Annotated in this window: 48 protein-coding genes, 1 tRNA gene and 2 pseudogenes (2 of these 51 cut by a window edge); 32 read left to right on the top strand and 19 right to left on the bottom strand. The window is 71.9% G+C overall.

All coding sequences use genetic code 11. The features are described from left to right. Together ACWEK3_RS02985 and ACWEK3_RS02980 are read right to left on the bottom strand one after the other, a co-directional pair. Nucleotides 1–1,011 carry the 5' portion of a dihydrodipicolinate synthase family protein gene (locus tag ACWEK3_RS02985; protein ID WP_453248753.1) on the bottom strand. It extends 141 nt beyond the left edge of the window, so the window shows 1,011 of its 1,152 coding nt (coding positions 1–1,011); its start codon is at nt 1,009–1,011; its stop codon lies off the left edge, out of view. Then, the gene (locus tag ACWEK3_RS02980) at nt 1,008–2,159 is read right to left on the bottom strand and encodes a Gfo/Idh/MocA family protein (RefSeq protein ID WP_450538159.1); all 1,152 of its coding nucleotides are present in this window, start codon (nt 2,157–2,159) and stop codon (nt 1,008–1,010) included. Before ACWEK3_RS02980 ends, ACWEK3_RS02985 begins: the two co-directional genes overlap by 4 nt. 289 nt (nt 2,160–2,448) lie before the next feature. On the opposite strand from ACWEK3_RS02980, the gene ACWEK3_RS02975 reads away from it, so the two are divergent. The 3 genes from ACWEK3_RS02975 (at nt 2,449) to ACWEK3_RS02965 (ending at nt 5,870) form a co-directional block, all read left to right on the top strand. Further along, nucleotides 2,449–3,498, top strand: a complete 1,050-nt coding sequence (locus tag ACWEK3_RS02975) for a LacI family DNA-binding transcriptional regulator (protein ID WP_450538157.1) — start codon at nt 2,449–2,451, stop codon at nt 3,496–3,498. Nucleotides 3,499–4,118: 620 nt separating this feature from the next. After that, nucleotides 4,119–5,051, top strand: coding sequence for a bifunctional helix-turn-helix transcriptional regulator/GNAT family N-acetyltransferase (locus tag ACWEK3_RS02970; RefSeq protein WP_453248752.1), 933 nt, complete (start codon nt 4,119–4,121; stop codon nt 5,049–5,051). 18 nt (nt 5,052–5,069) lie between these two features. Continuing rightward, nucleotides 5,070–5,870, top strand: coding sequence for a sugar phosphate isomerase/epimerase family protein (locus ACWEK3_RS02965; protein WP_450538153.1), 801 nt, complete (start codon nt 5,070–5,072; stop codon nt 5,868–5,870). Nucleotides 5,871–5,910: 40 nt separating this feature from the next. Here the strand turns inward: ACWEK3_RS02965 and ACWEK3_RS02960 are convergent, their stop codons facing one another. Next, nucleotides 5,911–6,852, bottom strand: coding sequence for an EamA family transporter (locus ACWEK3_RS02960; RefSeq protein ID WP_450538151.1), 942 nt, complete (start codon nt 6,850–6,852; stop codon nt 5,911–5,913). Nucleotides 6,853–6,947: 95 nt separating this feature from the next. On the opposite strand from ACWEK3_RS02960, the gene ACWEK3_RS02955 reads away from it, so the two are divergent. From ACWEK3_RS02955 to ACWEK3_RS02945, 3 genes are all read left to right on the top strand, one after another. Then, nucleotides 6,948–7,856: a LysR family transcriptional regulator gene (locus ACWEK3_RS02955; protein WP_453248751.1), complete on the top strand. Its 909-nt coding sequence runs from the start codon at nt 6,948–6,950 to the stop codon at nt 7,854–7,856. Between the two features lie 342 nt (nt 7,857–8,198). After that, complete coding sequence (locus ACWEK3_RS02950) at nt 8,199–10,028, top strand: glycoside hydrolase family 3 protein (protein WP_453248750.1); 1,830 nt, start codon at nt 8,199–8,201, stop codon at nt 10,026–10,028. A gap of 141 nt (nt 10,029–10,169) precedes the next feature. Continuing rightward, on the top strand, nt 10,170–10,793 hold the full coding sequence (locus ACWEK3_RS02945) for a hypothetical protein (RefSeq protein ID WP_450538146.1): 624 nt from the start codon (nt 10,170–10,172) through the stop codon (nt 10,791–10,793). A gap of 74 nt (nt 10,794–10,867) precedes the next feature. Here ACWEK3_RS02945 and ACWEK3_RS02940 read toward each other — a convergent pair whose 3' ends face one another. The 6 genes from ACWEK3_RS02940 to ACWEK3_RS02915 all read right to left on the bottom strand — a co-directional run bounded on the left by ACWEK3_RS02940 (nt 10,868) and on the right by ACWEK3_RS02915 (nt 19,553). After that, entirely contained in the window at nt 10,868–12,319 is a 1,452-nt protein-coding gene (locus ACWEK3_RS02940; protein WP_450538145.1) for a S28 family serine protease, read from the bottom strand. A 98-nt stretch (nt 12,320–12,417) separates the two neighbouring features. Further along, the gene (locus tag ACWEK3_RS02935) at nt 12,418–12,804 is read right to left on the bottom strand and encodes a hypothetical protein (protein WP_384425648.1); all 387 of its coding nucleotides are present in this window, start codon (nt 12,802–12,804) and stop codon (nt 12,418–12,420) included. Between the two features lie 77 nt (nt 12,805–12,881). After that, nucleotides 12,882–16,610, bottom strand: a complete 3,729-nt coding sequence (locus tag ACWEK3_RS02930) for an ABC transporter ATP-binding protein (RefSeq protein WP_453248749.1) — start codon at nt 16,608–16,610, stop codon at nt 12,882–12,884. A 97-nt stretch (nt 16,611–16,707) separates the two neighbouring features. Next, nucleotides 16,708–17,574 (bottom strand): serine hydrolase, encoded by an 867-nt coding sequence (locus ACWEK3_RS02925; protein ID WP_450538233.1) that lies wholly within the window; start codon nt 17,572–17,574, stop codon nt 16,708–16,710. Between the two features lie 160 nt (nt 17,575–17,734). Next, nucleotides 17,735–18,742 carry a helix-turn-helix domain-containing protein gene (locus tag ACWEK3_RS02920; protein ID WP_450538141.1) on the bottom strand — a complete coding sequence of 336 codons (1,008 nt, stop codon included), beginning with the start codon at nt 18,740–18,742 and terminating at the stop codon, nt 17,735–17,737. After that, a complete protein-coding gene (locus ACWEK3_RS02915; protein WP_450538139.1) occupies nt 18,729–19,553 on the bottom strand; it encodes a helix-turn-helix domain-containing protein in 825 nt (274 codons plus the stop codon). Before ACWEK3_RS02915 ends, ACWEK3_RS02920 begins: the two co-directional genes overlap by 14 nt. A gap of 325 nt (nt 19,554–19,878) precedes the next feature. Between ACWEK3_RS02915 and ACWEK3_RS02910 the strand changes: the two genes are divergently transcribed. Then, complete coding sequence (locus ACWEK3_RS02910; RefSeq protein WP_453248748.1) at nt 19,879–20,280, top strand: peptidoglycan-binding domain-containing protein; 402 nt, start codon at nt 19,879–19,881, stop codon at nt 20,278–20,280. Between the two features lie 28 nt (nt 20,281–20,308). Here the strand turns inward: ACWEK3_RS02910 and ACWEK3_RS02905 are convergent, their stop codons facing one another. Genes ACWEK3_RS02905 through ACWEK3_RS02895 form a run of 3 tightly spaced genes read right to left on the bottom strand, consistent with a single transcriptional unit; the run spans nt 20,309 to nt 24,488 of the window. Continuing rightward, nucleotides 20,309–21,994, bottom strand: a complete 1,686-nt coding sequence (locus ACWEK3_RS02905) for a thiamine pyrophosphate-binding protein (protein ID WP_453248747.1) — start codon at nt 21,992–21,994, stop codon at nt 20,309–20,311. Between the two features lie 5 nt (nt 21,995–21,999). After that, on the bottom strand, nt 22,000–22,971 hold the full coding sequence (gene speB / locus ACWEK3_RS02900) for an agmatinase (protein ID WP_361415519.1): 972 nt from the start codon (nt 22,969–22,971) through the stop codon (nt 22,000–22,002). 56 nt (nt 22,972–23,027) lie between these two features. Continuing rightward, on the bottom strand, nt 23,028–24,488 hold the full coding sequence (locus ACWEK3_RS02895; protein ID WP_390725624.1) for a sodium:solute symporter: 1,461 nt from the start codon (nt 24,486–24,488) through the stop codon (nt 23,028–23,030). Between the two features lie 192 nt (nt 24,489–24,680). Here ACWEK3_RS02895 and ACWEK3_RS02890 point away from each other — a divergent pair, with 192 nt between their 5' ends. Further along, the gene (locus ACWEK3_RS02890) at nt 24,681–26,285 is read left to right on the top strand and encodes a PucR family transcriptional regulator ligand-binding domain-containing protein (protein WP_453248746.1); all 1,605 of its coding nucleotides are present in this window, start codon (nt 24,681–24,683) and stop codon (nt 26,283–26,285) included. Nucleotides 26,286–26,347: 62 nt separating this feature from the next. After that, complete coding sequence (locus ACWEK3_RS02885; protein ID WP_453248745.1) at nt 26,348–27,136, top strand: phosphatase; 789 nt, start codon at nt 26,348–26,350, stop codon at nt 27,134–27,136. Nucleotides 27,137–27,357: 221 nt separating this feature from the next. Here the strand turns inward: ACWEK3_RS02885 and ACWEK3_RS02880 are convergent, their stop codons facing one another. From ACWEK3_RS02880 to ACWEK3_RS02870, 3 genes are all read right to left on the bottom strand, one after another. Further along, a complete protein-coding gene (locus tag ACWEK3_RS02880; RefSeq protein ID WP_365417217.1) occupies nt 27,358–28,272 on the bottom strand; it encodes an acyl-CoA thioesterase in 915 nt (304 codons plus the stop codon). Nucleotides 28,273–28,285: 13 nt separating this feature from the next. Next, nucleotides 28,286–29,443, bottom strand: coding sequence for an acyl-CoA dehydrogenase family protein (locus tag ACWEK3_RS02875; RefSeq protein ID WP_453248744.1), 1,158 nt, complete (start codon nt 29,441–29,443; stop codon nt 28,286–28,288). A gap of 340 nt (nt 29,444–29,783) precedes the next feature. Next, nucleotides 29,784–30,392 carry an SACE_7040 family transcriptional regulator gene (locus tag ACWEK3_RS02870; RefSeq protein ID WP_361415507.1) on the bottom strand — a complete coding sequence of 203 codons (609 nt, stop codon included), beginning with the start codon at nt 30,390–30,392 and terminating at the stop codon, nt 29,784–29,786. A 107-nt stretch (nt 30,393–30,499) separates the two neighbouring features. On the opposite strand from ACWEK3_RS02870, the gene ACWEK3_RS02865 reads away from it, so the two are divergent. The 13 genes from ACWEK3_RS02865 to ACWEK3_RS02805 all read left to right on the top strand — a co-directional run bounded on the left by ACWEK3_RS02865 (nt 30,500) and on the right by ACWEK3_RS02805 (nt 44,540). Continuing rightward, complete coding sequence (locus tag ACWEK3_RS02865) at nt 30,500–32,116, top strand: carboxyl transferase domain-containing protein (RefSeq protein ID WP_453248743.1); 1,617 nt, start codon at nt 30,500–30,502, stop codon at nt 32,114–32,116. 17 nt (nt 32,117–32,133) lie between these two features. After that, nucleotides 32,134–34,152 (top strand): acetyl/propionyl/methylcrotonyl-CoA carboxylase subunit alpha, encoded by a 2,019-nt coding sequence (locus tag ACWEK3_RS02860; RefSeq protein WP_450538231.1) that lies wholly within the window; start codon nt 32,134–32,136, stop codon nt 34,150–34,152. After that, the gene (locus ACWEK3_RS02855; RefSeq protein ID WP_384425616.1) at nt 34,149–35,117 is read left to right on the top strand and encodes a hydroxymethylglutaryl-CoA lyase; all 969 of its coding nucleotides are present in this window, start codon (nt 34,149–34,151) and stop codon (nt 35,115–35,117) included. Before ACWEK3_RS02860 ends, ACWEK3_RS02855 begins: the two co-directional genes overlap by 4 nt. A gap of 6 nt (nt 35,118–35,123) precedes the next feature. Further along, nucleotides 35,124–36,284 (top strand): acyl-CoA dehydrogenase family protein, encoded by a 1,161-nt coding sequence (locus ACWEK3_RS02850; protein ID WP_361415501.1) that lies wholly within the window; start codon nt 35,124–35,126, stop codon nt 36,282–36,284. 86 nt (nt 36,285–36,370) lie between these two features. Then, nucleotides 36,371–36,526 (top strand): hypothetical protein, encoded by a 156-nt coding sequence (locus ACWEK3_RS02845; protein WP_450538124.1) that lies wholly within the window; start codon nt 36,371–36,373, stop codon nt 36,524–36,526. A gap of 147 nt (nt 36,527–36,673) precedes the next feature. Next, nucleotides 36,674–37,012: a hypothetical protein gene (locus tag ACWEK3_RS02840; protein WP_453248742.1), complete on the top strand. Its 339-nt coding sequence runs from the start codon at nt 36,674–36,676 to the stop codon at nt 37,010–37,012. Between the two features lie 16 nt (nt 37,013–37,028). Beyond that, nucleotides 37,029–37,181: a hypothetical protein gene (locus ACWEK3_RS02835; RefSeq protein ID WP_450538120.1), complete on the top strand. Its 153-nt coding sequence runs from the start codon at nt 37,029–37,031 to the stop codon at nt 37,179–37,181. A gap of 171 nt (nt 37,182–37,352) precedes the next feature. Then, nucleotides 37,353–38,402 carry an ABC transporter substrate-binding protein gene (locus tag ACWEK3_RS02830; RefSeq protein ID WP_450538119.1) on the top strand — a complete coding sequence of 350 codons (1,050 nt, stop codon included), beginning with the start codon at nt 37,353–37,355 and terminating at the stop codon, nt 38,400–38,402. A 69-nt stretch (nt 38,403–38,471) separates the two neighbouring features. Beyond that, entirely contained in the window at nt 38,472–39,371 is a 900-nt protein-coding gene (locus tag ACWEK3_RS02825; protein ID WP_453248741.1) for a siderophore-interacting protein, read from the top strand. A 130-nt stretch (nt 39,372–39,501) separates the two neighbouring features. Next, on the top strand, nt 39,502–40,944 hold the full coding sequence (locus ACWEK3_RS02820; protein WP_450538115.1) for a pyridoxal phosphate-dependent decarboxylase family protein: 1,443 nt from the start codon (nt 39,502–39,504) through the stop codon (nt 40,942–40,944). Beyond that, entirely contained in the window at nt 40,928–42,247 is a 1,320-nt protein-coding gene (locus ACWEK3_RS02815) for a lysine N(6)-hydroxylase/L-ornithine N(5)-oxygenase family protein (RefSeq protein WP_453248740.1), read from the top strand. Before ACWEK3_RS02820 ends, ACWEK3_RS02815 begins: the two co-directional genes overlap by 17 nt. Continuing rightward, nucleotides 42,244–42,774, top strand: coding sequence for a GNAT family N-acetyltransferase (locus ACWEK3_RS02810; protein WP_453248739.1), 531 nt, complete (start codon nt 42,244–42,246; stop codon nt 42,772–42,774). Before ACWEK3_RS02815 ends, ACWEK3_RS02810 begins: the two co-directional genes overlap by 4 nt. Beyond that, nucleotides 42,771–44,540 carry an IucA/IucC family protein gene (locus ACWEK3_RS02805; RefSeq protein WP_453248738.1) on the top strand — a complete coding sequence of 590 codons (1,770 nt, stop codon included), beginning with the start codon at nt 42,771–42,773 and terminating at the stop codon, nt 44,538–44,540. Before ACWEK3_RS02810 ends, ACWEK3_RS02805 begins: the two co-directional genes overlap by 4 nt. 76 nt (nt 44,541–44,616) lie before the next feature. Here the strand turns inward: ACWEK3_RS02805 and ACWEK3_RS02800 are convergent, their stop codons facing one another. Continuing rightward, nucleotides 44,617–46,206 carry a beta-N-acetylhexosaminidase gene (locus tag ACWEK3_RS02800; RefSeq protein WP_453248737.1) on the bottom strand — a complete coding sequence of 530 codons (1,590 nt, stop codon included), beginning with the start codon at nt 46,204–46,206 and terminating at the stop codon, nt 44,617–44,619. Between the two features lie 125 nt (nt 46,207–46,331). On the opposite strand from ACWEK3_RS02800, the gene ACWEK3_RS02795 reads away from it, so the two are divergent. From ACWEK3_RS02795 to glmS, 3 genes are all read left to right on the top strand, one after another. Then, the gene (locus tag ACWEK3_RS02795; RefSeq protein WP_453248736.1) at nt 46,332–47,240 is read left to right on the top strand and encodes a DUF4429 domain-containing protein; all 909 of its coding nucleotides are present in this window, start codon (nt 46,332–46,334) and stop codon (nt 47,238–47,240) included. A gap of 112 nt (nt 47,241–47,352) precedes the next feature. After that, nucleotides 47,353–47,610, top strand: coding sequence for a hypothetical protein (locus ACWEK3_RS02790; protein ID WP_361415479.1), 258 nt, complete (start codon nt 47,353–47,355; stop codon nt 47,608–47,610). Nucleotides 47,611–47,623: 13 nt separating this feature from the next. Continuing rightward, the gene (gene glmS / locus ACWEK3_RS02785) at nt 47,624–49,441 is read left to right on the top strand and encodes a glutamine--fructose-6-phosphate transaminase (isomerizing) (RefSeq protein ID WP_365425032.1); all 1,818 of its coding nucleotides are present in this window, start codon (nt 47,624–47,626) and stop codon (nt 49,439–49,441) included. A gap of 194 nt (nt 49,442–49,635) precedes the next feature. On the opposite strand, the gene ACWEK3_RS02780 is transcribed toward glmS, so the two are convergent. Together ACWEK3_RS02780 and ACWEK3_RS02775 are read right to left on the bottom strand one after the other, a co-directional pair. Then, nucleotides 49,636–50,202, bottom strand: a complete 567-nt coding sequence (locus ACWEK3_RS02780; protein ID WP_382616684.1) for a GPR1/FUN34/YaaH family transporter — start codon at nt 50,200–50,202, stop codon at nt 49,636–49,638. Nucleotides 50,203–50,576: 374 nt separating this feature from the next. Further along, nucleotides 50,577–51,104, bottom strand: coding sequence for a universal stress protein (locus ACWEK3_RS02775; protein ID WP_361415475.1), 528 nt, complete (start codon nt 51,102–51,104; stop codon nt 50,577–50,579). A gap of 511 nt (nt 51,105–51,615) precedes the next feature. Between ACWEK3_RS02775 and ACWEK3_RS02770 the strand changes: the two are divergent. The 6 genes and pseudogenes from ACWEK3_RS02770 (at nt 51,616) to ACWEK3_RS02745 (ending at nt 55,166) form a co-directional block, all read left to right on the top strand. Further along, a pseudogene (locus tag ACWEK3_RS02770) lies at nt 51,616–51,899 on the top strand (hypothetical protein). A 378-nt stretch (nt 51,900–52,277) separates the two neighbouring features. Continuing rightward, nucleotides 52,278–53,495: a GlxA family transcriptional regulator gene (locus ACWEK3_RS02765; RefSeq protein ID WP_450538101.1), complete on the top strand. Its 1,218-nt coding sequence runs from the start codon at nt 52,278–52,280 to the stop codon at nt 53,493–53,495. A gap of 136 nt (nt 53,496–53,631) precedes the next feature. Continuing rightward, entirely contained in the window at nt 53,632–54,240 is a 609-nt protein-coding gene (orn, locus tag ACWEK3_RS02760; RefSeq protein ID WP_361415471.1) for an oligoribonuclease, read from the top strand. A 111-nt stretch (nt 54,241–54,351) separates the two neighbouring features. Further along, a tRNA-His gene (locus ACWEK3_RS02755) sits at nt 54,352–54,424 on the top strand. Between the two features lie 61 nt (nt 54,425–54,485). Next, nucleotides 54,486–54,659, top strand: a pseudogene (locus ACWEK3_RS02750) (CGNR zinc finger domain-containing protein); the annotation flags it as partial. A 42-nt stretch (nt 54,660–54,701) separates the two neighbouring features. Continuing rightward, a complete protein-coding gene (locus ACWEK3_RS02745; protein ID WP_450538097.1) occupies nt 54,702–55,166 on the top strand; it encodes an ankyrin repeat domain-containing protein in 465 nt (154 codons plus the stop codon). On the opposite strand, the gene ACWEK3_RS02740 is transcribed toward ACWEK3_RS02745, so the two are convergent. After that, complete coding sequence (locus ACWEK3_RS02740; protein WP_365427385.1) at nt 55,135–56,190, bottom strand: LacI family DNA-binding transcriptional regulator; 1,056 nt, start codon at nt 56,188–56,190, stop codon at nt 55,135–55,137. The genes ACWEK3_RS02745 and ACWEK3_RS02740 overlap by 32 nt on opposite strands. 368 nt (nt 56,191–56,558) lie before the next feature. Between ACWEK3_RS02740 and ACWEK3_RS02735 the strand changes: the two genes are divergently transcribed. Beyond that, on the top strand, nt 56,559–56,732 hold the start of the coding sequence (locus ACWEK3_RS02735; protein ID WP_450538096.1) for an ABC transporter substrate-binding protein. It continues 1,194 nt past the right edge of the window; 174 of the gene's 1,368 nt are visible here — the first part of the coding sequence; it begins with the start codon at nt 56,559–56,561; the stop codon falls past the right edge of the window.

Raw genomic sequence — 56,732 nt, 5'->3', positions numbered from 1 at the left:
GACCATCGTGAAGTGCGTCTGGTGCCCGGCGAGCCAGGCCAGGAACACCACGCCGGTCTTGTAGAAGCGGGTGGGGGCCTGGAAGAGGTGCCGGGACAGTTCGACCGTGGGGTCGAGCAGGCCGCGGAAGCCCTTGACGTCCCCGGTGTCCAGGACCCGTACCGCCTCGGCCGCCAGCGGTCCGAGCGGGTCGAAGATGCCGAGCAGCGCGTGGCTGAAGCCCTGCTCGTCGCCGGCGATCAGCTCCGGGTAGTTGAAGTCGTCGCCGGTGTAGCAGCGCACGCCCTGCGGCAGTCGGCGGCGCAGGTCGATCTCCCGCTGGGCGTCCAGCAGCGAAATCTTCACTCCGTCGACCTTGTCGGGGTGGGTGGCGATGACCTGGAGGAAGGTGTCGGTGGCCGCGTCCAGGTCGGCCGAGCCCCAGTAACCCTCCAGGGCCGGGTCGAACATGGGGCCGAGCCAGTGCAGGATCACCGGGTCGGCGGCCTGGCGGAGCAGGTGGCCGTAGACCTCCAGGTAGTCCTCCGGGCCCTCGGCCGTGGCCGCCAGGGCGCGCGAGGCCATCAGGATCGCCTGGGCGCCCGCCTCCTCCACGACGGCGAGCTGCTCCTCGTACGCGGCCCGGGTCTGCGCGAGCGAGCCGCCGGTGAGCTGGTCGGTGCCGACGCCGCAGGCGATCCGCCCGCCGACACCGCGGGCCTCGGCAGCGGACCGGCGGATCAGCTCGGCCGCGCCCGCCCAGTCCAGGCCCATGCCGCGCTGCGCGGTGTCCATGGCCTCGGCGACGCCGAGCCCGTGGGCCCACAGATGGCGGCGGAAGGCGAGGGTGGCGTCCCAGTCGACGGCGGCGGGCGAGTCGGGCGACGCGTCGGCGAACGGGTCGGCGACGACGTGCGCCGCGGAGAAGACCGTGCGGGAGGTGAAGGGCGTGCCGGGGGTGGGGGCGAGCGGCTCGGTGCGGGGCTCGTAGGTCCGCAGCGCCCCGCCCGCGCCGGGCAGTCGGATGGTCACGGCTGGATCTCCGGTACGTCGAGGCGGCGGCCCTGGGCCGAGGACTTCAGGCCCAGCTCGGCCAGTTGGACGCCGCGGGCGCCGGCGAGCAGGTCCCAGTGGTAGGGGGCGTCCGCGTAGACGTGCTTGAGGAACAGCTCCCACTGGGCCTTGAAGCCGTTGTCGAAGTCCTGGTTGTCGGGCACCTCCTGCCACTGGTCGCGGAAGGCCTCGGTGGCGGGGATGTCGGGGTTCCAGACCGGCTTGGGGGTGGCGGAGCGGTGCTGGACGCGGCAGTTGCGCAGGCCGGCGACGGCCGACCCCTCGGTGCCGTCCACCTGGAACTCGACGAGTTCGTCGCGGTTGACGCGGACCGCCCAGGAGGAGTTGATCTGGGCGATCACGCCGCCCTCCAGCTCGAAGACGCCGTAGGCGGCGTCGTCGGCGGTGGCCTCGTAGGGCTTGCCGTTCTCGTCCCAGCGCTGGGGGATGTGGGTGGCGGCGAGGGCCTGTACGGAGGTGACCCGGCCGAACAGCTCGTGCAGCACGTACTCCCAGTGCGGGAACATGTCGACGACGATGCCGCCGCCGTCCTCGGCGCGGTAGTTCCAGGACGGGCGCTGGGCGTCCTGCCAGTCGCCCTCGAAGACCCAGTAGCCGAACTCGCCGCGCACGGACAGGATCCGGCCGAAGAAGCCGCCGTCGATCAGCCGCTTCAGCTTGAGCAGTCCGGGCAGGAAGAGCTTGTCCTGGACGACGCCGTGCTTGACGCCGGCCTCGCGGGCGAGCCGGGCGAGCTCCAGGGCGCCCTCCAGGCCGGTGGCGCTGGGCTTCTCGGTGTAGACGTGCTTGCCGGCGGCGATCGCCCTCTTGATCGCCTCCTCGCGGGCCGAGGTGACCTGCGCGTCGAAGTAGATGTCGACGGCCGGGTCGGCGAGGACGGCGTCCAGGTCGGTCGAGACGTGCTCCAGGCCGTGCTTCTCGGCGAGCGCCCGCAGGGCGTGCTCGCGCCGGCCGACCAGGACCGGTTCCGGCCACAGCACGGTGCCGTCGCCGAGGTCGAGTCCGCCCTGCTCACGCAGGGCGAGGATCGATCGGACCAGATGCTGGCGGTACCCCATGCGACCGGTCACGCCGTTCATGGCGATCCGCACCGTCTTGCGTGTCACGTCAGTCCCTTCGTACGCGGTCCACGCGCCGCGTACGCCCCCGGTGGTCGCACTGGTGAGCGTTGCAGCAAGCGCTTTCTATACACAGAGAAGCTAGCCTCTGGACAGCGGTCCGGACAAGAGCCCGTCCAGGACGTGGTGGTTCGAGGGGGCGAACGGGTGGGCCAGGTGGCCGTAAGGTCTGCTCGACACCCTGAGCGGCCGCATCCCCGACGGCGGACCGCGGGTGGCACGTACCGGCTGAGCACGGCACGTACGAGGACGAGATGCGCGACCGGAGGACGACGAGATGACGGTGACCCTGGCGGACGTGGCGGCCCGCGCACAGGTCTCTCCCGCGACGGTGTCGCGCGTGCTGAACGGCAACTACCCGGTCGCCGCCTCCACCCGGGAGCGGGTGCTGAAGGCGGTCGACGAGCTGGACTACGTCCTCAACGGCCCCGCGAGCGCGCTCGCCGCCGCGACCTCCGACCTGGTCGGCATCCTGGTGAACGACATCGCCGACCCCTTCTTCGGGATCATGGCGAGCGCCATCCAGTCGGAGATCGGCGGCCCCGGGGGCCGGGCCGGCGGGGAGCGGCTGGCGGTGGTCTGCAACACGGGCGGCTCACCGGACCGCGAGCTGACCTACCTGACCCTGCTGCAACGGCAGCGGGCGGCGGCGGTGGTGCTGACCGGCGGGGCCGTGGAGGACGCGCCGCACGCGGCGGCGGTCTCGGCGAAGCTGCGCAAGCTGGCCGACGCCGGGACGCGCGTGGTGCTGTGCGGGCGGCCGCCGGCGCCCGGCGCCCAGGCGATCGCGCTGGCCTTCGACAACCGGGGCGGCGGACGGCGGTTGACGGAGCATCTGATCGCCCTGGGCCATCGGCGGCTGGGCTACATCGCGGGCCCCGAGGAGCGGACGACCACCCGCCACCGCCTGGAGGGCCACCGGGAGGCGCTGGCGGCGGCGGGCATCGAGGACGACCCCGGCCGCACGGTCTACGGCCAGTACGACCGCTCGTCCGGCCACGAGGGCACCCTGGAGCTGCTGCGCCGCGACCCGTCCCTGACGGCGGTCGTCGCCGCGAACGACTCCGTCGCGCTGGGCGCCTGCGCCGCGCTGCGCGAGTCCGGTCTGCGCATCCCTCAGGACGTCTCGGTGGCGGGCTTCGACGACCTGCCCTTCAGCGTCGACACGGTCCCCGCCCTCACGACGGTCCGGCTGCCGCTCGCGGAAGCGGGGGCGCGCGCGGGCCGCATCGCGATGGGCCGCGAGGAGCCGCCGTCCGGAGGCGTCGCGACGATCCCGGGAGAGCTGATGGTGCGGGGGTCCACGGGGGCACCGCGGGGGGCGTGAGGCACACGCGGGTCCAGGGGGACCCCGCGGCGTGAGGCACACGCGAACCCATGGGGATCCCGCAACGTGCGGCGCCACGGGGTGAGACATCGCACGGAGGCGGAGGCACCTGGCGGGCGGGAGACACCCCGCAGGGCAGGAGACACGTCCCGCGGGGACGTGAGCGCGGGGCGTGAGGCACCGAGGGAGTCCACGGGCACACCTCGCGGAACGTGAGGCACACGCGAACCCATGGGGATCCCGCAACGTGCGGCGCCACGGGGTGAGACACCGCGCGAGACGGAGGCATCTGGCGGGGCGTGAGACGTCCCGCGGGGCTTGAGGAGCGCGGGTCGCGGGAGCACCAAGCGGCGCGTGAGGCGCCGCACGGGGCGTGAGGCACTAGGCGAGGCGTGAAGCACCGAGCGAAGCGTAAGACGCCGCGCGGGCGTGAGACACCGATCGAGTCCGCGGGCGCAGCGCGCGGGGCGTGTGGCGGAGTGGGGCCGAGGCGTGGACCGGTGGTCGTTGCGGGGATAGCCTCGGGGTGAGCGGTTTCTCTGACTGGGTCAAGTATCCGGGCTGTCCGGGCCGGTGGCGGAACCGTGGCCGTATCCCACCCCTCACCCACGGGGCCCCACATGACCGTCCAGGACATCCGCGCGTTCAACCGCTTCTACACCAACGCCATCGGCGCCCTCGACTACGGCCGCCACCTCTACGCCCCCTACACGCTCACCGAGTCCCGGGTCCTCTACGAACTCGCGCACGCGCCCCGGACCGACGCGGCGGACCTGCGGGCCGAACTCTCGCTGGACGCCGGGTACCTGAGCCGGATCCTCAACAAGTTCGAGCGGGAGGGGCTGGTCGAGCGCGGGCCGTCCGAGCGTGATCCCCGGCGCCGGAGCGTCACCCTCACCCCGCGGGGCAGGGAGGCCGCCGGCCTGCTGGAGGAGCGGGCGCGGGAGTCCGTCGGCCGGCTGCTGCTCTCCGTACCGCCGGCGGACCGGCCGCGGCTGGCGGACGCGATGCGCACCGTACGGGAGATCCTGTCCGACGGGCGGGCGCCCCGGCCGGAGGACGTCGTGCTGCGCGGGCCCGGCCCCGGCGACCTGGGCTGGATCGTGCAGTGCAACGGCGCGGTGTACGCCGCCGAGTACGGCTGGAACGCCGACTACGAGGGCCTGGTCGCGAGGATCGTCGCCGGCTTCGCCGAGGACCACGACCCGGACCTGGAGCGGGTGTGGATCGCCGAACTCGACGGGCGGCCGGTGGGGTGCGTGATGTGCGTACGGGACGAGGCCCCGACCACCGCCCGGCTGAGGCTGCTGCTCGTCGGGCCCGAGGCGCGCGGACTGGGCATCGGCGACCGGCTGGTGCGGGCGGTCGCCGACTTCGCGCGTGGGGTCGGCTACCGGGACCTGGTGCTGTGGACCAACGACGTGCTCGGCAGCGCCCGCCGCATCTACCAGCGGCACGGCTTCGTCCTGGTCTCCGAGCAGCCGCACCACTCCTTCGGCAAGGATCTGGTGGGCCAGGACTGGCGGCTGAATCTGGGCGAACCGGGCGCATGACGGGTAGGGTCCCTGCCCATGAAGTTCGCCTTCTCCACTCTGGGTGTGCCCGGCCTGCCCGTACCGGACGTGGTCCGGCTCGCCGCCGCGCACGGCTACCACGGTGTCGAACTGCGCGCCCACCCCGAGGAGCCGGTGCACCCGGGGCTCGGGGCCACTGAACGGGCCGAGGTGGCCGCCGAGTTCGAGGCGGGCGGGGTCGAGATCCTGGGGCTCGCCGGGTACCCGCGGGTCGCCGCGCCCGGCGACGACGCGGCCGTGGATCGTGAGATCCGCGAACTCCTGGAGCTCGCCGGAGACTTGGGCGCCTCCTTCGTGCGGGTGTTTCCCGGCGCGGATCCGCGGCGGCCGGCCCCGGAGAGCGACGCCCTCGCCGCCCGGAGGCTGGCGGCCGTCGCCGGGCACGCCGCCGACCTGGGCGTCCGCATCCTGCTGGAGACCCACGACTCGCACCGCACGGGCGCGGACGTCCTGCGCGTCCTCGGTCCGGTCGGCCACCGCCAGATCGGCGCCCTGTGGGACGTGATGCACACCTGGCTGGGCGGCGAGCAGCCCCCGGAGACCTTCGCCGCCCTCTCCCCGTACCTCGGCTACGTCCAGGTCAAGGACATCGCCTCGGCCGACGACACGACACCCCTCCCCCTGGGCGCGGGTGCCCTGCCGCTCGCCGAGTGCGTGGAGGTCCTCACCCGCCACGGCTGGGACGGCTGGCTGTGCTGGGAGTACGAGAAGCGCTGGTACGAGGCGGCGGCACCGCTGCCGGACCTGCTCGGTCCGGGGCGGGAGCATCTGGCCCGGCTGCTGACCGAGTCGGCCTGACCTCGGCCGGGCCGGACCGCCACCGGTGGTGCCGCCGGCCTCACCGCGGCTGCCCGGCGGGCTGCGACGGCTCGGGGCCTTCGGCGTGGACGGCGGGCTCCGGGGCCGGGGCCGGCGGCTGCTCGCGGCGGCTCGGTGCGAGCGAGGTCAGCGCCACCCCGCCGACCAGCAGCGCCGCCGCGCACCAGCGCAGGGGACTCACCGATTCGCCGAGGAAGAGCGCCGCCGAGGACATGCCGAAGACCGGGACCAGCAGTGAGAACGGCGCGACCGTGGAGGCCGGGTGGCGGCGCAGCAGCCAGCCCCAGGCGCCGAAGCCGAAGACCGTGGTGATCCAGGCGACGTAGAGGACCGTGCCCGCGCCCTGCCAGTCCAGGGCGCGCAGCGCGGCCAGGTCCCGGGAGGGGCCCTCCAGCAGCAGCGACAGGCCGAGCAGCGGCAGGACCGGGACGGTGCTCACCCAGACCATGAAGTTCAGCGCGTCCGGGGAGGCCGCCTTGCGGGTCAGGACGTTCGAGACGCCCCAGCAGGCCGCCGCGGCGACGACGAGCGCGAAGGCGCCGAGGGGGCCCGCGGTGCCCTCGTCCACAGCCGCGACGCCGATGCCGGAGAGCGCCACGCCCATGCCCAGCACCCGTACGCCCGTGGGCCGTTCGCCCAGCACCAGGAAGGCGAACAGGGCCGTGAAGACCGCCTGGATCTGGAGCACCAGGGAGGAGAGCCCGGCGGGCATCCCGGCGTCCATCCCGACGAACAGCAGCCCGAACTTGGCGACACCGAGCACCAGTCCCACCGCCACGATCCATTTCCACGCCACCTTCGGCCGGCCCACCAGGAAGACGGCGGGCACCGCGGCCGCCAGGAAGCGCAGGGCCGAGAAGAGCAGGGGCGGGAAGTGGCCGAGGCCGACCTCGATGACGGTGAAGTTCACACCCCAGACGGCGGCGACGAGGACGGCGAGCAGGACATGGGCAGGTCGCATGTACCGAGGATCACTTCCGCGGACCGTGAAGCACCAGCGATGATTGCTGCACCATTGAGTGAAGCACCGCTAACCATTCGCCCGTCGGAGGAACCGTGCTCGATCTCCAGCGTCTCCGCGCCCTGCACGCCGTCTCCGTGCACGGCACCGTCGGGGCGGCCGCAGCCGCGCTCGGGTACACCTCGTCGGCGGTGTCGCAGCAGATCGCCAAGCTGGAGCGGGAGACCAGGACCGTACTCCTCGAACGCGAGGGGCGCGGGGTGCGGCTCACCGACGAGGCACACCAACTAGTCGTCACAGCAGGCGAGTTGCTGGCGATCGTGGAGCGCGCTGAGACCGAGCTGGAGGAGCGGCGCGGGGTGCCCGCCGGACGGCTGCTGGTGGCGGCGTTCGCCTCGGCGGCACGCGGGCTCATGCCCCGCGTCCTCGCGGACCTGGCCCGCCGGCACCCGGCCCTGGACACCCGGCTCAGCGAGGTCGACCCGCATCTGTCGGTGGACCTGGTCGCCAAGGGCGCCGTCGACCTGGCCGTCGCGCACGACTGGGACATCGCCCCGCTGCCCGCGCCGTCCGGGGTGGAACAGGCCGTCATCGGGGACGACTTGTGCGACCTGCTGGTGCCGGCCGGGCACCCGTTCGCGGGACGGACGGGGGTACGGCGCGAGGAGCTGGGCGGCGAGCGGTGGATCTGCCAGCCGCCGGGCCGGGTGTGCAGCGACTGGCTGCTGCGCACCCTGCGCGCCGCCGGACACGAGCCGAACGTGGTCCACCAGGCCGACGAGAACCCGACCCTGGTCGCCCTGGTCGCCGCGGGCCTGGGCGTCGCGCTGATCCCGCGCCTGGGCCGGGGCCCGCTGCCCGAGGGGGTCGTGGAGGTGCCGCTGGACCCCATGCCCGTACGGCGGTTGTACGCGCTGTGGCGCACGGGCGCCGCCCGGAGGCCGGCCATCGCGGAGACGGTGCGCACCCTGCGGGAGCACTGGCCCGAGGTGTCCGCCCGCTGAGCCCCGCTGAGCCCTCGCGGCCACATCCGCACCGACGTGCGGGAATCCGCGCCCGGCCGGGAACCCGGCCCCGCTCCCGACCGTCCAACCGGCGAGCTGCCGGAGGAGTCCGCGCGGTGCGGTGTCGGCCTCGCCTACGGCCGGCGGTCGCCGACCACCCTCTCCTCCGCACCGCGGCCGGCAGCCCGCCGCCGTCGGCGCGCCCCCCTCCGGCAGCGCCGGCGGCGGCCCCCACCGGTTCCTGTGCACTCCCTTGACTGGCAGAAACTTCCCGGATATTGGTGACTCCTCGGAAGTTTCCTTCAGTGGTACTCCAGCCGATCTCCTCCGGAAGGGGCGCACGTGCACGACACCAGCACGGGAACCACCGCACTTCCCTCCAGACGTACCCTCCTCGCCGCCACCGCAGGCATCACCGCCGCCCTGGCGGTCCAGGGCACCGGCACCGCCCACGCCGCTTCCCACAACGACCAGAAGCTGCGTGCCCTCATCTCCCGGATGACGCTCGAGGAGAAGGTCGGCCAGCTCTTCGTGATGCGGGTCTACGGCCACTCGGCCACCGCCCCGACGCAGGCCGACATCGACGCCAACCTCAAGGAGATCGGCGTCCGCACGGCCGCCGAGCTGATCGCCAAGTACCGCGTCGGCGGCATCATCTACTTCGCCTGGGCCAACAACACCCGGAACCCGCACCAGATCGCCGACCTGTCCAACGGGATCCAGCAGGCGGCCCTCGGGCAGCCGCGCGGTCTGCCCCTGCTCGTGGCCACCGACCAGGAGCACGGCATCGTCTGCCGTGTGGGCAAGCCCGCGACCCTCTTCCCGGGCGCCATGGCGATAGGCGCGGGCGGCTCGCCCGCCGACGCCCACACCCTGGGCCGTATATCCGGCGCCGAGCTGCGCGCCCTCGGCATCAACCAGGACTACTCCCCCGACGCCGACGTGAACGTCAACCCGGCCAACCCGGTCATCGGCGTACGGTCCTTCGGCGCCGACCCGGACGCGGTGGCGGGGCTGGTGGCCGCGGAGGTGAAGGGCTACCAGAGCTCCAAGGTGGCGGCGACCGCCAAGCACTTCCCCGGGCACGGGGACACCGCCACCGACAGCCACTACGGCTTCCCGGTCATCACGCACAGCCGCGAGGTGTGGGAGAAGCTGGACGCGGTGCCGTTCCGGGCCGCGATCAAGGCCGGCATCGACTCGATCATGACCGCGCACATCCAGTTCCCGGCGCTGGACGATTCCGGCGACCCGGCCACCCTCTCCCACCCGGTCCTCACTGGCATCCTGCGCGGCGAACTCGGCTACGACGGGGTCGTGGTGACCGACTCGCTCGGCATGGACGGCGTGCGCACCAAGTACGGCGACGACCGGGTGCCGGTGCTGGCGCTGAAGGCGGGCGTGGACCAGTTGCTCAACCCGCCCTCGCTGGACGTGGCCTGGAACGCGGTGCTGGGCGCGGTGCGCGCCGGCGAGCTGACCGAGGCCCGGCTCGACGAGTCGATCCTGCGCATCCTGCGGATGAAGGCGAAGCTGGGACTGCTCGACGACCCCTACGTCAGCCAGGCGGACGTCGACCGCGTCGTGGGCATCGGCACCCACCTGGCGGCGGCCGACCGCGTCGCCGAGCGGACCACGACCCTGCTGGCCAACGAGGGCCGCCTGCTGCCGCTGCCCCGCCGCAGCCACAACAAGCTGCTCGTCGTCGGCGCCGACCCCGCTTCCCCGTCGGGCACCACGGGCCCGCCCACCGGAGTGCTCGCCGCCGCCCTCACGGAACTCGGTTTCCAGGCCACGGCGTTGTCGACGGGCACCGCCCCGTCGGCGGCGACCGCCGACAAGGCGGTGGCCGCGGCGCAGGACGCGGACGCGGTGGTGATCGGGACGTACAACGTCACGGCGGGCAGCTCCCAGAAGACGCTGGTGGAACGGCTCGTCGCCACCGGCCGCCCGGTGATCGCCGTCGCGATCCGCAACCCCTACGACATCGCCCACCTTCCCACGGTCCCGGCCTACTTGGCGGCCTACTCCTGGACCGACGTGGAACTGCGCGCCGCCGCACGGGTGATCGCAGGGCAGGTGCGGCCGCACGGCAGGCTCCCGGTGCCGGTCCAGCGGGCGGACGACCCGGCGCAGGTCCTGTACCCCATCGGGTACGGCCTGTCGTACTAGCCGCCCTCGCGCGCCGGGCGTACGGCGCTTACGCCGCACCCCCGGCGCGCCACCGCCAACTGGCCCGAAGCACCCCGCGCGCCTGGCGTGGCCCCGCTCTGGCGGGCCACGCTGGGCCGGGGGGTGGACCGGGGGATGGCGATGCGCGGGAAATGGTCCGTGGGGGTGGCGTGCGCCCTGCCGGCGCTGCTCGTGGCTCTGCTGACGGGCTGCGGGCGGCCGTCCGGGTCCACGGGCGGCCAGGAGCGGGGCGGCGCCCCGGCCTCCGCGCGGCCCCCCGGTCACGGCGCGGTGTTCCTCGGCCTGGGCGAGTGCAGTTCCTTCGGCACGTCGAGCTTCACCGAGGTGCCGTGTTCCGGGGAGCGGGCCGCGGCCAGGGTGATCGCCCGCCACGACGGCCCACCCGGCGACGGCCCGCCCTGCCCGCCGGACACCGACTTCGTCCTGCACATCGGCGCCCAGCCGGCCGCCCCCGGCCAGGAGGGCGGCGCGATCCCGCGGGGCTACGCCTGCATGCGCAATCTCCAGCCGCCGCACCCCGGCGACCCCGGCGGCGGGGGCGGCCCGCGCACCGTCGTCGGCGACTGCCTCTACGGCTCCGGCCGCGGCCAGGTCCGGGAGACCGCGTGCGACGGCACGGGCGGGAGGAAACCGGAGTACCTGGTGACGCGGGCGGTGCGCGACCGCGGCCAGTGCCCGGCGTCGACCGCCCTGTACGTCCGGCTCGGCGGCGACGAACCGGTGGGCTGCGCCCGGAAACTGTGACTCCGGGCGCAGCCCACCGAATGGTCAGCGCGTGTCGATCAGCGCGTGCGTGTCGGCGGGTGCCGACCGGCGCGTCACGGCCTGAGCGCGGGCTCGCGCTCCACGTCCCGCACGTCCAGCTTCGCGTCGAAGCCGGCCAGCGGCTTGGCCACCGACGGGTTCACCTGGACCGCCGGGGTGGCGACTCCGGCCCACTTCAGGATCTTCGCCGTGGCGAGCGCCTTCTCGTCCGCCACGAGACCGGCGACGTTCGCCCCGTGGTTCATGCCGGGCGCCGTGAACACGTACGAGTCCCGTGCCCCGTTGCCGAGGCGGAACGGCTCCGCGCCCCACGGGTCGTTCTGCCCGTACACGAAGAGCATCTGGTTCGCGTGCTGGCGCACCCAGGTGTCCACGTCACGCATCGCCGACGGCTGGAACTTCATCGGGATGGACCGCGGCACGTAGTTGCGCGGCGGCTGGTAGCCGTAGCGGATCAGCTGCTTCTCGATGTGCGGGAACTGGATCGTCGGCGCGCCCAGCTGTGTGCCCGCCTGGTAGTAGTACGGCGTGTACTGCTCCAGGCCCTGGTCGGTGTAGGCGGAGAACCCGGAGTGGGTGTCGACGGTGTCCCAGATCTGCTGGTCGGTGGCGTTCTTGGCGTCGGCCGGGATGGTGTCGCAGTTCTTCAGCAGGCTGTACTGCCAAAAGCCCCACACGTAGTCGAGGACGACGGCCTCGTACGCCTTGTCGAGGTTACCGACGGTGGTGAAGGTGTAGCCGTTGTCGGCGGCGTACGTGGCGTACTTGTTCTCCAGCGACTCCCGGCGCACCAGCGCCTCCCGCTGCACGCCGTTCAGCCGGTCGCGGCACTCCTTGGTGCCGACGGTGGCGAAGAAGCGGTCGTAGGCGGAATCTTCCTTGTTCACCACGTCGTTGGGCGCGACGTAGGCGACCACGCCGTCCATGTCACCGGGGTAGAAGCGCTTGTAGTAGGTGGCCGTCATGCCACCCTTGGAGCCGCCGGTGGCGATCCAGTTCTGCGAGTAGACCGGCTTCAGCGCCTGGTAGATGCGGTGCTGGTCGCTGGCGGCCTGCCAGATGTCGAGCTTGGACCAGTCGGCCGGGGCGGGCCGGGACGGGGTGAAGAACCGGTACTCCATGGAGACCTGGTTGCCGTCCACGATCTGGGTGGGCTCGCGGCGGCTGGGGGTCGTGGAGACGTTGTAGCCGCCGGTGTAGAAGACCGTCGGGCGGTCGACTCCCTTGTGCAGCACGGTGATCCGCTGCTCGAAGGTGCCCTTCGAGGGGTCGCGGTGGTCGACCGGCTGGGTGTAGTTGAGGACGAAGTAGCGGTAGCCGGCGTAGGGCTTCTCCTGGATCAGGCTCATGCCCGGAATGGCCAGGAGCTGGTTCAGGATGTCGGCTTCCGTGCTGCTTGCGGGGCCGTTCGTGGCCTCCGGCTGGGCCGCGGTAGCCACCCCCGCCGTGCCCAGTGTGCCGATGGACACCGTGAGCGCGAGCAGCCATCTGAGCGCCTTGCGCATGCACCCTCCCTATGAGACAGATGTTCGCCGGAAGCTATCGGAGCAACTCGGGTGCACACCAGGGGAGCAGGGAAAATACCTGAACGTGTTTCAGCGGTTCAGCACAGGATCCAGTCCGTGTGCACCGACTTCGACCCCACCGATCCGGCGACCCGCACGCACCGGTGGCCCGCGTGCACGGTGACCGGGCCGGCGTGCCGGGAGTAGCGGCCCTTGTCGGTGACCGGACGGTTGCCGCGGGCCTGCACCGTCACCGACATCGGCCGTTTGGGGCCGGGTTTCCTGGCGACGGTGAGGGCGCAGACGTAGCCGTCGCGCTTGTGGACGTGGACGGTGCCGGTGGCGAAGGAGAGCGTTCTGACCTCGCGGCCGGCGCAGGTGGTGGCTGCCTGGGCGGTGCCGGGCGCGGCGAACGCCAGCAGCACCGCCCCGGTCAGCACGGCCACGAGCGGCAGCGGCCGCCGGCGTATCGCAGCACTGTCCACGGTCCCCCCTGACGTGAGCGTACAAGCGTACGGATGTACGGACGCGGCCCGTGGGCCGGATGGTTGCGCCCGCGGGCTCAGCGGGACGCGCTGACCTGCTCCTCCGACTCGGGCGCGCCGACGAACGTCCGCCACAGCTCGGCGTATCGCCCGCCGCGGGCCAGCAGTTCCTCATGCGTGCCGTCCTCGGCGACCCGGCCGTGGTCCATCACCACCACCCGGTCGGCGCGGGCGGCCGTCGTCAGCCGGTGGGCGACCACCAGTGTCGTACGGCGGCCCGCGAGCCGGTCGGTGGCCTGGTTGACCTGTGCCTCGGTGGCCAGGTCGAGCGCGGCGGTCGCCTCGTCGAGGAGCAGCACGTCGGGGTCGACGAGTTCGGCGCGGGCCAGCGCGATCAGCTGGCGCTGACCGGCCGACAGATTGCGCCCGCGCTCGGCGACCTCGTGCAGATAGCCGCCCTCCAGCGTGGCGATCATCTCGTGTGCGCCGACCGCGCGCGCGGCTGCCTCCACCTCGGCGTCGGTGGCGTCGGGGCGGCCGTAGGCGATGGCGTCGCGGACGGTGCCCGGGAAGAGGTACGCCTCCTGCGGGACGACCCCGAGCCGGTGCCGGTACGCGGTGAGGTCCAGCGCCCTGAGGTCCGTGCCGTCGACGGTCACCCGGCCGCCGGTCGGGTCGTAGAACCGGGCCACCAGCTTCACCAGGGTCGACTTGCCCGCGCCGGTCTCGCCGACGAAGGCGACGGTCTGTCCGGCCGGGACTCGCAGGTCGACACCGGTGAGTGCCGCCTCGCCCGCGTCGGCGGCGCCGTACCGGAAGTGCACGTCCTCGAAGGCGATCTCGCCGCGCAGGGCGGGCACGTCGAGGGGCTCGGCGGCGGACTTCGTCGACGTCGGCTCCCGGAGCAGTTCCCGGATGCGGCCCAGGGAGACGGTCGCCTGCTGGTAGCCGTCGAAGACCTGGGAGAGCTGCTGGACGGGCGCGAAGAACAGGTCGATGTAGAGCAGGTACGCCACCAGGGCGCCCGTGGTCAGCGTGGCCGCCTCCACCCGGCCCGCGCCCGCGATCAGCACCGAGGCCGCCGCGACCGAGGACAGGAACTGCACGAACGGGAAGTAGACCGAGATCAGCCACTGGCCCCGGATCCGCGCCTGGCGGTAGCTGTCGCTGCGCTCGGCGAACCGCCGCCCGCCGTCCCTCTCGCGCCGGAAGGCCTGCACGATCCGCAGCCCGGCCACCGACTCCTGGAGGTCGGCGTTGACCACCGACACCCGCTCACGGGCGAGCTCGTACGCCTTCACGCTCGCCCGGCGGAAGAAGAACGTGCCGACGACCAGCGGCGGCAGCGTCGCGAAGACGACCAGCGCCAGCTGCACGTCGATCACCAGCAGGGCGACCATGATGCCGAAGAAGGTGACGACCGAGACGAACGCCGTGACCAGACCGGTCTGCAGGAACGTCGACAGCGCGTCCACGTCCGTCGTCATCCGGGTCATGATCCGGCCGGTCAGCTCGCGCTCGTAGTAGTCCAGGCCGAGCCGCTGGAGCTGGGCGAAGATCTTCAGGCGCAGCGAGTACAGCACCCGCTCGCCGGTCCGCCCGGTCATCCGGGTCTCGCCGATCTGCGCCGACCACTGCACCAGCACCGCGAGCAGGGCGAGCAGCGAGGCCGCCCAGACGGCGCCCAGGGCCATCCGTGTGACGCCCTGGTCGATGCCGTGCCGGATCAGGATCGGCAGCAGCAGGCCCATGCCGGCGTCCACGGCGACCAGGCCCAGGCTGGCCAGGAGCGGCAGGCCGAAGCCGCGCAGCAGGCGGCGCAGGCCGTAGGAGTCCTCCGGGCGGACGGCCCGCCGCTCGTCGATGTCGGGGGTGTCGTTCGCGGGCGGCAGCGCCGCGACCTGGGCGAGCAGTTCGGGGGTGGCGGGCATGCCGGCCATCGCCGTGTCCCGGGGCTCGCGGTCCCCCGCCCACAGTGTGGGCGTGATGCCGCGCTCGGCGTCGAACTCGGCGTCCAGTTCCTCCCGGACGGAGACGTCCTCCGGGGGCGCGGCGGGCTGGGCGTGGCCCGGCGAGACGCCGCCGAGCTCGTCGGGGTCGGTGAGCAGGCGCCGGTAGAGGGGGGACCGCTCCTGGAGCTCGTCGTGGGTGCCGATGTCGGCGAGGCGGCCCTGGTCGAGGACGGCGATGCGGTCGGCAAGGTTCAGGGTGGAGCGGCGGTGGGCGATGAGGAGGGTGGTGCGGCCCTCCATGACCTGCGCCAGGGCCTCGTGGATCTCGTGCTCGACCCGGGCGTCCACGGCGGAGGTGGCGTCGTCCAGGACGAGCAGGCGCGGGTCGGTGAGGATCGCGCGGGCCAGTGCGACGCGCTGGCGCTGGCCGCCGGAGAGGGTCAGGCCGTGCTCGCCGACCTTGGTGTCGTAGCCCTCGGGCAGCTCCGAGATGAAACGGTCGGCCTGGGCGGCGCGGGCGGCGGCCTCGATCTGCTCCGGGGTGGCGTCGGGGCGGCCGTAGGCGATGTTGGCGCGGACGGTGTCGGAGAACAGGAAGGAGTCCTCGGGCACCAGGCCGATCGCGGCCCTGAGCGAGTCCAGGGTCAGCTCGCGCACGTCATGGCCGCCGACGAGGACGGCGCCGTGGGTGACGTCGTAGAAGCGCGGCAGCAGCAGCGAGACCGTGGACTTGCCGGAGCCGGAGGAGCCGACGACGGCCAGGGTCTCGCCGGGGCGGATCTCGAAGGACAGCCCCTGAAGGACGGGCCGGCCGTCCTCGTAGCCGAAGGAGACGTCGTCGAACTCGACGGTCGCGGGGGCGTCGGCGGGCAGTTCCTTGGTGCCCCCGGTCAGGGTGGGCTCGGTGTCGATCAGCTCCAGGACGCGTTCGGTGCCCGCCCGGGCCTGCTGCCCGACCGTGAGCACCATGGCGAGCATGCGGACCGGGCCGACGAGTTGGGCGAGGTAGGCGGAGAAGGCGACGAACGTGCCCAGCGTGATGTGCCCGCGCACGGCGAGCCAGCCGCCGAGGGCCAGCATGGCGACCTGGCCGAGGGCGGGCACGGCCTGGAGGGCGGGGGTGAACCTGGAGTTCAGCCGGATGGTGCGCAGCCGCCCGGCGAACAGCCTGCGGCCGACCTCGCGCAACTTGGCGGTCTCCTGCTCCTCCTGTCCGAAGCCCTTCACCACGCGTACGCCGCTCACCGCGCCGTCGACCACGCCGGCGACGGCGGCGGCCTGCGCCTGGGCGTACCAGGTGGCGGGGTGGAGCTTGGTGCGGCTGCGCCGGGCGATCCAGCCGAGGGCCGGGGCGACGGCGAGGGCGACCAGGGTCAGCGGCAGCGACAGCCAGGCCATGATCACCAGGGAGATCAGGAAGAGCAGTACGTTGCCGATGGTCATCGGCAGCATGAAGAGCAGGCCCTGGATCAGCTGGAGGTCGCTGGTGGCGCGGCCGACCACCTGGCCGGTGGACAGTTCGTCCTGGCGTCTGCCGTCGAGCCGGGTGATCGTCTCGTACATCTCCGTCCGCAGGTCGTGCTGGACGTCGAGGGCGAGCCGGCCGCCGTAGTAGCGGCGGATGTAGGTGAGGACGTAGACGACGAGCGCGGCGGCGATCAGGGCGCCCGCCCAGGGGGCCATACCGCGGCTGTGGCCGCCGATCACGTCGTCGATGATCACCTTGGTGATCAGCGGTACCAGCGCTGTGACGGCCATGCCGGCGAGCGAGGCGCCGAGGGCGAGGACGACGTCCTTGGGGTAACGCCAGGCGTACCCGGCCAGTCTCCGCGCCCACCCCGGCTGCGCTGCCACGTCGGTGCCTCCCTCAAGAGCTGATCTTCCGCAAGACACCAACGCGCACGGCGGCGGATTTCATCCCTCCGTGGCAGCGCGCCCGGCGGCGCGGGGATCACCCGCCGGAGGGGACCGCCACGAACGCCTCCTTCGGTGTGGTGGTGGGCACGTAGCGCACGGTTTTCGTCGTCGTGGGGACGAGGTCCTTGTGGATGGCCTTGGCGATGTTCTGAATGGTGGTGACGCCGTAGTTCATGGTGCTGTTGTCCTGGGTGAGCACCGTGATCATGTAGTCGTGGCCGGCCCCGTTGAAGGTGCCGACGCTGTGCACCCGCCAGCCGTGCGTGGAGCGCGACAGCCAGCCGTTCTTGACGTGCACGGCGACGGAGGACGGCGCCCCGGCGGGCGTGCCCCAGCGCTGGGAGGAGACGACCTGGCCCATGAGCTTGAGGATGTAGGCGCGGGAGTTGTCGCTCAGCACGGAGTTCTTCGCCGTGATCAGTGCGAGCAGCTTCTGCTCGTCGCGCACGGTGATCTGGGTCAGTCCCCAGTAGCCGTTCGCGCCGGGCTTGGTCTGGGTCATGCCGGCCGCGGTCAGGAAGCCCTTCACCTTCGTCACGCCCAGCTGCTTCCACAGGCTGGAGGTGGCGTTGTTGTCCGACTTGGTGATCATGGCCGTGGCGAGCGTGGACTCGCGGGTGGTGAGGTAGCGGTTGTGCTTCTTGGCGTCCCACAGCAGGGTGGCGAGGACGGTGACCTTGACCACGCTCGCCGAGTCGTAGGCGGTCGACTGGCGCAGCGTGCAGGTCGTGTTGGTGCCGCGATCGCGCAGACCGACGGCGATGGTGCCCTTGCGGCTCGTCATGGCCGCGGTGATGTCCTTCTGCAACTTGGCCGCCAGGCCTGCCTTGCCGGACGTGCAGCTGACCGTGGGTACGGCGGCCGCGGCGGGCGGCGCGGCGGCCACGCAGGGAATCAGCATCCCGGCGCCCACGCCCGCCGCGAGCACTCTGGCGCGTCGGGTTGTCGAGTGAGTCATGTCCAGTTGACGTACGGGCTGCGGCGAATGGTTGTGCGAGTTGTCTGAGATTTGACCCACCGTTATCCACCAAAGAAAGGGTGCAGACCGGCCATCGCCGTCCCTACCCGGGCGAACCGGCGCCGTGCAGGCCGAAGCAGCGTCGTTCCTGCTGCCGTACCAGGCAGGCGCTGGCGGTGTCCGGGCCGGATCGGCCGAGGGCGATCATGGGAGTGGAAAGGGAACCCTTCGCGTCGTACTCGTCCTTCACCTCCGCCGTCAGCGGAGCATGACCCGGTATGCGGATCTCGACCCGATCGCCGACCTGCCCCAGGTCGATTCGGGCCCACACGGCGTGGCAGGCGGCACCGTGCCGGATCTTGACCACGGTTCGTCCGGGGAAGGCCTGCCGTCGCAGCGTCGTCGGCGGGGGTATGACGTCGCATCCGTAACTCTCGGGGTTCTTGCCCGTGCAGCCGCCGCCCTCGCAGCCCGGCGACGCCGGGACCGTCAGGGCGGACGTGGCCGGAGAGCCGGCCGACTGCCGGTGACCGGCTCCGAAGGCACCGGCGGCCACGAGCGCCGCCGCGACGGCGACGGTGGCCAGACCGCAGAGCCCTCCGACGGCCAACTCCCAGGGCACGCACGGGCGTGGGAGCCGGCGCGCCGCGTGACCGGACGCCTCGGACGCGGCACTACGGGACGTCGGCGGGGCTGCGGCGCCGTCCTCGGCGGGCCCGGCCGTGTCGTCTCCCGAGGGCTGGGCGGTGAAGCTCTTCATGGGCCCGGCCTCGGCGGGGTCCGGAGGTGACGCCGGGCGGGGCACGGGGAGTCCGGCCCGGGCGGTCGGCGGTGCGGGCTCCGGCGGACTCCCGGAACGCCCGCTCCACACGGCCTCGGCCAGCTCCCACAGTGCGAGCGGTCTGCCGGGATCCTCGCCCGCCAGGGCGCACAGCGCCTCGACGGCCTGCCGGGGCGGGACCGTCTTGCCGTTGAGGTAACGCTCCCAGGAGGACTTGCTGTACCGCGTCCTGTCCGCCAGTCCGGCCAGGCTCAGGCCGGTCCGGGCGCGCAGGCCGCGCAGCGTCCCGGCCAGCCGTTCGCATTCCAGGTGCCGGTCACCGGGTGTCATGCCGCAGCACTCCCCAGGTGTCCTCGCCGACCACTCCGTCCACGACGATGTGCGCGTCCCGCTGCAGCCGCTGCACCGCACGCTCGGTGCCGCTGCCGAAGGCCCCGTCGGCGAGCCCCGGCGAGACGCCGTGGTGCCGCAGCAGGCACTGCGCCTCGACGACGGGCCACTGCGCGGATCCCATGCCGAGCAGCTCCGTACGGGTGTTGCTGTAACCCGCGTACAGCAGACCGTCCTTGCCCCTCCGGACCGAGCACGCGTAGTCCTTGCCCGCCTGGAACACGAACGGGTGCCCGTCCCGATCCGCGGCGGAACCCCCGGCCGCGGCCGCCGGCCGGTCCGACCCCCCGCCGTGGTCCCGGGGGGCGGCCATCAGCAGCGCGGTCAGGGCCAGCAGGGCCGTGACGGACGCCGCCGCCAGGACGGCAACCCACGACCGCCGGCCGCTCCCCGGCTCGTCGTCCCGCGTGCCCTTCCCGGCGTCGGCCGGCTCCTCGGGCTCCTCGGATGTCTCCGCCTCCTTGCCGCGCGTGTCCCGTGGGGCGCCGTCCAGCGCCGCCGCGGCCACCTCGTGCAGGGCCAGCAGCCGGCCGGGGTCGGCGGCACAGGCGCGGGCGAAGGCGGCCACGGCAGGCTGCGGAGGCATCGCCCGGCCGTTGAGGTACCGGTCCCAGGAGGAGCGGCTGTACCCGGTTCTGGCGGCCAGTGCCTGCAGGCTGAGACCGCTGTGGTCCTTGACCCGGCGGAGTTGCAGGACCAGTTGGCGCGTCCTGGGGTCGAGCGAGGTCGGCAGTTGCTTCCAAGGAGACATGTCCCCCGCATCTCTTCCGTTTGCCAGCAACTCTTTACCGAAGATGCGGCGGGTTCTCGCCGCGGTTCCCCGGCGCCGTCCCCCGAAAGGGTGCTTTCAACCACCACCCGGTGTAACCCGCGTCCCGCCACTGCCTCGTCGCATGGCACGTCCCCGCTGGTCAGGAGAGGGGACGTCCCATGTGGGCAGCATTCCGGCGGCGGTTGTGGCCCGCCCCCGCGGCCGGCGGGCAGTGTCGGTGGTGCCCGGCGGGGCGAAGTGTTCGTCCGACGCGGTCCCCGCCCGGCCTCGACAACCGGCCCAAGCAAGGAAACGGGGAAAACTCATGACCATCGGCGCAACGCACAAGTCCCTCGGGATCGGTGTCGCCACGCTCGCCCTCCTGGGCGGCGTGGCCACCGCCGGCACGGCCCACGCGACCGGGAGCGTCACCGCCCACTCCACCGCGGCCGCGGCGAAGAAGTGCACGTACACGAAGAGCCTCGGCTACTACTGCGGCTACTACAAGGGCAGCGGCACCGTCCGCAAGGGCAGCAAGGGCAACGTGGTCCGGGAGGTCCAGGCGCTGATCAACCAGACGACCTCGTACAAGCCCAAGCTCAAGGTCGACGGCGACTTCGGCAAGAACACCAAGGCCGCCGTGATCTGGTTCCAGAAGAAGTACCACGTCAAGCCGTACGACGGCATCGTCGGCAAGAAGACGTGGAAGGAGCTGCGCCTGAAGTAGCCCCGCCGGGGGCGGGTGTGCCGTCCTCTCAGGCCAGGTGCGTGGGCGCGAACATCCGCAGCACCGCCGGGAGGACGACCACCGAGGGCCCCGGTCGGTCCAGGGCGTTCGACAGGTCGGTCTCCAGGGTCTCGGGGGTCGTACGGACGCCCGGGACCCCGAAGGACTCGGCGAGGGCCACGTAGTCGGGGCGGGTGAGCTCCGTCGCCGTGGCCTGGCCGAAGGCGTCGGTCATGTACTCGCGGAGGATGCCGTAGCCGCCGTCGTCGACGATCAGCCAGGTGACGTCGAGGTCGTACTGGCGGGCGGTGGCCAGTTCCGCGATCGAGTACAGCGCGCCGCCGTCGCCCGACACCGCCAGGACCGGGCGGGTGCGGTCGGCGGCCGCCGCCCCCAGCGCCGCCGGGAAGCCGTAGCCGAGGCCGCCGGCGCCCTGGGCCGAGTGCATGGTGTTGGGGGACTTCGCGTCGAAGGCCGACCAGGCCCAGTACGCCAGGATCGTCATGTCCCAGAAGGACGGCGAGCCGGCGGGCAGGGCGCGGCGGACGGACGCCAGCACGTTCTGCTCCAGGGTGAGTTCCTGCGCGGCGATCCGGTCGTGGACCTTGCCGAGCACCTCGCGTACGCGGTCGGCGGCGCCCTCGTCCGCGCGCTCGTCCACCGTCTCCAGCAGGGCCTGGAGCGCCGGGCGGGCGTCGGCGTGGATGCCGAGCGCCGGGTGGTTGGACTCCAGCTTGCCGAGGTCGGCCTCGATCTGGATCACCCGGCCGCGCGGCTTGAACGTGTGGTAGTTGGAGGAGAGTTCACCGAGGCCCGAGCCGACCACCAGCAGGACGTCGGCGTCCTCCAGGAAGTCCGTGGTGTGCCGGTCCTCCAGCCAGGACTGGAGGGACAGCGGGTGCTCCCAGGGGAAGGCTCCCTTGCCGCCGAAGGTCGTGACGACGGGGGCGTCGAGCCGCTCCGCGAGCGCCAGCAGCTTGCCGGACGCGTCGGCGCGGACCACTCCCCCGCCCGCGATGACCGCCGGGCGGGCGGCCGTCGACAGGAGGTCGGCCGCCACCGCGGTCAGTTCGGGACGCGGGACCAGCTCCTCCGGGGTCGCGTCCAGCGCCGTCACCACCGGCAGGCTCGTCCCGTCCAGCAGCACGTCCTGCGGGATCTCCACCCACACGGGCCCGTGCGGGACCGTGAGCGCCGACTTCCAGGCGGCCGCGATGGCGGAGGGGATCTGGGACTGGGTACGGACCGTGTGGACCGACTTCACCACGCCGCGGAACGAGGCGGCCTGGTCGGGCAGTTCGTGCAGGTAGCCGTGGCGGCCGCCGCCGAGCCCGGCCGTCGGGATCTGGCTGCTGATGGCCAGGACGGGGGCCGAGGCCGCCGCCGCCTCCTGGAGCGCGGCCAGCGAGGTCAGCGCTCCCGGGCCGGTCGACAGCAGCAGCGGTGCGGCCTCGCCGGTGATCCGGCCGTACGCGTCGGCGGCGAAGCCCGCGTTGTTCTCCACCCGCAGGCCCACGTACGTGAGGTCCGAGCGGCGCAGCGCGTCGAACATGCCGAGGGCGTGCTGGCCGGGCAGGCCGAAGACGGTCGTCGCGCCCAGCCCGGCCAGGGTCTCCACGACCAGGTCTCCGCCGTTGCGGCCGGGGGGAGGATTGAGGGCGGCCTCCGTCTGCGCGGGTGTCGGGCGGAGTACCGGGTCGTGGTCGTGCGTCACGTCGCTTACGCGTCCTTCCGGGCCGCCGCGATCTGGCGGGTCATGATCGTGGTCAGTTCGTACGCCGTGTGGGAGGCGGCCACCGAGGTGATCTCGGCGTGGTCGTACGCCGGGGCCACCTCGACGACGTCGGCGGAGACCAGGTTGCAGGAGGCCAGGCCGCGCAGGATCTCCAGCAGTTCGCGGGAGGTCATGCCGCCCGCCTCGGGGGTGCCGGTGCCGGGGGCGTGCGCGGGGTCGAGGCAGTCGATGTCGATGGAGATGTACAGCGGGCGGTCGCCGATGCGCTGTCGCAGCTGGTCGGCCACCTCGTCGGCGCCGCGGCGGTAGACGTCGGCGGAGGTGACGATGCCGAAGCCCATCTTCTCGTCGTCGGTGAGGTCCTGCTTGCCGTACAGCGGGCCGCGGGTGCCGACGTGGGAGAGCGCCTCGGTGTCGAGGATGCCCTCCTCCACCGCCCGCCGGAACGGGGTGCCGTGCGTGTACTCGGCGCCGAAGTAGGTGTCCCAGGTGTCGAGGTGGGCGTCGAAGTGGAGCAGCGCGACCGGGCCGTGCTTCTTGGCGACGGACCGCAGCAGCGGCAGCGCGATGGTGTGGTCGCCGCCGAGGGTCATCAACCGGGCGCCGGTGCCGAGGAGTTCGTCGGCGGCGGCCTCGATGGTCTCGACGGCCTCGTTGATGTTGAACGGGTTCACGGCGATGTCGCCGCCGTCCGCGACCTGGGCGAGGGCGAACGGGGAGGCGTCCTGCGCCGGGTTGTAGGGGCGCAGCAGCCGGGACGCCTCACGGATGGCGTTGCCGCCGAAGCGGGCGCCCGGCCGGTACGAGACGCCGGAGTCGAACGGCACGCCCACGACGGCGACGTCGGTGGTGCCCACCTCGTCGAGGCGGGGCAGCCGGGCGAAGGTCGCGGGGCCGGCGTACCGCGGGACGCGGGAGGAGTCGACGGGACCGCGGGGCGTCTCGGTGCTGCTCATACTGGAATGCCTTCTTTCTTACGCTTCGTCGCGCATGTACTGGCTCGTGATCGACTCTACTGATGCGCGGGGGCCGGTTCGGACGCGAGTTCGGGGGTACGCCCGGCGAGCCGCTCGCGCCAGGCGGCGAGGACGGCCTCGTCGGTCGGCTTCGTCGCCAGGGAGACGACGACGTAGGCGGCCAGGGAGGACAGCAGGCCGTAGTAGACGGGCTCGTTGGCGAGGATGCCGAAGGCCGCCATGAGGCCGATGACCGCGGCGCCGCCGACGATCACGGAGGCGAGGGCGCCCTGCACGGTGCCGCGCTTCCACAGCAGCCCGCCGAGGATCGGCACGAGCAGCCCGCCGACGAGCAGGTTGTAGGCGACGGTCAGCGCCTCGACGACGTTGTTGAGCGCGATGGCGGTGCAGATCACGCCGACGCCCATGATCAGGATGAAGGCGCGGTTGCCCTTGACCTCGTCGTGCTCTTCCCCGTCGCGGCGGACCACGCCGCGCAGCCGGGACCAGATGTCGTTGTTGGCGACGGTGGCGCAGGCGATCAGCGCGCCGGAGGAGGTGGACATCACCGCGGCCAGGGCGGCGGCGAGCACCAGGCCGCGGACACCGATGGGCAGGTCGTCCTTGACGATGGTGGCGAAGGCGTCGTCGGCGCTGCCGAGATTGGGGTAGAGCACCTTGGCGGCGGTGCCGATGACCGCGCCGGCGATCGCGTAGACCAGGCAGTAGGTGCCGGCGACGGTGCCGCCCCACTTCGCCGTGGTGTCGCTGCGGGCGGTGAACACGCGCTGCCAGATGTCCTGGCCGATGAGCATGCCGAAGGTGTAGATCAGCACGTAGGTGAAGATCGTCTCGCCGCCAATGCCCAGCGGGTCGAAGTACGAGGTCGGCAGCTTGGCCTTCATCTCGCTGAAGCCGCCCGCCTTGACGACGGCGATGGGCAGCAGCAGGAGCAGCACGCCGATCGTCTTGACCACGAACTGCACCATGTCGGTCAGCGTGATGGACCACATGCCGCCGAGGGTGGAGTAGGCGACGACGATCGTGCCGCCGAGGATGATCGCGACGGTGCGGTTCAGGTCGAACAGGACGTCGAAGATCGTGGCGTACGCGATGGTGGAGGTCACCGCCAGCATCAGGGTGTACGCCCACATCACCACGCCCGAGATGACGCCGGACCGGCCGCCGTAGCGCAGGTCGAGCATCTCGGAGACGGTGTAGACCTTCAGGCGGGCGATGCGGGCGGAGAAGAAGATCGAGAGGGCGAGGATCCCGAGGCCGATGGTGAAGACCATCCAGGCGCCGGAGAGGCCGTACTTGTAGCCGAGGCCGACGCCGCCGATGGTGGACGCGCCGCCGAGGACGATCGCCGCCATGGTGCCGGAGTACATCGCGGGACCCAGGCGGCGGCCCGCGACCAGGAACTCGCTCTTGGACTTGGCACGGCGCATGCCCCACCAGCCCATGGCCAGCATGCCGGCGAGATAGACGACGATCACTGTGTAGTCGACGGCCATGTGGGGCCCTCCTTCGCGCACATCCGGGTGGCGGTGTCGTGCAGATGTTTGGGTTCGTGCAGATATGTGGGGTGGACGTCGGCAAGGGCTCGCGGGGACATCGCCCGTACCCGTGGCTGCCGGTCCCCTAGACACTAGGTGGCCGAAAAGCGACTGCGAAGTGTACTTTTCATCCATTCGAGTCGCGGCGGTATGGAGGGAATGCACATCATGCCGGACGCAACTGTGTCACTGGCCCCCGCGGTCCCACCGACCCCACCGATCCCGCTGTCCGCGCTGCTGGCCCGGGAGGACCTCGCGCTGCGCCTGATCGCCGGCCCGGCCGACCGGGACACCGTGATCCACTGGGCGCACACCTCGGAGATGGCCGACCCCTACCCGTACCTGCTGGGCGGCGAGCTGCTGCTGACGGCCGGCGTGCACGTCACCCCGGCGGACGCCACCGGCCCGTACTTCGACACCTACGTCTCCCGGGTGGTGGCGGCGGGCGGCGCGGCCATCGGCTTCGGTCTGGCGCCGGTGCACGACGCGGTGCCCCGCACCCTGGTGGCGGCCTGCGAGGCCCACGGCCTGCCGCTGCTCGAGGTCCCGCCGCAGACCACCTTCTCCGGCGTCGCCCGCGCCGTCTGGCAGCTGATGGCGCAGGCCCGGCTGGCCGAACTGCGCCGCGTCACGGAGGCGCAGCAGAGGCTCGCGGCCGCCGCCTCCCGCCCCGACCCCATCCCGTCCGTCCTGCGCCAGCTGGCCCAGCGCCTGACCGGCTGGGCGGCCCTGTACGGCCCCGACGGCGCGGAGATCGCCTCGGCGGGCCGCGCCCCGCACGACGCGGCCCGCCAGGCGCTCGCCCATCTGACGGACGTGGTCCGCCCGGCCCCGACGACCACGGCGCCCCCGACCCCACCGGGCACGCCCGTCCGGACGACCACGGCCCCGGCTCCGCCCCCGACCGGCCGTCCCGCCCCGGCAGTCGCTCCCGCCGGCCGGCCCGCGCCCTCCTCCGCCACCGACACCGTGGCCGGCAGCCATCTCGCCGCCTACGCCCTCGGGACCGGGCAGGGCTTCGTACTCGGGGTGTCCTCGCCGCGCCGTGAGCCCGGGGACCACACCATCGCGTCGGTGGCCGCCGTGCTGCTCTCGCTGCTCACCGGCGAGCACCGCAGCGGTACGGGGGCGGCCCGCTCCTCGGCGCTGGTGCGGGTGCTGCTGGGCGCGGCGCCCGAGGAGGTGGCGCCGCTGCTCGGGACCGGGCGGTGGGTCGTCGTGCACGCGCGGCCGGAGACCCAGGCGGCCGACGCCGTGGCCGCCGCCGCGCTCGGCGCCGCGCTGGGCTCGGCCCTGGTCGACCTCGCCGACGGGGTCGTACGGGTCCTCCTGCCCGCCGAGCGGGAGCCGGGCCCCCAGCCCGGCTGGGCCCTCGGGGTGAGCACCGCCGTAGGCCCCGGCGACTGGGCGACGGCCGACTCCCAGGCGGCCCGCGCCCTGGCCCGCGCCCGCGCCACCCGCACCGCCCTGGTCGGCCACGGCACTCGCCCCGGCCTGACCGACCTGCTCCCGCGGGACGAGGCCGACGCCCACGCCCAGGCGCTGCTCGCGCCGCTCGGCGCGGCTCCCGCGCTCATCGAGACGCTGCGCACCTGGCTCTCCCTGCACGGCAGTTGGGACCGCACCGCGGTCGCCCTGTCGGTGCACCGCAACACCGTCCGCCAGCGCATCGCCCGCTGCGCCGCCCTCCTCGGCACCGACCTGGACGACCCCGACGTCCGCATGGAGCTGTGGTTCGCCCTGCGGTGGGCGTGACCCGCGTCCCAGCGGCCGGAACACCGGCGACGCGGGCAGTGCGCTGCACCACAATGGGAGCCATGCCGATATCCGGGACACCCAGCCGCGCCGAGCTCGTCGACCACCTCGTGAGGACCCGTATCGCCGGGGACGTCGCCACCCCTCGCGAGAACAACCTCTCCCACTACCGCAAGCTCGCGAACGGCGACCGCAACTTCTGGCTCGGTCTGGAGCTCGGCGACCGCTGGAGCGACGAGCAGGACGTGCTGGCGGTGATGGCGGAGCGCGTCGGCGTCAACGACGACCCGGAGCACCGCCACGGCCAGGACACCATCGACCCCGAACTGACCGTCGACGCCCTGGAGCGGATGGCCGGCCGGCTGCGCAAGGCGGCCGACAGCGGTCAGCGCGTGCTGTTCGCCACCGGTCACCCCGGCGGCCTGCTCGACGTGCACCGCGCCACCGCCGCCGCCCTGCGCGCCGCCGGCTGCGAGATCGTGGTGATCCCGGACGGACTCCAGACGGACGAGGGGTACGTCATGCAGTTCGCGGACGTGGCCGTCCTGGAACACGGCGCCACGCTGTGGCACACCCACTCCGGTGAGCCGATGCGGGCCATCCTCACCGGCCTGGAGCGCGAGGGCCGCCCGCTGCCCGACCTGGTCGTCGCCGACCACGGCTGGGCGGGATACGCCGGTCAGCACGGCGTGGACTCGGTCGGCTACGCCGACTGCAACGACCCGGCCCTGTTCGTCGCCGAGGCCGAGGGGACCGTCCAGGTGACCGTGCCGCTCGACGACCACGTGGTCAGCCCCCGGTACTACGACCCGATGACGGCGTACCTGCTGGACCAGGCGGGCCTGGGCTAGCGCTGTGACCGGAAAGGTTTGCCGGAAAGCTCGCGGCGTCCGGTGCTGGGGGTACCTCCCACGCCGTTCGGGCTGTGGGGGAGCATCGCAAGGCGGAGCATCGCCCGCGTACTGGATGTACTCGGGTGATGCGACAACGCGACGTGGGGGTACCCCCGGCCGAAGGCTGGAGGAGTGCCGTGCCGGGCGTCGCGAGCCGGTGAACCTTTCCGGTCGCAGCACTAGGCCTCTCGTTCGGATCGGGCCGGCGGGGCGTCCTCGGACCGCGGCACGCGGACCACGCCCTCCTGGATCACCGAGATCGCCAGCCGGCCGTCCTGCGTGTAGATGCGGGCCTGGCCGAGTCCGCGACCGCCGTGTGCGGAGGGGGACTCCTGGTCGTACAGCAGCCACTCGTCGGCCCGGAACGGCCGGTGGAACCACATCGCGTGGTCCAGCGAGGCCCCGACCACGTCGCCGACCGCCCAGCCGCCGCGGCCGTGCGCGAGCAGCACGGAGTCCAGCAGCGTCATGTCGGAGACGTAGGTGGCGAGGACGACATGCAGGAGCGGTTCGTCGATGTCGCCGTCGAGCTTGCCGTTGGCCCGGAACCACACCTGGGAGTGCGGCTCACGCGGCTCGCCGAACCTGCCGTACGGCGGCTCGTCGGCGTAGCGCAGGTCGACGGCCTCGCGGGCCTCCAGGAACCGCTCCACGACCTGGCGCGGGAGATGGCCGTAGCCGCGCATCCGCTCCTGCGAGGTGGGCAGGGTCTCCGGGTCCGGGGCGGGCGGCATGGGCGCCTGGTGCTCCAGCCCCTCCTCGTACGTCTGGAAGGACGCCGAGAGGTGGAAGACGGGCTGCCCGTGCTGGACCGCGACGACCCGGCGGGTGGTGAAGGAGCGGCCGTCGCGGATGCGGTCCACGGTGTAGACGATGGGCGCGCCCGGATCGCCGGGGCGCAGGAAGTACGCGTGCAGCGAGTGCGCGTGCCGGTCCCCGGGAACCGTGCGCCCGGCGGCGACCAGCGCCTGAGCCGCGACCTGCCCGCCGAAGACGCGCGGGACGACCGCGTAGCGGGACTGGCCGCGGAAGATGTCCCGCTCGATCCGCTCCAGGTCGAGCAGATCGAGCAGGGACCGAAGTGCTGGGTTCATGCGCCGGCCTGCCCTACAGGCCCATGTCCTTGGCGATGATCGACTTCATGATCTCGCTGGTGCCGCCGTAGATGCGGTTGACGCGGTTGTCCGCGTACAGGCGGGCGATGGGGTACTCGTTCATGTAGCCGTAGCCACCGTGCAGTTGGAGGCAGCGGTCGATGACGCGGTGGGCGACCTCGGTGCAGAACAGCTTGGCGGAGGCGGCCTCGGCGGGGGTGAGTTCGCCGGCGTCGAGGGCGTCCAGCGCGCGGTCGGCGACGGCCTGCGCCGCGTCCACCTCGGCCTGGCAGGCGGCCAGCTCGAACTTGGTGTTCTGGAAGTGGGCGACCGGCTTGCCGAAGACGGTGCGCTCCTGCACGTACTGCTTGGCGAACCGGACGGCGGCGGCGGCCTGCGCGTAGGCGCCGAAGGCGATGCCCCACCGCTCGGAGGGCAGGTTGGCGCCGAGGTAGGAGAAGCCCTTGTTCTCCTCGCCGAGCAGGTCCTCGACCGGCACCTTGACGTCGACGAACGCCAGCTCGGCGGTGTCGGAGGCCTTCAGGCCCAGCTTGTCGAGCTTGCGGCCCACCGAGTAGCCCTCGGACCGGGTGTCCACGGCGAACAGGGAGATGCCGTGACGGCGGTCCTCGGCCGTCGGGGCGGCGGTGCGGGCGCAGACGATGACCTTGTCGGCGTGGACGCCGCCGGTGATGAAGGTCTTGGCTCCGTTGAGGACGTAGTGCGTGCCGTCCTCGCTCAGCCGGGCGGTGGTCTTCATGCCCGCGAGGTCGGAGCCGGTGCCGGGCTCGGTCATCGCGATGGCCCACATCTCCTCGCCGGAGACGAACTTGGGCAGGTAGCGCTTCTTCTGCTCGTCGGTGGCGAGCATCTTGAGGTAGGGCAGCGCGAGCAGGACGTGGACGCCGGAGCCGCCGAAGGTGACGCCCGCACGGGCGGTCTCCTCGTACTGGACGGCCTCGAACCGGTGCGTCTGGAGTCCGGCGCCGCCGTACTCCTCGGGGACGTTGATGCCGAACAGGCCGAACTCGGCGAGCCGGTAGTAGAACTCGCGCGGGACCTGGCCGGCGGCGCACCACTCGTCGTAGACCGGTACGACCTCGGCCTCGACGAAGGCGCGGAGGGTCTCCCGGAACGCCTCGTGATCCTCATTGAACACCGTACGGCGCACGCCGCCACCTCCACACACGGACTGTCTAAGCGCTTGCTCACACCAACGTACCGGCGAGTACACAACGCCGTAAAGAGCAGCCCGGGTAACACAGGTCACGGAAGCGGCGAGCTGGAGTGGGCGGGTGCGAAGCCCCTCGCCCACCAGGGGCGCGGGGAACTGCGCGCCCAGCCCCCACGAACCCGCAGGCAACCACGGGGGTCCGGGGGCGAGCCCTCCGGGATGGGACGGGTAGGGGCGGCGGGGGCGAACCAAACACCACACACCCCCGGGGCATGGGGCACACCCCCGGGGCATGGGGCACAGCCCCATCACAAGCCGGGCCGCACCCACACACCGCTCAGCCCGCCGCAGGCGAAGGCGCCGACGCGAACGCCCCGCGAGCCATCCGATGCAGCAACTCCGCCGTGGCCCCGCGCCCCGGCAGAGACCCGGCCCGCCCCAGATGCGGCGTGGAGTTCAGCAGCCCGAACACCGAGTGCACGGCCGACCGCGCGGCCGGCTCGCCGAGATCCGGATGGACCTGGCGGACCACCTCCACCCACAGCTCGACGTACTGCCGCTGAAGCTGGCGCACCAGCTTGCGGTCGCTGTCCCGCAGGCGGTCCAGCTCCCGGTCGTGCAAGGTGATGAGGGGACGGTCGTCGAGCGCGAAGTCGATGTGCCCCTCGATGAGGGAGTCGAGCACCGCCTCCGGCCCGGCCACCCCGTCGGCCTCGGCCAGACGCCGCTTCGCCCCCGTCAGGAGCTGACCGCTGATGCCGACCAGCAGCTCGGCGAGCATCGCGTCCTTGCCCGCGAAGTGCCGGTACAGACCCGGCCCGCTGATGCCCACGGCGGCGCCTATCTCGTCGACGCCGACACCGTGGAAGCCGCGTTCGGCGAAGAGCCTCGCGGCTTCCTTGAGGATCTGCTCGCGGCGGGTGGGGGCATCGGTTCGGGTGGCCATGGAAGTAATTCTAGACAGGGAGGTTAGCGCTCGTTAACCTGAAGGGAAACGGGTTAACGCTCATTAACAGTCGGGCGCACCGACCACCGGGTGAGGGGACCGCAAGGATGCACGAGGCACCGGAGCTGACGAGCGCGGCCGATCCCGCGTCGGAGGCCTGGCAAGCCAACGAACAGGCACACCGCGAGCTCGCCGAGGAACTGCGCGGCAAGCTCGCCGCCGCACGACTCGGCGGCGGCGAGAGGGCGCGCGCCCGGCACACGGCGCGCGGGAAGCTGCTGCCGCGCGACCGCGTGGACACCCTCCTCGACGCCGGGTCGCCCTTCCTGGAGCTGGCACCGCTGGCCGCCGACGGGATGTACGAGGACCAGGCCCCGGCCGCCGGGGTCATCGCCGGCATCGGACGGGTCAGCGGCCGCGAGTGCGTGATCGTCGCCAACGACGCCACCGTCAAGGGCGGGACCTACTACCCGATGACGGTGAAGAAGCACCTGCGGGCCCAGGAGGTGGCCCTGGAGAACCGCCTGCCCTGCCTGTACCTGGTCGACTCCGGCGGCGCCTTCCTGCCCATGCAGGACGAGGTCTTCCCCGACCGGGAGCACTTCGGGCGGATCTTCTACAACCAGGCCCGGATGTCGGGCGCGGGGATCCCGCAGATCGCCGCCGTCCTCGGCTCCTGCACGGCCGGCGGGGCCTACGTCCCGGCGATGAGCGACGAGGCCGTGATCGTCCGCAACCAGGGCACGATCTTCCTGGGCGGTCCACCGCTGGTGAAGGCGGCCACCGGCGAGGTCGTGACCGCCGAGGAGCTCGGCGGCGGCGAGGTGCACTCCCGGATCTCCGGTGTCACCGACCACCTCGCCGAGGACGACGCCCACGCCCTGCGCATCGTGCGGAACATCGTGGCGACCCTCCCCGCGCGCGGCACCCTGCCCTGGGAGGTCACCGAGACGGTCGAGCCCAAGATCGACCCCCACGGGCTGTACGGCGCGGTGCCCGCCGACCCCCGCACCCCCTACGACGTCCGCGAGATCATCGCGCGCGTGGTCGACGGCTCCCGCTTCGCCGAGTTCAAGGCCGAGTTCGGGCAGACCCTCGTCACCGGCTTCGCCCGGATCCACGGCCACCCGGTCGGGATCGTCGCCAACAACGGCATCCTGTTCTCCGAGTCCGCCCAGAAGGGCGCCCACTTCATCGAGCTGTGCGACCAGCGCGGAATCCCGCTGTTGTTCCTCCAGAACATCTCGGGCTTCATGGTGGGCAAGGACTACGAGGCGGGCGGCATCGCCAAGCACGGCGCCAAGATGGTCACCGCGGTCGCCTGCACCCGCGTGCCCAAGCTGACCGTCGTGGTCGGCGGTTCGTACGGCGCGGGCAACTACTCCATGTGCGGCCGGGCCTACTCGCCCCGCTTCTTGTGGATGTGGCCGAACGCCAAGATCTCCGTCATGGGCGGCGAGCAGGCCTCCTCCGTGCTCGCCACCGTCAAGCGGGACCAGCTCGAAGCCCGCGGCGAGGAGTGGCCGGCGCAGGACGAGGAGTCCTTCAAGGCCCCCATCCGCGCCCAGTACGAGCACCAGGGCAACGCCTACTACGCCACCGCCCGCCTCTGGGACGACGGCGTGATCGACCCGCTGGAGACCCGCCAGGTGCTGGGCCTGGCTCTGACCGCGTGCGCCAACGCCCCGCTGGGTGACCCCCAGTTCGGCGTCTTCCGGATGTGAGGGGGGACCTCGTGACGATGTTCGAAACGGTTCTGGTGGCCAATCGGGGCGAGATCGCCGTCCGGGTCATCCGAACGCTGCGCGCGCTCGGCGTGCGCTCGGTGGCCGTCTTCTCCGACGCCGACGCCGGCGCCCGGCATGTCCGGGAGGCCGACACGGCGGTCCGGATCGGCCCGGCGCCCGCGGCCGAGAGCTATCTGTCCGTCGAGCGGATCCTGGAGGCCGCCGCCCGCACCGGCGCGCAGGCCGTCCACCCGGGGTACGGCTTCCTGGCGGAGAACGCCGGGTTCGCGCGCGCCTGCGAGGAGGCCGGGCTGGTCTTCATCGGCCCTTCCGCGGACGCGATCTCCCTCATGGGCGACAAGATCCGCGCCAAGGAGACGGTGAAGGCCGCCGGGGTGCCGGTGGTCCCCGGCTCCAGCGGCTCCGGGCTCACCGACGCCCAGCTTGCCGACGCGGCCCGTGAGATCGGCATGCCGGTGCTGCTGAAGCCGTCCGCCGGCGGCGGCGGCAAGGGCATGCGGCTGGTGCGCGACGCCGGCCTGATCGTCGAGGAGATCGCCGCCGCCCGTCGTGAGGCCCGCGCCTCCTTCGGCGACGACACCCTGCTGGTCGAGCGCTGGGTCGACCGCCCCCGGCACATCGAGATCCAGGTCCTGGCCGACGGCCATGGCAACGTGGTGCACCTCGGCGAGCGCGAGTGCTCCCTCCAGCGCCGCCACCAGAAGATCGTCGAGGAGGCGCCGAGCGTGCTCCTCGACGAGGAGACCCGGGCCGCGATGGGCGAGGCCGCGGTCCAGGCGGCCCGCTCCTGCGGGTACCGGGGCGCGGGCACGGTGGAGTTCATCGTCCCCGGCGGGGACCCGGCGTCCTACTTCTTCATGGAGATGAACACCCGCCTCCAGGTGGAGCACCCGGTCACCGAGCTGATCACGGGTCTCGACCTGGTGGAGTGGCAGCTGCGGGTGGCGGCGGGCGAGCCGCTGGCGTTCGCCCAGGAGGACGTCCGGCTGACCGGTCACGCGATCGAGGCCCGCCTGTGCGCGGAGGACCCGGCACGCGGGTTCCTGCCCTCGGGCGGCACGGTGCTCGGGCTGCGCGAGCCGGAGGGAGACGGTGTGCGCACCGACTCCGGGCTCAGCGAGGGCACCGAGGTCGGCAGCCTGTACGACCCGATGCTGTCCAAGGTGATCGCCCACGGCCCGGACCGCGCCACCGCGCTCAGGAAACTGCGGGCGGCCCTCGCCGGGACGGTCACGCTGGGCGTGCAGACCAACGCCGGGTTCCTGCGCCGGCTGCTGGCCCACCCGGCCGTGGTGGCGGGCGAGCTGGACACGGGCTTGGTGGAGCGGGTGGTCGACGAGCTGGTCCCCACGGAGGTGCCGGCCGAGGTGTACGAGGCCGCGGCGCTGCTGCGTCAAGCGGCGCTCGGTCCCGCAGGCGCGTCCGGCTGGGTGGACCCGTTCTCCGCCGCGGACGGCTGGCGCCTGGGCGGCGAGCCGGCCTGGACGGTCCACCATCTGCGCGTGCCGGGACACGAGCCGGTCGCCGTGCACGTGCGCCGCACGCCCGACGGCGGAACCGACGTGCTGACGGAGGGATCCGGCACACCTCGTCGGGGGTCCGGGGGCCTGCCCCCGCGAGCCGGCACCGACGACCGGTTCACCTTCCAGCTCGACGGCATCGTGCACACCTTCGCCGCCGTGCCGGACGGCACCTGGCTGGCCCGCGACGGCGACGCCTGGCACGTGCGCGACCACGACCCGGTGGCCGCCTCCCTCAGCCGCGCGGCCCACTCCGGCGCCGACTCGCTCACCGCCCCCATGCCGGGCACGGTCACGGTGGTGAAGGTCGCGGTCGGCGACGAGGTGGCCGCGGGGCAGAGCCTGCTGGTGGTCGAGGCGATGAAGATGGAGCACGTCATCTCCGCGCCGCACGCCGGCACCGTCACCGAACTGGACGTCACACCGGGCACGACGGTCGCCATGGACCAGGTCCTGGCGGTCATCGCCCCCGTGGAGGAGGAGACGGCATGAACGCCTCGGACGGCTTGAGCACCTCGGACACCGGCCTCCCGATGGTGGTCCCGGCCCCCGACCTGCCCGCGCGGATCAGGATCCACGAGGTCGGACCGCGCGACGGACTGCAGAACGAGAAGGCGACCGTGCCGACCGAGGTCAAGGCGGAGTTCATCCGCCGCCTCGCCGACGCGGGCCTGACCACCGTGGAGGCCACCAGCTTCGTCCACCCGAAGTGGGTTCCCCAACTGGCGGACGCGGAGGAGCTGTTCCCGCAGGTCAAGGATCTGAAGGGGGTGCGTCTGCCGGTCCTCGTGCCCAATGCGCGCGGGCTGGAGCGCGCGCTCGCCCTGGGAGCGGACCGCATCGCCGTCTTCGCCAGCGCCACCGAGTCCTTCGCCAAGGCCAACCTCAACCGCACGGTGGAGGAGTCGCTCGCGGTCTTCGAGCCCGTCGTGGCCCGCGCGAAGGAGAAGGGCGCCCATGTCCGCGGCTATGTCTCCATGTGCTTCGGCGATCCCTGGGAGGGCGCCGTCCCGCTCCACCAGGTCGCCCACGTGTGCAGGGCGCTGCTGGACATGGGCTGCGACGAGCTGAGCCTCGGGGACACGATCGGCGTCGCCACCCCGGGGCACGTCCTGGAACTGCTGGCCACGCTCAACGAGCAGCACGTGCCGACCTCCGCGCTCGGCGTGCACTTCCACGACACCTACGGCCAGGCCCTCGCCAACACCCTGGCCGCCCTCCAGCACGGCGTCACGACCGTCGACGCCTCCGCGGGCGGCCTCGGCGGCTGCCCGTACGCCAAATCCGCCACCGGCAACCTCGCCACCGAGGACCTCGTGTGGATGCTGCGGGGTCTCGGCATCGAGACCGGAGTCGACCTCGGCCGCCTGACCGCCACCAGCGCGTGGATGGCCGACCAGCTGGGCCGCCCCAGCCCTTCCCGCACCCTCCGTGCCCTCTCCCACAAGGAGCAGTGATCGACGATGAACCACCGTCTCTCCCCCGAGCTGGAGGAACTCCGCCGTACGGTGGAGCAGTTCGCCCACGACGTCGTCGCCCCGAAGATCGGCGACCTCTACGAGCGGCACGAGTTCCCGTACGAGATCGTCCGGGAGATGGGCCGTATGGGCCTGTTCGGGCTGCCGTTCCCGGAGGAGTACGGCGGCATGGGCGGCGACTACCTGGCGCTGGGCATCGCGCTGGAGGAGCTGGCCCGGGTGGACTCCTCGGTCGCCATCACCCTGGAGGCCGGGGTCTCGCTCGGCGCCATGCCGATCCACCTCTTCGGCACCGAGGAGCAGAAGCGCGAGTGGCTGCCGCGGCTGTGCTCCGGCGAGATACTGGGCGCCTTCGGCCTCACCGAGCCCGACGGCGGTTCGGACGCGGGCGCGACGCGTACGACGGCCCGGCTGGACCCGGACACCGACGAGTGGGTGATCAACGGCACCAAGTGCTTCATCACCAACTCGGGCACGGACATCACCGGGTTGGTGACGGTGACCGCGGTGACCGGCCACAAGCCCGACGGGCGCCCGCAGATCTCCTCGATCATCGTCCCCTCCGGCACGCCCGGCTTCACGGTGGCGCCCGCCTACTCGAAGGTCGGCTGGAACGCCTCCGACACCCGTGAGCTGTCCTTCGCCGACGTCCGGGTGCCGGCGGCGAACCTGCTGGGCGAACTGGGCCGCGGCTACGCGCAGTTCCTGCGGATCCTCGACGAGGGCCGGATCGCCATCGCGGCGCTGGCGACCGGGCTGGCCCAGGGCTGTGTGGACGAGTCGGTGAAGTACGCCAAGGAGCGCCACGCCTTCGGCAAGCCCATCGGCTCCAACCAGGCCATCCAGTTCAAGATCGCCGACATGGAGATGAAGGCCCACACCTCCCGCCTGGCCTGGCGCGACGCCGCCTACCGGCTGGTGGCCGGCGAGCCCTTCAAGAAGGAGGCCGCGCTCGCCAAGCTCTACTCCTCGACGATCGCCGTCGACAACGCCCGCGACGCCACCCAGGTCCACGGCGGCTACGGCTTCATGAACGAGTATCCGGTGGCCCGTATGTGGCGCGACTCCAAGATCCTCGAGATCGGCGAGGGCACGAGCGAGGTGCAGCGCATGCTGATCGCGCGGGAGTTGGGGCTGGTCGGCTGATCTCCTCGGCTCTCGGACGGATGGGGCCCCGCCGCCCCCGATCCGTCCGGCAGCCGCGACGCACGGACGCGCGCTTCCGTGGCGTGATGCGGACCATCGGCGAGAACTCGGGCTACGGCGTCGCTCCAGGGCGCGACGCCGGCCAGGGCGACTTCGACCCGGGCAGTCCGCCGGAGAACGACCTGGACACCGACCTCGACAAGGCCGCGTTGCCTCCACGCCCGAGGCCTTCAACATGGTGATGGACGCCGGCCGGCACCCGGGCGCCGCTCGCCCGCTACATCGGTACCGGTGACAATGCGCCCAGTACGACCGGGAGTTGATCGGTCTGTACAACGCCCTGGAGAACTGCACCAAGCTCAGCCGCGCCAGCTGAGCCCGGAGGCCCCGTGAAGAACGCGCAGCCGTGGAAGTCCTTCGTTCCCGTGGCGGTCAATCTGCTGCTCGGGATTCCGGCGATCGTGCCGGTCTTCCTGATCTGGTACGTCCTGTCCAACGGCCCGCTGGCCGAGCTGAGCTTGACCAGCCAGAACCCCAACGAGGACGACGGGATGCTGCTCTGGCTGGTCATCGTCGTACCCGTGGTGGGCGGCTTCGGGGGGATTTGGGCGCTGGTCAACATCTGGCTGCGGCGCAGGCTGTTCACCGTCCCGCTGCCCTACCCGTACTGGCTGGTGTGCATGACGGCGACCCTCGCCCCGTTCTTCGTGGGAGTCGGAATCGGCTGAACAGATGCCGCACGGCGTGACGCGAGCACGCACGGCACCGCAGGACATCACCGTCCGCGGCCGGGAGGCGGAGCCCGGCAAGGGGGCCGGCGCGCCTGTCGACGCGCTGTCCGGCCAACACCGCAGCGACGCCGAGGCGTTGACCCGCGAGCAGGGCGTCGCCGGCTGAGACACCGGCGCCCCAGTCGGCCGTCCCGGAGCCCCGTGAGGCGATCGGCCCGGCCGCGCATCCATGCCTTCGCACGGGGCGGACGACCGTTGGACAATTACTAAGGCTAGGCTAACCTAGCTTCGATTTTGTCCGGCGGGCGCTCCGCCCCGTTCGAAAGCAGTCACACCCATGCCCAACGCCCGTGCCACTCATCTCTCCCGCCGCGGCATCCTCGCCGCGGGCGGCGCCCTCGGCCTAGGTGCCGTGCTCGCGGCCTGCGGTGACGGTGACGCGAAAAGCGGCGGCTCGGGCGGCAAGGCGGCCGCCGGCGCGTCCGGCCCCTGGTCCTTCAAGGACGACCGCGGGCAGACCGTGAAGGCCGACAAGGCTCCCTCGCGCATCGTCGCCTTCGTCGGGGTCGCCGCCGCGCTGCACGATTACGGCGTCCGGGTCGATGGCGTCTTCGGCCCGACGACGACCAAGGACGGCAAGGCCGATGTGCAGGCCGGCGACATGGACGTCAGCAAGGTGACGGTGCTCGGCAACGAGTGGGGCCAGTTCAACATCGAGAAGTACGCGTCCCTCGCCCCCGACCTGCTCGTCTCCACCATGTTCGACGACGCGGGCACCCTCTGGTACGTCCCGGAGGAGTCGAAGAAGAAGATCCTCGCCGTCGGCGCCCCCACCGTCGGGGTCTCCGTCTACGACCGGCAGCTGACGGAGCCGCTGGAGCGCATGCTCGCGCTGGCCAAGTCGCTCGGCGCCGATGTCAGCGGCGACAAGGTGAAGCAGGCCAGGAAGCGGTTCGAGGACGCGGCCGCCCGGCTGCGCGCCGCTGCCCGGGCGAAGCCGGACATCAAGGTGCTGGCGGGCTCGGCGAGCCAGGACCTGTTCTACGTCTCCGGCACCAACCTCTCCATCGACCTGGAGTACTTCAAGGCCCTCGGCGTGAACTTCGTCGAGCCCCCGGAGAGCGCCAAGAAGCAGGGCGGCGGCTGGTACGAGTCCCTGAGCTGGGAAAACGCCAACAAGTACGCGGCGGACATCATCATGATGGACAACCGCACCTCGGCCATCCAGCCCTCCGACATCACCCAGGGCACCTGGAAGAAGCTCCCCGCGGTCAAGGCGCGGCAGGTCATCGCCCGCAACCCCGAGCCGATCCTGTCCTACGACAAGTGCGCCCCGCTGCTCGAGGACCTCGCGAAGGCCATCGAGACGGCGAGGAAGGTCGCCTGACCCGACTCGCGCCCCGCGCACGCACCACCCCCCACGTACAAGCACCCTGACGATGACTCAGGAGCTCCCATGACGACGGCCGTGGCCGCCCCGTTCCGTTTCTTCTCCCTCCAGGTCGTACGGACGAGGCGGCTCGGCCCGTCTCTCGTCCGGGTCACCTTCGCCGGGCCCGACCTGCACGCGTTCCACTCCGGCGGACGCGACCAGTCCCTCTCCCTGTTCCTGCCGCACCCGGGCCAGTCCGAGCCGGTGGTGCCGCTCGAACTCGGCTGGGGGTCCCCCCGCTCGAGCGAAGCCGAGAGTGGGGGAGGCTGGTGGCAGGGCTGGCGCGAACTCCCCGACGACGTACGGGCGGTGATGCGTTCATACACCCTGCGGTCCCTGCGCCGCGGACCCGGCGAGCCCGACGAGATCGACATCGACTTCGCCCTGCACGGCATGGAGCCCGGCGCCGCGGTGCCCGCCGGTCCTGCCTCCCGCTGGGCCGCCCGCGCCACGCCGGGCGACCGCGTCCTGCTGCTCGGTCCGGCGGTGGCGGACAACCGGGCGATCCGCTTCCGCCCGCCCGGGGACACCGATCTCGTGGTGATGTGGGGCGACGAGACCGCCGTGCCCGCGGCGACCGCGATCCTGGAATCCCTGCCGGCCGCCACGCGGGTGCGCGCCTGGCTGGAGGTGGGGCACGCGGGCGACATCCAGGACGTGGTGACCGACGCCGACGCCGAGGTCACCTGGCTGGTGCGCGAGCCGGGCCGCCCGGAGGGGTCCCCGATGGCGCTCGACGCCCTGCGCGACGCCCAACTCCCCGACGGTGCACAGCCGTACGTCTGGCTCGCGGGCGAGTCCGGGTGTGTCCGGGCGCTGCGCCGGCACTTCGTCGGCGAGCGCGGGACCGACCGGCGCCGCGTCACCTTCGTGGGCTACTGGCGGCACGGTCTGAGCGAGGAGCAGCTGCGCGCACAGGAGTGACACCGGTCACGACGCGGGTAGCACCCCGTTGAGATCAACTCAGGTTAGGCTAACCTAAGTTGATTGCGCGAACGGTGCCGCTTTCCCGTCCCGCACGGACCGTCCCCACCCCACCGGAGGACCCCCCCACATGCGCTCACACCTGCTCAATGACCTGACCGCGGAGCACTACCGCCGGTCCGTGAAAGAAGGAGTGGAGCGGGTGGCCGCCCGACTGGCCACCACCGACCGGCCGTTCACGGGCGTGACCGCCGACGCCCTCGCCCCGCGCATCGAGCGGATCGACCTCGACCGGCCGCTGAACGACACCACGGCGGCCCTCGACGAGCTGGAGGAGGTCTACCTCCAGGACGCCGTCTACTTCCACCACCCCCGCTACCTCGCCCACCTCAACTGCCCGGTCGTCATCCCGGCGGTGCTCGGCGAGGCCATCCTGTCCGCCGTCAACTCCTCCCTCGACACCTGGGACCAGTCGGCGGGCGGCACCCTGATCGAGCGCAAGCTCATCGACTGGACGGCCGCCCGCATCGGCCTCGGCCCCGACGCCGACGGCGTGTTCACCTCCGGCGGAACCCAGTCCAACCTCCAGGCGCTGCTGCTGGCCCGCGAGGAGACCGGGAGCGACGCCCTCTCCGGGCTGCGGATCCTCACCTCCGAGGCGAGCCACTTCAGTGTGCGCAAATCCGCCCGGCTGCTCGGCCTGGGACCCGAGTCCGTGGTCTGCGTCCCGGTCGACCGCGACCAGCGCATGCAGACCCTCGCGCTCGCCCACGAGCTGGAGCGCTGCCGCCGCGACGGACTGGTCCCGATGGCCGTGGTCGCCACCGCCGGCACCACCGACTTCGGCTCCGTCGACCCGCTGCCCGAGATCGCTGAACTGTGCGAGCGGTTCGGCACCTGGCTGCACGTCGACGCGGCCTACGGCTGCGGCCTGCTGGTCTCCCCCACCCGGCGCGAGATGCTCACCGGCATCGAACGCGCCGACTCGGTCACCGTCGACTACCACAAGTCCTTCTTCCAGCCGGTGAGTTCCTCCGCCGTGCTGGTCCGGAGCGCCTCGGTCCTGCGGCACGCCACCTATCACGCGGACTACCTCAACCCGCGTCGCGCGGTGAGCGAGCGCATCCCCAACCAGGTCGACAAGTCCCTCCAGACCACCCGCCGCTTCGACGCCCTCAAACTGTGGATGACCCTGCGCGTGATGGGCGCCGACGGCGTGGGACAGCTCTTCGACGAGGTGTGCGACCTGGCCGCCGCGGGCTGGAAACTGCTCGCCTCCGACCCGCGCTTCGACGTCGTCGTCGAGCCGGCGCTGTCCACCCTGGTCTTCCGCTACATCCCGGCGGCCGTCACCGACCCGGCCGAGATCGACCGCGCCAACCTCTACGCCCGCAAGGCCCTGTTCGCCTCCGGCGCCGCGGCGGTCGCGGGCACCAAGGTCGCCGGCCGCCACTACCTGAAGTTCACCCTGCTCAACCCCGAGACCACCACCGACGACCTCAGCGCCGTCCTCGACCTGATCGCCGGCCACGCCGAGCAGTACCTGGGAGAGTCCCTTGACCGCGCGTCCTGAAGCGACCGAAGCCCCCAAGACTTCCGAGGTCCCGGAACAGCCCCGGACCGCCTACGACTTCGTGGGCATCGGCCTGGGCCCCTTCAACCTCGGCCTGGCCTGCCTCACCGAGCCGATCGCCGAACTGAACGGCGTCTTCCTGGAGTCCAAGCCCGACTTCGAGTGGCACTCGGGAATGTTCCTCGACGGCGCCCACCTCCAGACCCCGTTCATGTCGGACCTGGTCACCCTGGCCGACCCGACCTCTCCGTTCTCCTTCCTCAACTACCTGAAGGAGAAGGGCCGCCTGTACTCGTTCTACATCCGGGAGAACTTCTACCCGCTGCGCGTCGAGTACGACGACTACTGCCGCTGGGCCGCGTCCCGGCTGAGCAGCGTCCGCTTCGGCACGACGGTCACCGAGGTGACGTACGACGAGGGCGACGAGCTGTACTCCGTGCGGACGCACACCGGAGCCGCGTACCGCGCCCGCCGGCTGGTGGTCGGCACGGGCACGCCCCCGTACCTCCCCGAGGCCTGCCACGACCTGCCCGGCGACCACCTGCACAACTCCCGCTACCTGGAGCACAAGGCGGCTCTCCAGCGCAAGGAGTCGATCACGCTGGTCGGCAGCGGCCAGTCCGCCGCCGAGATCTACTACGACCTGCTCGGCGAGATCGACGTCCACGGCTACCGGCTGAACTGGGTCACCCGCTCCCCGCGCTTCTTCCCGCTGGAGTACACCAAGCTCACGCTGGAGATGACCTCCCCGGAGTACATCGACTACTACCACGCGCTGCCGGAGAAGACCCGCTACCGCCTCACCGAGCAGCAGAAGGGCCTGTTCAAGGGCATCGACGGCACCCTGATCGACGAGATCTTCGACCTGCTCTACCAGAAGACCCTCGGCGGACCGGTCCCCACCCGCCTGCTCACCAACTCCGCGCTCACCGGCGCGGTCCACCACGACGGCGCGTACACCCTCACCTTCCGCCAGGAGGAGCAGGGGAAGGACTTCGAACTGCGCTCCGAGGGCCTGGTCCTGGCCACCGGCTACCGGTACACCGAACCGGAGTTCCTGAAGCCGGTCCGGGACCGGCTGCGCTACGACTCCCACGGCAACCACGACATCGGCCGCAACTACGCCATCGACGTCACCGGCCGCGGCGTCTTCCTCCAGAACGCCGGCGTGCACACCCACAGCGTCACCAGCCCCGACCTGGGCATGGGCGCGTACCGCAACAGCTGCATCATCCGCGAGCTGCTCGGCACCGAGCACTACCCGGTCGAGCGGACCATCGCTTTCCAGGAGTTCGCCGTATGACCTTCACGATCCGTCCGCTCGACCCGCTGAAGGACGCCGAGCTGCTGCACGGCTGGGTCACCCATCCCAAGGCGGCGTTCTGGATGATGCGGGACGCGAACCTCACGGACGTCGAGCGCGCCTACATGGAGATCGCCGCCGACCGCCACCACGACGCCTTCCTCGGCCTGCACGATGGCGAGCCCGCCTTCCTGATGGAGCGGTACGACCCGGCCCACCGCGAGCTGGTGGGCCTGTACGAGCCGGAACCCGGCGACGTCGGCATGCACTTCCTGGTCGCGCCGACCGACACGCCCGTGCACGGGTTCACCCGGGCCGTGCTCACCGCCGTGATGCGGCACCTGTTCCAGGATCCGGCGACGCGCCGGGTCGTGGTGGAGCCCGACGTGCGCAACAAGGCCGTGCAGGCGCTGAACACGGCCGTCGGGTTCGTGCCGGAACGCGAGATCGACAAGCCCGAGAAGACGGCGTTGCTGAGCTTCTGCACCCGGGAGCAGTTCACCGCGGCCACGGGGGTGACGGCATGACCCTCGCCGACGCCGTGTCCCATCTCTCCCCGGAGCGCTGGGAGACCGCCAACCGCCTGCTCATACGCAAGGCGCTCGCCGAGTTCGCGCACGAGCGGCTGCTCGCTCCCCGGCCTGACGGAGGCCACTGGGTCGTCCACAGCGACGACGGCCTCACCCACTACCGCTTCACCGCCGTCCGCCGCGCCCTCGACCACTGGCAGGTGGACCCGGACTCGATCACCCGTCGGCGCGACGGCACCGAACTGCCGCTCGCCGCACTGGACTTCTTCATCGAGTGCAAGGCGTCGCTGAGGCTGAGCGACGAGATCCTCCCGATCTACCTGGAGGAGATCTCCTCCACCCTGGCGAGCACCTGCTACAAGCTCGCCAAGCCGCAGGTCACCTCGGCCGAGCTGGCGAAGGGCTCCTTCCAGGACATCGAGAGCGGCATGACCGAGGGCCACCCCTGCTTCGTCGCCAACAACGGGCGGCTCGGCTTCGGGGTCCACGAGTACCTGTCGTACGCCCCCGAGACCGCGAGCCCCGTCCGGCTGGTGTGGCTGGCCGCGCACCGCTCACAGGCGGCGTTCACGGCGGGCGTCGGCATCGAGTACGAGGCCTTCCTGCGCGAGGAGCTGGGCGTGGAGACCGTCGAGCGCTTCCACGCCCGCCTCACCGGCCAGGGCCTCGACCCCGCCGACTACCTGCTCATCCCCGTCCACCCCTGGCAGTGGTGGAACAAGCTCACCGTCACCTTCGCCGCCGAGATCGCCCGCCGGCACCTGGTCTGCCTGGGCGAGGGTGACGACGAGTACCTGGCCCAGCAGTCCATCCGGACCTTCTTCAACCGCACGAACCCGCACCGGCACTACGTCAAGACCGCGCTGTCCGTGCTCAACATGGGCTTCATGCGCGGGCTGTCGGCCGCCTACATGGAGGCCACCCCGGCCATCAACGACTGGCTGGCCCAGCTCATCGCCGACGACCCGGTGCTGAAGTCGACCGGCCTGACGATCATCCGCGAGCGGGCGGCCGTCGGCTACCGGCACCTGGAGTACGAGAAGGCGACGGACCGCTACTCGCCCTACCGGAAGATGCTGGCCGCGCTGTGGCGCGAGAGCCCGGTGCCCTCGCTGCGGGACGGCGAGTCCCTGGCCACCATGGCCTCGCTGCTGCACGTGGACCACGAGGGCGCGTCCTTCGCGGGTGCGCTGATCGAACGCTCCGGGCTGTCCCCGAGGCAGTGGCTGCGCGGCTATCTGCGCGCCTACCTCACTCCTCTGCTGCACAGCTTCTACGCCTACGACCTGGTGTTCATGCCGCATGGCGAGAACGTGATCCTGGTGCTGGAGGACGGCGAGGTGCGGCGGGCGGTCTTCAAGGACATCGCCGAGGAGATCGCGGTGCTGGACCCGGACGCCGCCCTGCCGCCCCAGGTGCGGCGGATCCGGGTGGAGGTCCCGGAGGACAAGAAGCTGCTGTCCCTCTTCACGGACGTCTTCGACTGCTTCTTCCGCTTCCTGGCCGCGGGCCTCGCCACCGAGGGGATCCTGGAGGAGGACGCCTTCTGGCGGACGGTCGCCGAGGCGGTCCGCGAGTACCAGAAGTCGGTGCCCGAACTCGCCTGGAAGTTCCGGCAGTACGACCTGTTCGCCCCCGAGTTCGCGCTGTCCTGCCTCAACCGGCTCCAGCTGCGCGACAACCGGCAGATGGTGGACCTCGCGGACCCCTCCGGGGCGCTCCAGCTGGTCGGGACCCTGCGGAACCCCCTCGCGGGGCGGTGAGCCCCGGCACGGACGGACGGGCACCCCGGAGTACGGTCCTCCGGGGTGCCCGTCGCCCTTTGTCCTCCCGCTGTTCCTACTGCGCGGGCCAGGGCACCTGCGGGGAGCGGTAGTACCCGATCCCGAGGGCGTCCCAGCGCGGCGCCTGGGCCGCCAGGCGCGTCTTGTAGGTGTTCCAGTCGTGCGTGGCCGCGGGCGACCAGCCGAGTTCGGCGACGCCGGGCAGCCGGGGGAAGGCCATGGCGTCGATGTGGGCGGAGGTGGACAGGGTCTCCGACCACAGCGGGGCCTCGACACCGCGCACCGCGGAGGCGGGCGCGCCCGGCAGGTAGCTGCCCGGGTCCCAGTCGTAGGACCGCTGCACCTCGACGTAGCCGGCCCAGGCCAGTCCGAGCGGGGTGTCCTTGGTGTACTTCATGTCGAGGTACACCCGGTCGGCCGGGGACAGGACCAGCCCGGTGCCGTTCTGCGCGGCCTGGGCGACCTGCGCCTTCTCCGCGGCGCTGGTGGAGTCCAGGCCCCAGTACTGGGCGAGCGCGCCCTTGGCCGGAGTGGAGCCGGTCAGCTGGTGCCAGCCGATCACCGTCTTGCCGTACTTGGCGACGATCGGCTGCACCCGGTTCATGAACTTCACGTAGTCGTCGTGGCTCGTGGAGTGCGCCTCGTCGCCGCCGATGTGCAGGTAGCGGCCGAGGGTGAGGGCGGCCAGCTCGCGGATGACGTCGTCCACGAAGTCGTACGTGATGTCCTTGGACACGCACAGCGAGCTGAACCCGACGTTGGTGCCGGTGTACAGCGGCGGTGCCACGCCGTCGCAGTTCAGCTCCGCGTAGGAGGAGAGGGCCGCGTTGGTGTGGCCGGGCATGTCGATCTCGGGCACGACCTCCAGATGGCGGGAGGCGGCGTAGCGGACGATCTCCTTGTAGTCGGCCTTGGTGTAGTGGCCGCCCGCGCCGCCGCCGACCTGCGTGGAGCCGCCGTGGGTCGCCAGACGCGGCCAGGAGTCGATGGCGATGCGCCAGCCCTGGTCGTCGCTCAGGTGCAGATGCAGCTTGTTGATCTTGTAGAGGGCGAGTTCGTCGATGTAGCGCTTGACCTGCGTGACGGTGAAGAAGTGCCGGGAGACGTCGAGCATGGCGCCCCGGTAGGCGTAGCGCGGGCTGTCCTGGATGGTGCCGCCGGCGACCAGCCACGGGCCCGGCTGCACGGACTTCTTCTCGACGGCCGGAGGGAGCAGCTGCCGCAGAGTCTGCACACCGTGGAAGAGGCCGGCCGGCTCCCCGGCCGTGATCGTCACCCCGCTCGCCGCGCTGTCCAGCCGGTAGCCCTCGGCGCCGTACGATCCCTTGGCCAGTCGCAGCCGAATGCCGCCGTCGCCCTGTGTGGTCAGCGGCAGGCGGTAGCCGGTGGAGGGCCGCAGGACGTCCGCGAGGTACTCGCCCACCTGGCGTGCCCCACGGGAGCCGTCGACGCGGATGTGGGTGCCCGCCGTGATGCGGTACGGGGATCCGCCCGCCTGGACGGAGGCGGGAGCCGGGACCACCTGGCCCAGCGGTGTCGCGGCCGGTGCGGGCGCCGCCTTCCCGGCGGGCACGGCGCCCACGGTGAAGGCTCCGGCGGCCGCCACGAGCAGCAGCGCGCCCAGGGCCCGGCTCGTCCTGGGCATCCGGATTCTGCGGGGAGTCGTGCTGTGGTGCCGTCTCACATGCGCTCCCTTCGTTCGGCTCGGGGACTCCATGAGCCCCGACGGTATAGACCACTCTCTCGCAGATGCGGTGAAACAATCTCCCCATGACGGAAATCATCCAGAGCGACGGCACGTGGGTCCTGGACGACGACGCCCTGAGACTGACCCCGGGACGGGACAAGAACGTCGGTCTGCTGCGCCGGACCCTGGGTGAGATCCGCGTACCGCTCGCCGCTCTGGCGGGCGTTTCGTTCGAGCAGGGCAAGCGGGCCGGGCGGCTCAGGCTGCGGTTGCGCGACGGCGCCGATCCGCTGCTGCACGCGACCGCGGGCCGGCTGACCGAGCCGCACGACCCCTATCAGCTGCTGGTCGAGTCCGAGCGCTACGGAGTCGCCGAGTACTTCGTGGACGTGGTCCGTGACGCCCTGCGGCTGGAGCAGGTGCCCTCGGACCCGGTGACGGAGTACCTGCTGCCCGGCCCCGCGCTGCCGCTGTCGGTGTCGGCCGGGGACGGCACGGCGAGCTTCGACGGCGAGCGGGTGCGTCTGGAGTGGAACTGGAAGACGGAGGACGCCAAGGCCGCCAACGGGGCCCGCACGCTCGCGCTGGCCGACATCACCGCGGTGGAGTGGCTGCCCGCCGCCGGGCTGGAGAACGGCTTCCTGCGCCTCACCGCGCGGGGCGCGCCCGCCGACGTCCCGCCCAAGCACGACCCGAACGCCGTGGAGCTGTGGGGTTTCAAGAGGGACCCGCTGATGGCGCTGGTCGCGGCGGCCGTGCAGGCCCGGCTGCCGCATCCGTCCGCGCCCGTGGACGGGACTGTGGACGGGACCGTGCCGGGCGGGCCCGCCGCGGTGGAGGCCGCGGCCCCCGACCGGGGCGCGGAAGGGGCCGACGAGGACCACGACGCCCTGCTGCGGCGGCTGCGCGAGCTGGGCGAACTGCACTGCGCGGGAGTGCTCACGGACGAGGAGTTCACCCTGGCCAAGCAGGCGGTCCTCAGACGCATGTGAGAACCGCTCCGGGCGCCGCCGCCACCTCGCCCCTACGATCCCACCGACACCCCCTGCCCGAAATCGGGCAGGTTTCTTGCGAAAGCCCGTCCCTTACTCCAGAATCCACCGGGTGCACGACGAACTTGTTGATCACCTGACGCGGTCCACGCCCCTGAACCGGGGCGAGGCGCTGCGGGTGGTCCAGGACGTGCTCGCCTACTTCGACGAGACGACCGAAGGGTTCGTCCGTCGCCGCCACCGCGAGCTCCAGGCCCAGGGCCTGGTGAACGCGGAGATCTTCGAACGGATCGGGGCGGACCTGAAATACCGGGCGGTGGCACCGCCGGAACTCTCCCTCCGGCAGCTGCGCCGGATCGTCTACGGCTGAGGGATACCTGTACATGTGCGGAATCGTCGGATACATCGGCAAGCGTGACGTCGCCCCCCTGCTCCTGGAAGGCCTTCAGCGTCTGGAGTACCGCGGCTACGACTCCGCGGGCATCGCCGTCACCTCGCCGAAGACGGCCGGCCTGAAGATGGTCAAGGCCAAGGGCCGGGTCCGCGACCTGGAGGCCAAGGTCCCGGCGCGCTTCAAGGGCACCACCGGCATCGCCCACACCCGCTGGGCCACCCACGGCGCCCCCTCCGACGTGAACGCCCACCCGCACATGTCGGCCGACAACAAGGTCGCCGTCGTGCACAACGGCATCATCGACAACGCCTCCGACCTGCGCCGCAAGCTTCAGGCGGACGGCGTGGAGTTCCTCTCCGAGACCGACACCGAGGTGCTCACCCACCTCATCGCGCGCTCCGAGGCCGAGACGCTGGAGGAGAAGGTCCGCGCCGCCGTCCGCCAGGTCGAGGGCACCTACGGCATCGCCGTCCTGCACGCCGACTTCACCGACCGCATCGTGGTGGCCCGCAACGGCTCGCCGGTCGTGCTCGGCATCGGCGAGAAGGAGATGTTCGTCGCCTCCGACATCGCCGCGCTGGTCACCCACACCCGGCAGATAGTCACCCTCGACGACGGCGAGATGGCCACCCTCAAGGCCGACGACTTCCGTACGTACACCACCGAGGGCACCCGCACCACCGCCGAGCCGACCACCGTGGAGTGGGAGGCCGCCTCCTACGACATGGGCGGCCACGACACCTACATGCACAAGGAGATCCACGAGCAGGCCGAGGCCGTGGACCGGGTGCTGCGCGGCCGGATCGACGACCGGTTCGCCACCGTGCACCTCGGCGGCATCAACCTCGATGCCCGCGAGGCGCGCGCGGTGCGCCGGGTCAAGATCCTCGGCTGCGGCACCTCCTACCACGCGGGCATGATCGGCGCCCAGATGATCGAGGAGCTGGCCCGCATCCCCGCCGACGCCGAGCCGGCCTCCGAGTTCCGCTACCGCAACGCGGTGGTCGACCCCGACACGCTGTACATCGCGGTCTCCCAGTCCGGTGAGACGTACGACGTGCTGGCGGCCGTGCAGGAGCTCAAGCGCAAGGGCGCGCGGGTGCTCGGCGTCGTCAACGTGGTGGGCTCCGCCATCGCCCGCGAGGCGGACGGCGGCATCTACGTGCACGCCGGGCCCGAGGTCTGCGTGGTGTCCACCAAGTGCTTCACCAACACCTGCGTCGCCTTCGCGCTGCTCGCCCTGCACCTGGGCCGCATCCGCGACCTGTCGGTGCGCGACGGCAAGCGGATCATCGAGGGCCTGCGCAGGCTGCCGGCGCAGATCTCCGAGATCATGAAGCAGGAGGAGGAGATCGAGCGGCTGGCCCAGGACTACGCCGACGCCCGCTCGATGCTCTTCATCGGCCGGGTCCGGGGCTACCCGGTGGCCCGTGAGGCCTCCCTGAAGCTCAAGGAGGTCTCCTACATCCACGCCGAGGCCTACCCGGCCTCCGAGCTCAAGCACGGCCCGCTGGCCCTGATCGAGCCCGCGCTGCCGACGGTGGCGATCGTGCCGGACGACGACCTGCTGGAGAAGAACCGCGCGGCCATGGAGGAGATCAAGGCCCGCAGCGGCAGGATCCTCGCCGTCGCCCACCAGGAGCAGGAGAAGGCCGACGAGACGATCGTCGTGCCCAAGAACGAGGACGAACTGGACCCGATCCTCATGGGCATCCCCCTCCAACTCCTCGCCTACCACACGGCACTGGCCCTGGGCCGGGACATCGACAAGCCCCGCAACCTGGCCAAGTCGGTAACGGTGGAATAGCAGATCGCCCCGCAGGGGCGCCCCAGGGGCGCGGGGCTGTATCGATATGCGGCTCCGCCGCGGGGGCGCGACCAGCCCCCACGCACCCGCACAGGCAGAACAAACAGACCGGACCCCCACGTGTGCCACCCATCACGCGGGGGTCCGTCTTCATCCGCCGGGGAGCAACTCACCCCACCCCCCAGCCCGCGCAGCTAACCGGTGGCCGTCACCCCCCGGCCGGCAGCGCGTCGCGGAAGTTCCGTGGGCCAGTGGGCGAGCGCCGCCGTGGCCGCGTACCAGGCGACCGCTCCGGCCGCCACGGCGAACCAGCCGCCCACCTTCGCCAGGCCGCCGTTGTCGGCGAAGCGCGCGATGGCGAGCAGCACCAGGGAGACGAAGAACAGCCCATAGGTGCCCTGTCCGAGCACGTCGCCGCCGGCGAGCGTCAACGTCAGGGCCACGAGGGCGAACAGGAGCAGGAAGAGCCCCGCGCCGTTGCCGGAGACCTGGTTGCCCGCCGAGACGGCCCAGGTGAACCAGAGGGCGCCGAGCGCGCAGTAGGCCGTACCGGTCGCGGTGTCGCGATCGCGGAAGGCCAGCAGTCCGGCGACGAACAGCGCGACGCCGCCCACATAGTGAGCGAGTGTCACCGAGTCGTTCGCCGTCACTCCGTTGATGACTTCGGTGTACCCGAGGCCGAAGGCCAGCAGGGTGACACCGAGGGCGAGTCGGCCGAGGATGGTGGTCGTGGTGCTTCCCGCAGAGACGTCGTTGGCCACGGCAAGCTCCCTTCATGCCTGCGCAGTTGTGCGGTGACCGGTATATGCCCTTCACAAGGGCACAAACACCTCTACGTGCGAGTAGCTTCGCGGAAAGTCATGACCGGAAGGGGATTTGGCCAACGTCGGCCCGACCGGGGCGGAACCGCCTAGTGCTGCGACCGGAAAGGTTTGCCGGAAAGCTCGCGGCGTCCGGTGCTGGGGGTACCTCCCACGCCTTTCAGGCTGTGGGGGAGCATCGCAAGGCGGAGCATTACCCGCGTACTGGATGTACTCGGGTGATGCGACAACGCGGCGTGGGGGTGCCCCCGGCCGAAGGCTGGGGGAGTGCCGTGCCGGGCGTCGCGAGCCGGTGAGCCTTTCCGGTCGCAGCACTAGGGGATGACGACGACCGGCCGCTGCGCGCGCTTGGCGAGCCGGCCCGCGACCGAGCCGAACAGGCGCCCCACGAGACCGTGCGTGGAGCCCACGACGATCGCGTCCGCCTCGTACTCCTTGCCCACCTCTTCGAGTTCGTGGCAGATGTCGCCGCCGCGCTCGACGAGGATCCAGGGCACCTCCGCCAGGTACTCCGCGCAGGCGAGTTCGAGACCGAGGACCTCGGTGCGGTGGTCCGGCACGTCCACGAAGACGGGGGGCTCGCAACCCGCCCACACCGTGGTGGGCAGCCGGTTGGCGACGTGCACGATGATCAGGCCCGAGTGGGTGCGTTGCGCCATGCCGATCGCGTAGGCGAGGGCGCGCTCACTGGAGGTGGATCCGTCGAAGCCGACGACGACGCCGTGCTTGAACGCCGGATCGCAGGGATGACGTGGCTCTTCTGCCGCCTGGGGATCGGCCGCCGTGGGGTCGGCGAGCGGTCGCTTGCGGTCCGCGGGTTCGAAGAATTCGTGACCGGCCATGGCTGTCTCGGGGATGTGATCCTTTGTCGGGGACGACAGTCTGCGGCGAAGCTGTGTCCGGGAATGGTCTTCCCGTCCCCATACCCCCAAGGGTACGGCGGCACGCCTCCTTAGCCCAGATCCCGCGCACTCTCCGTGGCGGTTCACCGGAGCATGCACGAGCCACGCCCGTAACGCAATGGTTGGTGCCCCGTACAGGCGGTTTGTACGGGATTCACTTTCCGCGACGGACGGGATCACGGTAACGGCGGGGCGCCATCGGGGAGTCGCGCGGGGTACCGGGCGGCCGCCTGGAGCCCGCACGGTGCCGCACAGTGACCGACCGATCGAACAGGCGTTGAACCCGGAGAACCGCCGCCGTAGGGAGCACGCCGTGTCCGGACCCCGCACCGTCCCCGACCGACACCCGGGCCTCGCACAGGACACCACACCGGGCATCGCACAGGACACCACACCGGGCATCGCACAGGACACCGGGCAGCGCGCCGGGGCCGACGGGGAGGACGGCGCCGTGGGCGACACCGCGGGCGAGGTGGTGCGCTGGGCCGTCTTCAGCTGCGTACTCGTCCCCGTGGTCCTGCTCTGGTACGGCACGTCGTTCGCCGGCGCCGCCGGCACCGCCCTGGGCCTCGCGGCCGCCACCGGGGCCTGTCGGGCGCTGCTGCGCCGCTCCGAATGCGAGGCGGCCCGGCTGCGCGCAGAGGAGCGCGCCCCGCACCGGGGCCGCCACCACGAACGGGGACCGGGGCGCACCGGGGCGGTCGGCACCTGGGCGGAACGACACCGGTCGGCTGACCGGTTTTTGCGCACGCGGACGTAGCTTTTCAGCCAACTTCTCGCATCCGTGCATTCTCCGGCCTAAGCACCCCTCACCCCCCGTTCGACCTGCACGGAAAGGGCCTCCGTGGCACCGCGCACCCTACGTGGATTGGCCACCACCACGAGGCGCACTTCCCTGCACGCTCCCCGAGTGCAACGCTTCGTGATCGAATGCTTCACGCCAAGTTGCCATGTCGACAATGTGCCGGGTGACGAACTGGTCAACACGGCACGGCGGGACGCAGTAGATTCGATCTTGACTGTCTTACGGCGGGGGACCCGTGCAGGACCGAGGGGAAACGTGCAGGAGCGACACAACCGAGGAGCCGCGACCACCGAGGGGGGCTTAGCAGTATGAGCCACGACTCCACTGCCGCGCCGGAAACCGCGGCCCGGAAGCTTTCCGGGCGACGCCGCAAGGAGATCGTCGCGGTGCTGCTGTTCAGCGGCGGCCCCATTTTCGAGAGTTCCATACCGTTGTCGGTGTTCGGGGTTGACCGCCAGGACGCCGGCGTACCGCGCTACCGACTACTGGTGTGCGGCGGCGAGGAAGGCCCGCTGCGGACCACAGGGGGCCTGGAACTCACCACACCGCACGGCCTGGAGGCGATCTCGCGGGCGGGCACGGTCGTCGTGCCGGCCTGGCGCTCGATCACCTCGCCGCCGCCGGAGGAGGCGCTCGACGCACTGCGCCGGGCGCACGAGGAGGGGGCCCGCATCGTGGGCCTGTGCACCGGGGCGTTCGTACTCGCCGCGGCCGGGCTGCTGGACGGCCGGCCGGCGACCACGCACTGGATGTACGCGCCGACGCTGGCCAAGCGCTATCCGTCGGTGCACGTGGATCCCAGAGAGCTGTTCGTCGACGACGGCGACGTGCTGACGTCGGCGGGTACGGCGGCCGGGATCGACCTGTGCCTGCACATCGTGCGCTCGGACCACGGCAACGAGGCGGCGGGCGCGCTGGCCCGGCGGCTGGTGGTCCCGCCTCGCCGGAGCGGAGGCCAGGAACGCTACCTGGACCGCTCTTTACCGGAGGAGATCGGCGCCGACCCGCTCGCCGAGGTCGTCGCCTGGGCGCTGGAGCACCTCCACGAGCAGTTCGACGTGGAGACGCTGGCGGCGCGGGCGTACATGAGCCGGCGTACGTTCGACCGCCGCTTCCGCTCCCTGACCGGGAGCGCGCCGCTGCAGTGGCTGATCACCCAGCGGGTGCTCCAGGCGCAGCGGCTGCTGGAGACGTCCGACTACTCGGTCGACGAGGTGGCGGGCCGCTGCGGCTTCCGCTCCCCCGTGGCGCTTCGCGGCCACTTCCGGCGGCAGCTGGGCTCGTCCCCGGCGGCGTACCGGGCGGCCTACCGGGCGCGGCGGCCGCAGAACGAGCGGCCGGGAGACGGCGACCTCGTGTCGGGGACGGCCGGCATGCCGGGCGGCCCGGGACCGCACTCCGCGGCGGCACCGGCCGGGCCCGCGTCGCCGCTGCCCTCCTTCCACCCGGAGGGCCAGGTGCCCCACCAGGCGCGCCGCGCGGCGGCCCTGTCGGCGAGCGTCCCCGGCCAGCGCGGCGGCTCCTGACCCACGGCGGCAGGGTGGACGGGCCTTCTGGTCCCGTCCACCCGGCCGTCCCGGCGCGGGGCCGCGCCTGCCGTTGTCCGACAAGGGTGCCGCACGGTCGGTCCGGGTCGCGGCGGGGCGCCGTAAGGTGAGACACATGAACGATCGCATGGTGTGGATCGACTGCGAGATGACCGGCCTCTCGCTGTCCGACGACGCGCTCATCGAGGTGGCCGCCCTCGTCACCGACTCCGAGCTGAACGTACTCGGCGAGGGAGTCGACATCGTCATCCGGCCGCCGGACTCGGCGCTGGAGACGATGCCGGAGGTGGTGCGTGAGATGCACACCGCGTCCGGCCTGCTCACCGAGCTGGCCGGCGGCACGACACTCAAGGACGCCGAGGAGCAGGTCCTGGCCTACGTACGGGAGTACGTCAAGGAGCCCGGCAAGGCCCCGCTGTGCGGAAACTCGGTCGGCACCGACCGCGGCTTCCTGCTGCGCGACATGCCGACGCTGGAGGGCTATCTCCACTACCGGATCGTGGACGTGTCCTCGGTCAAGGAGCTGGCCCGGCGCTGGTACCCGCGGGCGTACTTCAACAGCCCGGAGAAGAACGGCAACCACCGCGCCCTGGCCGACATCCGCGAGTCCATCGCGGAGTTGCGCTACTACCGCGAGGCCGTCTTCGTCCCGCAGCCCGGTCCCGACTCCGACACCGCCAAGGCGATCGCGGCGAAGCACGTCCTGCCTGCTCAGCAGGCGTAGCGGGGCTCCGCGAAGGAGCGCCGCGAAACCCGTGCGCGAGCACCCCTTCCGACCCTGTAGACTTCTTCTCGGCCGGTCGGGGAAACCGCAGAATCCCTCTGACCGGTCATGGTGGGTGTAGCTCAGCTGGTAGAGCACCTGGTTGTGGTCCAGGATGCCGCGGGTTCGAGTCCCGTCACTCACCCTTCACCGAGAGGCCGGTGACCTGATACAGGTCACCGGCCTCTTTCGTGCCAGTTGCGGGCGGGCCGCAGCGGGAGCGTCTGCGCGCCTGCACCGCGCCCCGCTGCGTGCGTTACTTCGTCCAGGGCCACGGGCGGCAGGAGTGGTGCAAGCCGTCATGCGGAAACCGCGCGCGAGCTGCTCGCCACTACAGGCGTCAGCACATGGGGGCCGACAGTGGTTCCGCTTCCTCCTGACCGGCCCAGGACCGCGCGCCGGGGCCGGTAACCTCGACAGCCATGAACCGACGGCGGCGCAAGAAGCTCTCCGGTCACCTCGTCACGGCGGCCATGCTGGGCGACACCGCCCGCGCGGAGGCCCTGTTGCGGGCCGGCGCCGATCCGGAGCGAGCGGACAGGGAGGGCACCACCCCGCTCTATGTGGCGTCCGTGCAGGGGCAGGTCGAGATGGCCCGGCTGCTCCTCGCGGCCGGGGCGTGCCCGGACGCCGAGAGCGGGCACGGATCGGAGGGCACGCCCCTGTGCGCGGCCGCCTGCTGGGGGCACACCGAGAGCGTGCGCGAACTGCTGGCGCACGGTGCCGATCCGAATCTTCGTGAGGACCACGGCACGGGCCGCACTCCCCTGGAGTGGGCGGTCGCCGATTCCCATTCCGAGACCGTCGCCCTCCTCGTCGCGGCGGGAGCCACCCGGGGCGGCGACCCGAGGCCCGCTACGACGACGTCCGCACCATCAGCTCCGTAGGCAGCACGAGCTGCCGCCGCTCCAGCCCCCGGGAGACCGCCGGCCGGCGGTCGGCGATCTCGTTCAGCAGGAGGTCGATCATCGCGCGGCCCATCTCCTCGATGGGCTGGCGGACGCTGGTCAGGGGCGGATCCATGTGGCGGGCGATGGCGGAGTCGTCGTAGCCGACGAGAGCCACGTCGTCGGGGATGCGGCGGCCCGCCTCGCGCAGCACCTGGCGGGCGCCGGCCGCCGTGACGTCGGAGGCGGCGAAGACGGCGTCCAGGTCGGGGCGGTGCTCCAGCAGGCGCGTCATCGCGCGGCGGCCGCCACCCTCGGTGAAGTCTCCCTGGGCCACGAGGAGTTCGTCCACCTCCAGGCCCGCGTCCCGCAGGGCCTCGCGGTAGCCGTCGACGCGGCGCTGGGCACCGTAGACATCCATGTGGCCGGTGATGTGGGCGACGGTGCGGCGGCCGCGGGCCATCAGGTGCTCCACGGCGGAGCGGGCGCCTCCGTAGTTGTCGGAGTCCACCGAGGTCAGGGTCTCGCCCGCCGACCGCGGACCGCTGATCACGGCCGGGATCTCCAGCTGGGCCAGCATGTCCGGCAGCGGGTCGTCGGCGTGCACCGAGACCAGCAGGACGCCGTCCACCCGGTGCGCGGCCAGGTACTGGGCCAGCCGCTGCCGCTTCTGGTCGCTGCCGGCGAAGATCAGCAGCAACTGCATCTCCGTGTCCGACAGTCCGGCGCCGACCCCCCGCAGCATGTCCGAGAAGTACGGCTCGGCGAAGAAGCGGGTCTCCGGCTCGGGCACGACGAGGGCGATCGCGTCGGTGCGGTTGGCGGCGAGGGCGCGGGCGGCCGTGTTGGGGACGTAGCCGAGTTCGGCCACCGCCGCCTCGACGGCGGCCCGGGTGGCGTCGCTGACCCGGGGCGAGCCGTTGATCACCCGCGAGACGGTGCCGCGGCCGACGCCGGCCCGCGCGGCGACCTCTTCGAGGGTCGGCCGACCGCCGCTCCGGCCCCGCGCTCCGTGGCCTGTCATTGGCTCCGCCCTTCCGCCGTCGAAACCGCCTTGGCCTGGAATGTAACAGTCTCCCGAGCGCGGACGCCGTGCCCGGGTGCCGCCGCGGCGGGCCCCGGGGGACGGGACGGCTCCGCATACCCGGATCGAGGACCTCCCCCCTCCCGCGTTAGTTAACAGGCCGATAACTGAACGCATTTGTCCTCGCTCACACCCTTGACACCCCCGCTCGAACCCGCGACTCTTCAACACATCACTGGTGGGAGCGCTCCCACAGTACCTGACACATACACAACCCGCACGTTCCCCGCCCGAGCCGCAGCGAGTACAAACGGGCCCAACATGCAGTTGGCCGGGGGGTCGGCACGTCAGGGCAACAGGAGGACGCAATGCGAGCACGTTTCCTCCCCCATTCTCGACTTCGTTCGAGTGGGGGGACCCCCATCGCCCGCAAGGCGGTGGTCCTGGCGGCAGCCGCATCGCTGGGCGCCGGGCTGCTGGCCGGCTGCTCCAGCGACAGCGGAGACGAGTCCGGCTCGTCGAACGGCGGTGGCAACGGCGGT

Source organism: Streptomyces sp. NPDC004721 (assembly GCF_053601495.1).
The sequence above is the reverse complement of the archived record's forward strand: the minus strand, read 5'-3'. Positions and strand labels throughout refer to the sequence as shown.

Bases quoted from the DNA above. Each gene is read 5' to 3' on its own strand.
- speB (WP_361415519.1), bottom strand. From the start codon at position 22,971: ATGAGCAGCACCGAGACGCCCCGCGGTCCCGTCGACTCCTCCCGCGTC.
- ACWEK3_RS02800 (WP_453248737.1), bottom strand. From the start codon at position 46,206: ATGCCCAGGACGAGCCGGGCCCTGGGCGCGCTGCTGCTCGTGGCGGCC.
- ACWEK3_RS02765 (WP_450538101.1), top strand. From the start codon at position 52,278: ATGAGCCACGACTCCACTGCCGCGCCGGAAACCGCGGCCCGGAAGCTT.
- ACWEK3_RS02965 (WP_450538153.1), top strand. From the start codon at position 5,070: ATGAAGTTCGCCTTCTCCACTCTGGGTGTGCCCGGCCTGCCCGTACCG.
- ACWEK3_RS02775 (WP_361415475.1), bottom strand. From the start codon at position 51,104: ATGGCCGGTCACGAATTCTTCGAACCCGCGGACCGCAAGCGACCGCTC.
- ACWEK3_RS02805 (WP_453248738.1), top strand. From the start codon at position 42,771: ATGACCCTCGCCGACGCCGTGTCCCATCTCTCCCCGGAGCGCTGGGAG.
- ACWEK3_RS02915 (WP_450538139.1), bottom strand. From the start codon at position 19,553: ATGTCTCCTTGGAAGCAACTGCCGACCTCGCTCGACCCCAGGACGCGC.
- ACWEK3_RS02885 (WP_453248745.1), top strand. From the start codon at position 26,348: ATGCCGATATCCGGGACACCCAGCCGCGCCGAGCTCGTCGACCACCTC.
- ACWEK3_RS02855 (WP_384425616.1), top strand. From the start codon at position 34,149: ATGAACGCCTCGGACGGCTTGAGCACCTCGGACACCGGCCTCCCGATG.
- ACWEK3_RS02860 (WP_450538231.1), top strand. From the start codon at position 32,134: ATGTTCGAAACGGTTCTGGTGGCCAATCGGGGCGAGATCGCCGTCCGG.
- ACWEK3_RS02960 (WP_450538151.1), bottom strand. From the start codon at position 6,852: ATGCGACCTGCCCATGTCCTGCTCGCCGTCCTCGTCGCCGCCGTCTGG.
- ACWEK3_RS02925 (WP_450538233.1), bottom strand. From the start codon at position 17,574: ATGCTGATTCCCTGCGTGGCCGCCGCGCCGCCCGCCGCGGCCGCCGTA.
- ACWEK3_RS02845 (WP_450538124.1), top strand. From the start codon at position 36,371: ATGCGGACCATCGGCGAGAACTCGGGCTACGGCGTCGCTCCAGGGCGC.
- ACWEK3_RS02920 (WP_450538141.1), bottom strand. From the start codon at position 18,742: ATGACACCCGGTGACCGGCACCTGGAATGCGAACGGCTGGCCGGGACG.
- ACWEK3_RS02910 (WP_453248748.1), top strand. From the start codon at position 19,879: ATGACCATCGGCGCAACGCACAAGTCCCTCGGGATCGGTGTCGCCACG.
- ACWEK3_RS02830 (WP_450538119.1), top strand. From the start codon at position 37,353: ATGCCCAACGCCCGTGCCACTCATCTCTCCCGCCGCGGCATCCTCGCC.
- ACWEK3_RS02945 (WP_450538146.1), top strand. From the start codon at position 10,170: ATGCGCGGGAAATGGTCCGTGGGGGTGGCGTGCGCCCTGCCGGCGCTG.
- ACWEK3_RS02825 (WP_453248741.1), top strand. From the start codon at position 38,472: ATGACGACGGCCGTGGCCGCCCCGTTCCGTTTCTTCTCCCTCCAGGTC.
- ACWEK3_RS02795 (WP_453248736.1), top strand. From the start codon at position 46,332: ATGACGGAAATCATCCAGAGCGACGGCACGTGGGTCCTGGACGACGAC.
- ACWEK3_RS02820 (WP_450538115.1), top strand. From the start codon at position 39,502: ATGCGCTCACACCTGCTCAATGACCTGACCGCGGAGCACTACCGCCGG.
- ACWEK3_RS02865 (WP_453248743.1), top strand. From the start codon at position 30,500: ATGCACGAGGCACCGGAGCTGACGAGCGCGGCCGATCCCGCGTCGGAG.
- ACWEK3_RS02940 (WP_450538145.1), bottom strand. From the start codon at position 12,319: ATGCGCAAGGCGCTCAGATGGCTGCTCGCGCTCACGGTGTCCATCGGC.
- ACWEK3_RS02880 (WP_365417217.1), bottom strand. From the start codon at position 28,272: ATGAACCCAGCACTTCGGTCCCTGCTCGATCTGCTCGACCTGGAGCGG.
- ACWEK3_RS02890 (WP_453248746.1), top strand. From the start codon at position 24,681: ATGGAGGGAATGCACATCATGCCGGACGCAACTGTGTCACTGGCCCCC.
- ACWEK3_RS02810 (WP_453248739.1), top strand. From the start codon at position 42,244: ATGACCTTCACGATCCGTCCGCTCGACCCGCTGAAGGACGCCGAGCTG.
- ACWEK3_RS02850 (WP_361415501.1), top strand. From the start codon at position 35,124: ATGAACCACCGTCTCTCCCCCGAGCTGGAGGAACTCCGCCGTACGGTG.
- ACWEK3_RS02895 (WP_390725624.1), bottom strand. From the start codon at position 24,488: ATGGCCGTCGACTACACAGTGATCGTCGTCTATCTCGCCGGCATGCTG.
- ACWEK3_RS02745 (WP_450538097.1), top strand. From the start codon at position 54,702: ATGAACCGACGGCGGCGCAAGAAGCTCTCCGGTCACCTCGTCACGGCG.
- ACWEK3_RS02975 (WP_450538157.1), top strand. From the start codon at position 2,449: ATGACGGTGACCCTGGCGGACGTGGCGGCCCGCGCACAGGTCTCTCCC.
- ACWEK3_RS02740 (WP_365427385.1), bottom strand. From the start codon at position 56,190: ATGACAGGCCACGGAGCGCGGGGCCGGAGCGGCGGTCGGCCGACCCTC.
- ACWEK3_RS02870 (WP_361415507.1), bottom strand. From the start codon at position 30,392: ATGGCCACCCGAACCGATGCCCCCACCCGCCGCGAGCAGATCCTCAAG.
- glmS (WP_365425032.1), top strand. From the start codon at position 47,624: ATGTGCGGAATCGTCGGATACATCGGCAAGCGTGACGTCGCCCCCCTG.
- orn (WP_361415471.1), top strand. From the start codon at position 53,632: ATGAACGATCGCATGGTGTGGATCGACTGCGAGATGACCGGCCTCTCG.
- ACWEK3_RS02970 (WP_453248752.1), top strand. From the start codon at position 4,119: ATGACCGTCCAGGACATCCGCGCGTTCAACCGCTTCTACACCAACGCC.